Genomic DNA, 57,671 nt, shown 5'->3' on the forward strand with positions numbered 1-57,671 from the left:
CCAGATCCTCAAGGGTGAGCTGTCGAAACCCCTCACTTTCATTTTGAAGGCGACCGTGCAACGATTAACGTTGCCGCTCGGAGCATGTATTTCTGCTTGCGACTAATGTGGCTTAATGTGGCTTATCGGCCAAGAATGCCGGCAAATTCCAGCGAACAGCTAGGGACACAAAACGTCTCAAAGCGTCATGGATCAAAGACAAGCACGCCCAAGAGCGGATTTTGGTGGACGCGCCTAAAACGTCTGGGGGTCAGGAGATCGCTGGTTCGAATCCAGTCGGCCCGAAACTGACGTCGTTCACTGCGAGCCGGAAATGACGCGTAGGCTGAACGCCGTCACCAGGCTGGAATAGTCGTCGGTCCAGACCCGGAATTTGGTGGCCGGGCATTGCTGCCAGCGCGGATCGCTTGCCAATAAGCGGATATTCCCACCCTTAGCGCCGAGCGCGATCCAAGTAGAGATCCGCTTACCCATCAGAAGCTCGATAGGCTTCGAGTTTGCGTCGTGGTTGACATAGCATTGCAACCCGGCATCCGTGGCGAGAGACGTGAGCACCGGCTCGAGGTCGAACCATCTGCTGCTTATGTGAAAAGCGAGCACCCCATCGTCGGTCAGCTTTCTTATGTAGAGCGACAGGGCTTCTCTCGTCAACAGATGGAGCGGCACGTAATCAGAGCTATACGCGTCCAGTATCAACAGGCTATAGCCGCTGTCCGGTGCTCGGCCGAGCGACAGTCGTGCATCGCCGATCACGGTCGGGGTGGGCCCGGCGCAGTCCGGGAGGTAATCGAAAAGGCGCGGATCGCGAGCGATCAGATCGATTTGCGGGTCGATCTCGTAGATCGTCCAGCGCTGCGTCGGCAGATGATAGCAGAGCGCGGAGCCGGCCCCTTCGCCGACGACCGCAATCGACGCATTGCGCAGTTCGGGTTGCAGGGCGCTGAATATCTGGCCGAGCGGTCCACTTCGCGTATAGTATGAAAGCGGCCGGTCGCGCTCTTCCGGCAGCATGTTCTCGATGCCGTGGGTCGTCGAGTTGTGCCAAAGATGGTGATAGTTCCCGGACGCAAAGACCGTCTTGACCCCGAAGAAATCGCGTCCTAGGTACAGGTTGTGATGGCGCGTCTCGTCGAGGAATAGACCGCACAGGAGCAGCGTCGCCACCGAGACGGCGAAACCTACCCTCTGTCTGAAAGCAAGAAGCGCGATCAACGCCGCGGCTAGGAACGCCGCAGTCGCATGCACAGCGATTGGGTGGCCGTAGAGCCGGCTCTCGATCCAGATGAACGCGGCAAGGGCCGCGCCGAGCAGCAGCGGCAGCTCGACATTCCACAATCGAGGGCGGCTGGACTCTGGCTGATCGGGGCCGCGCATGAAGAAGGCTGCAAGCACCAGCACGATAGGGTATTCGTAGACATCGCGAAACACGTACGGGGCGATGATCGCGTTGAAAATGCCGCCGAGCGCGCCGCCAACGGCAAGCCACAGATAGAACTCGGTCAAGCGCGTTCTTGACGGCCGATCCGCAGCCAGCAGCGTGTGGCAGGTCAGGGCGATCAGGAAGAACGCCCCGAGGTGAATGAGGATGCGCAGGAGCGCGGGCCAGCTCACATCAGCCGCCAGCACCACCACCAAGAGCAGCATTGCGAATGGAGCCGTAAGGTAGAGGCGCTTGAGGCGCGATCCGCTGTCTCCTGAAAAAGCGATCACCAGGGTCAGCAGATACAGCGCCAGCGGGATGACCCACAGCAGCGGGATAGGGGCGACGTCGGCGGAGATGTAGGAGGTGACGCTGAGCATAAGGCTTGCCGGGATGAAGGCAAGCACGACCCAGCGGATCTTGCGGCGCGTGCTCACGACTGCGTCGGGGAGAGCATCGTGCGCGGCATCCGCGCCGCCGAGTTCCGATGTCGTACGGTATGCGATCAGCCCACACAATCCGAGAGAGCCGGCGAGAAGGAGGTAGCCGACGGACCAGATGAGGCTTTGCGATCGCAAACCGAGGAGCGGTTCGAGCGCAAAGGGGTACGCGAGCAGCCCGAGCATGCTGCCCGCATTGCTCGCGGCGTATAGGAAATACGGGTCACTGGCGCGGCGGTTCGGCGTGCGCGCGAACCAGCTCTGGAGGAGCGGGCTCGTCGCGCTCAGGACCAAGAGCGGTACGCCGAGCGAGACGAGCAGTGTGATCAGCACCCACGGGACCGCGGTCACGCTGGTCGGGGGCGCGAGCGGGGAAAGCACGCGCAGCGGCAAGAACACGAGAACTGCGATCACAAGCGCCGCGTGGATCGCGAGCTGGGCACGAAGCGTGGCGCGTTGCTGCAGCACGTAGGCGTAGTAGTAGCCGGCGAGAAGGATCAGCTCATAGAAGACGACGCAGGTGTTCCAGACCGCCGGCGCGCCGCCCAGCAGCGGCAGGAGGGCCTTGGCGAACATCGGTTGCACGAGAAACATCAACGTGGCGCTCGTGAACAAAGCGCTTGCGAACGCAGCGGTCGACCATCGGTCGAATCGTTCCGGGGCTCCGAGTGACGTCATGCGCACTTTTCATTTCATCGGCAGATGGACACGAGATTAAGAAAAAGGTCGAGAGCGTGGGCTGAGTTCACAGCATCCTCTATATCCGGGATGCAACAATGTTTTGGTATGCGAAACCGAGCGTCCCGCTATACGAAGTCCCTCATCGCTTCGGCGGTCATCCTCACGGCCGCGGGCTGCGCGCACAACACGACCACGCTGAAGACCCCGGCACCCCTCGTGCCCATCGAGAAGACGGCGGTTCGCACCGTCCAACCGGTCCTCTCGTTGTCGGGCTTGGTCGCGCCACTGCAAAATGTCGCCATCACTAGCGATCTGACCGAGCCGGCCGCTGCAGTGCTCGTCAACGAGGGCGACGTCGTGCAGCGCAGCCAGGTGCTCGCGCGTCTCTCCATCGCCGATCTGCAAGCGCAACTCGACGCTGCAGACCGCGCTGCGGCCGAGGCAGACGCAAAGGCCACGCAGACGAAGTATCAGGCGCAGTACGCGATCGCATCGGGCGGCGATCAAGTGCGCAGCGCGCAGGCACAGCTCGATCTTGCGGAAAGCACACTGCATCGCGACCAGATGCTGTTCGGGCAGGGATACATCTCCGCACAAGAAGTGCAGACGCAGCAGACGAATGTCGCCGCCGCACAGGCTGTGCTCGCGACCGCGAAAGAGAACCAGCTGGCCAACGGCGACCAGCGCCAGGGAATGCAGCAGGCGAACATCCAGGCCGCGATCGCCGCCGCAGCTTCAGCGCACGCGCAGGCAGAGCAGGTGCAAGCGCAGATCGCCAAGGCGACGATCGTCGCGCCTGTCGACGGCGTCGTCGTGAATCGCAACATCAACCCAGGCGAGTATCCGGGCACGCGCCAGATCTTCACACTGCAAGAGATCTCAAGCGTCTATGCGGCGCTGAACGCATTCGGCGGGCAGATCGCGGGCATCCCCAAAGGTGCGACCGTGACGCTCACCTCGGTCGCCTTGCCCGGCCAGCGTTTCAACGCTACGGTCGTCGCGGTGCTGCCGCCGACATCGCCCACCTCGGCGGGATTCATCGTCAAAGTCGTGATCCCGAACCCGAAGCGCGCGTTGCTGCCCGGCATGACGGTGGCGGCGAACGTCGCCAAGCAGAGCCTCAGCGGCGTCACGGTGCCGGTGGGCGCATTCATCGACGATACGCACCACACGCTCTTCACGGTTGACAACAACGATACGGCGCACATCTCGCAAGTCGTGGAGATCGCCCGCGGCACGCGCTATGCGGTCGTCAAGGGACTCCCGAGCGGCGTCAACGTCGTGACCGACGGCACGCTCGCCATCTCGGACGGCCAGCAGGTCCAGATCGCGGGCGGGGAAGCCGCGATGTCGCACTGATATGTGGCTGACCCGCCTCTTCGTCCAGCGACCGGCGCTCGTCTTCGTCATGATCGTGTTCATCACGATCGCCGGCGTCATCTCGTATCTGACGATCACGCAGCAGCAGTTCCCAAACGTCGACCTGCCGACCATCACGGTGCAGGTGAACTATCCGGGCGCATCGCCGACCGAGATGCGCGACAATATCGCACGGCCGATCGAAGACCAGATCGCCGGCGCTCCGAACCTCAACGTCATCAACACCACCGTCCTGCAAGGCCGCGCGACTATTTCAGCCGTGTTCAACCTCGGCGCCGACGTCAACACGTCGCTGGTCGAAGTGCAACGCCGCGTGCAGGCGGCCCAATCGCAACTGCCCACCGATCTGCGCTCGCCGACGATCTCGACGGTCGACCCCGGCCAGTCGACGGTCGTCACGCTGGGCATCGCCTCGCGCACGTACTCGATCGCCGGACTTTCGGACCTGGTGAACAACCAGATCATCCCCATCCTCGAGCAAGTAGACGGCGTGGGCTACGTCAACTCCAACGGCACGGTGACGCCTTCGTTCCAGGTCGTGGTCGACCCGGCGGCGCTCCAGGCAGGCGGCTACTCGATCAACGACGTCGTCAACACGCTGGCCACCAACAACCTGCGCCAGCCCGGCGGCATCATATACCAGCCGGGGCGAGAGACGACGGTCGACGTACGTGGCGACATCCAAACGCCAGAAGGAGTGGCGAGCCTTCCGCTGCTGCTCAGCGGCCAGGCCCCCGCATCGACTGGGGCGGGTGCCGTCAATCCCTGGTCGAGCCCATCGAGCGTCGTGCGCGTCGGCGACGTCGCATCGGTGACCGACGGCTACGAGGAGCGGCGCGTCTTCGCGTTCGTCAACGGCGCGCTGCGCGTGTTCCTTCAGGTGCAGAAGACGACTCAGGCCAACGAGGTCTCGACCTCCGACAACGTGCTGAAGACCCTGCCGCGGTTACAGGCGCAGTTCCCCGGGGTCGACTTTTCCGTGGTGAACGTCCAGGCGACGTATACGCGCCAACAGATCGACGGCGTCGTGCACACGTTGATGGAGGGCATCGCGCTCACCGCGGTGGTGATGCTGTTCTTCCTCGGGTCGTGGCGCAGCGCGGTCGTCGTCATGGTCGCGATTCCGACCTCGCTGCTCATCACGCTGTGCGTGATGAAGCTGGCCAATTTCACCATCGACACGATCTCACTGCTGGCGATGACGCTCGTGGTCGGTATTCTCGTCGACGATTCTATCGTGGTGTTGGAGAATATCGAACGGCATCACAAGGAGGGCGAGCCGCCGCTGTGGGCGGCCATCAACGGCCGCTCCGAGATCGGCTTCGCGGCCATCGTGATCACGCTCGTCGACGTCGTCGTGTTCCTGCCGATCGCGTTCCTGCCCGGCGTCGTCGGCAAGTTCTTGACCGAGTTCGCGTTGGTCGTCGTCGTCGCGACGCTCACCTCGTTGTGGACATCGTTCACGGTGACGCCGACGCTGGCCGGCCGCTGGTCGCTGCTCAGCAACTGGACGCCCTGGCCCGTGATGCGCAAGTTCGAAGAATGGTTCGAGCGCGCGCGAGTATACTATGCGGAACACCTGCTGCCCGCCGGGCTGGCGCGGCCCAGGATGGTGGTCGCGATCGCCGTCGCCTCGCTCATCCTCGCGATCTCGCTCGTGCCGCTCGGCGTGCTCGGCTTCACGTTCATCCCGCCCGTCGATCGCGGCGAGATCTTCGTGCAGATCACCTTCCCGCCGGGCACGCCGCTGACGACGACCGATGCGGCCGTGCGCCAGGTCAACACGGTCGCGCTCCAGGTGCCCGACGCCAAGGCGATCACCGGCGTGTCGGGCGCGTACTCGTCGCCGTTCGGCGGCTTCCTCAACGAAGGCAATGTCGGCCAGGTCCATCTGTTCCTCAATGACAACCGCAGCCATTCGACCGACTACTGGGTGAATTACCTCAAAGGCAAACTGCGCTCGATGATACCGGGCGCGACGATCGTCGTCATCCCGGCGACCAGCACCGGCGGCGGCAACGCGCAGCCGATCGACTACCTGGTGACCAGCCTTCGTGGCGATCCGTTGCCGTACGCACAGCAGGTCTACGAGGCGCTGCGCAAGATACCGGGCGTCACCAACGCCACGAGCTCCGGACAGCAGCTCGCGCCGCAGGTCGAGGTCACCTTCGACAAAGCATCGGCGAAGGCGCTCGGCATCAGCGTCGGCGCGGCGTCCACCGCCATCAGGGCGGCGCTCGGCGGGGCGGTGGCGACCCAGATCGAGGCGGCGAACGGGCTCAAAGACGTGCAGGTGATCTATCCGCTCGAAGATCGTACGAACCTCGATGCGATCGGGCAGATCGCGGTGCGCGCCAACGACGGGACGTTGGGGCGGGTCGGCGACGTCGCGACCCTGCGCTGGGCGCCGACGCAGCTGGTCATCACGCGCGTCAACCGCCAGACCGTCATCCACGTGACGGCGAACGTGGCGAACGGCTACGCGCTCTCGAACGTGCAGCGCGATTTCAGCAAGCAGCTGCAAGCGATGCATCTGCCCGCGTTCGTCTCCGTGCGCGCGAATCCGAACGGCAATCAGCAGAACCTCAAAGACACGGTGACCGGCATGGCGGCGGCACTCGCGCTGTCGTTCCTGCTGGTCTACCTGCTCATGGTCGCGCTCTACAACAACTATTCTACGCCGTTCATCATCATGTTCTCGGTGCCGGTCGCGTCGGTGGGTGCTATCGGTGCGCTCGCGCTGACCGGCCAGACGCTCAACCTGTTCTCGCTCATCGGCACGGTCATGCTGGTGGGGCTCGTGTCCAAGAACGGCATCTTGTTGGTCGACTACGCGAACACGCTGCGCCGGCGCGGTTACGCCAAGTTAGAGGCGCTGCGCCAGAGCGCGCGCGTCCGGTTCCGGCCGATCGTGATGACGACGGCATCGATGATCGCGGGCATGACGCCGTTGGCGCTGGGGCTCGTGCAAGGGTCGCAGGTGCGCCAGAGCCTCGGCATCGTCGTCATCGGCGGCCTCATCAGCTCGCTGCTGCTGACGCTGGTGCTCGTGCCGGTCGCCTACATGCGCTTCGCGCCGGAGCGGCTCCCGAAAGAAGACGACCTGCCGCCCGAGCATCACGACGGGGCACCGTCCGCCGCGCCTCACGATCTCGACGCCGCACTCGACAGCATCCCGACGGGCAATGGCGGGTTCGTGCCGCCGCCTGAAGAGGCTCCTCGCCGCACTTAGAGGAGCTCCACGCCCTGTTGCAAATTCCCGCACGGCTATGAAGGAGCGGCGATGAGCGGAGTACGGGTGCTGGTCGGCACGCGCAAGGGCGCGTTCGTCATGACATCGGATGCGAAGCGCACGCAGTGGGCCATCGACGGCCCTCACTTCGGCGGTTGGGAGATCTACCACGTCAAGGGTTCCCCCGCCGATCCGGATCGCTTGTATGCGTCGCAGAGCAGCGGCTGGTTCGGACAGCTGATCCAGCGCTCCGACGACGGCGGCAAGACCTGGACGCAGATGGGCAATGAATTCGTCTACGATGGCGTCCCCGGCACGCATCAATGGTATGACGGCACGCCGCATCCGTGGGAGTTCAAGCGCGTCTGGCATCTCGAGCCGTCGCTGACCGATCCCGACAAAGTGTATGCGGGCGTCGAAGACGCGGCGCTGTTCCAATCGGGCGACGGCGGCAAGACCTGGGCCGAGCTCTCCGGGCTGCGCCAACATGATACCGGCAAGCACTGGCAGCCCGGCGCGGGTGGCATGTGCCTGCACACCATCCTGCTCGACCCGAAAAATCCGCAACGCATGTTCGTCGCGATCTCCGCGGCCGGCGCGTTTCGCAGCGACGACGGCGGCAAGACCTGGCGCCCGATCAACCACGGTCTCCACTCCGCGCAGCTCCCTGCCCCGGAGGCCGAAGTCGGCCACTGCGTCCATCGCATCGCGATGAACCGCTCGCGTCCGGACACGCTGTTCATGCAAAAACATTGGGACGTCATGCGCAGCGATGACGCCGGCGACTCATGGCGCGAAGTCAGCGGGGATCTGCCCAGCGACTTCGGCTTTCCGATCGACGTGCATCCGCACGAGCCCGACACGATCTTCGTCGTCCCCATCAAGAGCGATTCGGAGCATTACCCGCCCGACGGGAAGCTGCGCGTCTATCGCAGCCGGACCGGCGGCGACGAGTGGGAAGCGCTCACCAAAGGCTTGCCGCAGAGCGACTGCTACGTCAACGTGTTGCGCGACGCGATGGCGGTCGACTCGCTCGATTCGGCCGGCGTTTACTTCGGCACCACCGGCGGCCAGGTGTACGCCTCGACCGACTCGGGCGACACCTGGGCTCCGATCGTGCGCGACCTCCCGGCTGTGCTGTCGGTCGAGGTCCAGACGCTGGCGTGATCAGAGTCGTGCTCCCGGCGCACCTGCGGACGATTGCGCACGTGGAGGGTGAGGTCGTGCTCGACGTCGCGGGCGAGCCCACGCAGCGCTCGGTGCTCGACGCGCTCGAGGCGTCGTATCCGACGCTGCGCGGCACCATCCGCGATCACGTGACGCAGCAGCGCCGGGCGTTCGTACGCTTTTTCGCCTGCGAGCAGGACCTGTCGCACGAATCGCCGGACGAGCCGCTGCCGAAAGCGGTCGCGGCCGGCACCGAACCGTTCATGGTCGTGGGCGCGTTGGCAGGCGGTTAACGGCCCGCAGAAGGAGGACGACGATGCCGAGATTCATGGTGGAGCGCACGTTTCCCAAGGGCTTGCAGATACCGACCAACGACGCCGGCGCAACGGCGTGCATGACGGTCGTCGGCGCGAACGCGCATGAGGGCGTCACCTGGATCCACTCGTACGTGAACACCGATAAGACCAAGACGTACTGCATCTATGACGGGCCTGACGAAGCCGCAGTCCGCAAGGCGGCCCTGGCGAACAGCCTCCCGGTCGATAGCGTCACCGAGGTCCGGGTGCTGGATCCCTACTTCTACCACTCATAGGATCATGATCTGACGACCCGTTGCGCCTTCGGCTTTCTCCCCGCTTTCCACGCGGGTCTTGAGATGGCGCAGCTGTGCCGTCTCCATGAAATGGTGGACGAGACCGGCCATGAACAGCCGCGCCGGATCGCCGAATCGTTCGTGCCCCAGAGCCGCGCGCGCCCTGACGTGTAGGCGCGTCGTCTGCCCGTCGAGCGGCTCGAGCACGAACGCCCACGTCGTCTGCCAGAAGTGCGCGGGCCGCGCTGCGGTGAAAGCGAGTTGCCGGCCGGTCTCGACGTCGTAGAGACCGCCTAAGACGAACGCGCGCGGAGCGTCGAGGATCAGGACTTCGAAACCGGCGTCTCCTTTCGGCATCGCCGGGATGACGTCGCCGACGTGCAGATCTTGGAGCTTTGCGACGATTCTGCACGCGCTGGTCATGCCGCCGTTGTCCAACGCGTCCCAACTATACCAGCCTGCGCGCTGGCAACCCATCTGGACAAGCCACGGCCAGATCGCATCCGGCGAAGCCGCGATCGTCACGCCATCGGTCGCCTCGCCGGCGGCATCGAGAAGCAACGTATCCCCTGCTAAGGGCTGATGGGTTTCCGCTTCGCGCGGCGTGCCCAATTCGCTGACGATGAGGTCGAGCAGATGCCGGCGGATGAAATGCGAGAACGGGCCGACGACGAGCCAATATCGCTCGAAGCGCCGCCACGACGCGTCGTCGGTTGCGCTCACGCGTACCTCGACGATGAGCCGCGTCACCTCGTGTCCGCGAGGCTCGAAGCGCAACTCCCACGCGACCTTCGCCCAGCCCGGATACTCGAATCCGGCAAAGTCGTCGGGCGGCACGTGCATGAAATCGATTTGCGGTTGCCAGACCCTGCCGATCGCGCCGATCGTGATCGACGATCCGGGCCGCTCGGCGAGGACCTGAAAACCTTGACCCGGTGCGGCGAGGTCATCGATCCGCAGCGAGACGCTCTCGGGAGCGCGGCCGCGCAGCCGGTCTGGAATCGTCCGCAGCGAGAAGAGCGCGCGCACGATGGACGATCGCGCCATGTCAAGGTGGCGCACGGCCTGCCACGCGCTGGAGACGGGGACGCCGATGTCGACGTGATCGACCTGATCGAGGCGCGGCGTCGGGATGAACCGGTCGAGATCGCTCATGCTTCGTAGCATATCGAATGCATGTGAAGCGGCGTGCCTGGAGATTGGAAGGAGCCGTGAGCGTCTTCGGTAACCAAGGCCGGGCTATGACTCACCCGATCGTCATCGTGGGACAGCTTCAGACGCTGCTCGACAACACCCCGTTCAGCAGCTTGGTCCACCACGCAGCAACGGGACCCCCAGGCGGCTAAGCATACCGCATGTTACAAGGACGCGTCGCAGTCGTCACCGGCGGCACTCGTGGCATCGGCGCCGCGATCGCCGAGATGCTCGCCATGGATGGCGCTCACGTCGCCGCAGGCTACAGCAAGGGCGAAGACACGGCGCGATCGTTCAAAGGCAGACTTGAAGCCAAGGGACATTCGGTCTCCGTGCATCAGGGCCGCGTCGACGAGCCGGATCATTGCCAGCGCGTCGTGCAAGAAGTGCTCGCACAGTTCGGGCGCGTCGACTTTCTGATCAACAATGCCGGCATCACCATCGACAAGACCGTGCGCAGGATGACCGAAGAGGAGTGGCGCCAGGTGATCGCCGTGAATCTCTTCGGCGCGTTTCACATGACCAAAGCGGTGCTCGAGCACATGATCGAACGGGGCAGCGGTCGCATCGTCAACATCAGTTCGGTGATCGGCGAGACCGGCAACATCGGCCAGGCGAACTACGCTGCCTCCAAAGCCGGACTGTTCGGTTTCAGCAAGAGCCTTGCGCTCGAGATGGCGCAGCGTGGCATCACGGTGAATTGCGTCGCTCCGGGATTCATCGCCACCGAGATGGTGTCCGCGATTCCGAAGGCCGCGCTCGACAAGGTCATCGAACGCATACCGCAGCGCCGCCTCGGCACGCCGCAAGAAGTCGCGCGCGTCGTGCGCTTCTTGATCGATGACGATTCGTCGTACATCACAGGTGCGGTCTACGACGTCAACGGCGGCCTCGACATGTAGTCCCGCGCTCTTGAGCGCGGGCTCGGCCTCAAGAGGCCAGGACTACATTTCCCGCATCGCGACGATCAGCCGCGCAGGCGAATTGACCTTGTATCTGATCCATTCGACTTCGGCGACGCCGCTTCGCTCCCGGAGGGGCAGCGGGTCGAGTCCGCGCGGCGATGGTCCCACGAATGTGCCATCGCTCCGCTGCATATGGGTGCCGAGTTTGGTGAACTCCGTGCCGTGGCACGGACACCAGAAGTGCCCGAGCGCGTCGATCCACGTGTAGCGGCAACCGAAATGAGGGCAGATCGGGCTCAGGATCAAGAATCCTAATGTTCCGACCTCGAACGGGACGCCGCCCTCTTGTGATGGATTGAAAAGCTCTGGGCGTTCTTGCCGCAGCTGGAGCTGGTCCGTCTTGCTCAAATGGACGGCCCACACGAAATCGGTTTTCTCTTCGACGAGGTCGCGCTCAGTGACGTCTTTGTCGACGAAATAGACCTTGATCGGTCTGTCAGCGGTCGCCTGAAGCGCTGCGAAGTCATCTTTGCGCAAGCGCCACCACGTGTCGTCTGCGGTAGATCCCGCGCGCGCGTCACCAAGAGGAATGGCCAGGCCGAGCGTCGTCATCGCGCCGATCGCGATGGTCGTCTGCGCGATGAAGCGGCGCCGTTGGATGCCTCTCGCAAACATGGTGACCCCGTTCGTGGGCACGCGATGTCGACCTGGGTGATCTCGACATGTAGTCCCGCGCTCTTGAGCGCGGGCGTTCACATGTAGTAGCGCGTTCTCTTGAACGCGATCCCTTCGAAGGGGAATACAGCGCTCGCTAGGTGAACCTAGCGGCCATGAGTACTACGACGCTCGAGAACAGGGTTGGAATCGTCACGGGCGGGGCACGCGGGATCGGCGCCGCGATCACCCAGCTGCTGGCTGCGGACGGCGCCACGGTGATCGTCATGGGCCTGGCATCGGATCGCGAGCGCACTGAATCGCTGCGCGCATCGCTCAACGGCGCGGCTCACCGGGTCGCGTTTCGCGAGGGAAACGTCGCCCACTACGACATTTGCAAGGGCGTGGTCGACGAGGTGCGGGCGCATTACGGGCACATCGATTTCCTCGTCAACAACGCCGGCATCACGGCGGACCACACGGTGCGCAAGATGACGGTAGAAGAATGGCAAGCGGTCCTGGCGGTGAACCTGTCGGGGCCGTTTTTCATGATCAAGGCGGTGCTCGACCACATGCTCGAACGCGACTACGGACGGATCGTGAACATCTCATCCGTCGTCGGGCACACCGGCAACTTCGGCCAAGCCAACTACGCATCGGCCAAGGCCGGCGTGATGGGCCTTACCAAGACCGTGGCACTCGAAGTCGCGGCGCGCGGCATCACGGTGAACGCAGTGGCGCCGGGTTTCATCAATACCGACATGGTGGCCGCGATGCCCAAAGCGGCGATCGACGCCGCCATCCAGAAATCTCCTGAGAGGCGCTTGGGCCAGCCGGACGAGGTCGCGCGCGTCGTGCGCTTCCTCCTTGACGAGAGCTCCGGCTACATCACCGGCGCCGTGTATGACGTCAACGGCGGACTGTACATGTGAGCACCTCGACCATCCCGCCAGAAGAGCTCGAGTACGGACTTGACATCGCGGGCATCGACCCCGCCTCGCTGAGCGACGCGCTGCGCGCGGTCGCGGCCGATGCCATGCTCAACCCGGCGATGCTGGCGACCTGGCTGGGCGGCCTTTCCATCGCCGAGCAGACGGTCGGGCTCAACACCCTGCGCCGCATGCAAGGCGAGGACCCGGCCCCGTCAGCCCTCGTGCCGTCCGACGACAAACGGTTTGCCGATCCTGCCTGGAAGACGAATCCGTTCTTGTTCGGCGCGCTCGAAGATTATTTCGTCCGCTCGACCGCGGCGCTGCAGCTCGTCGATGCGTCGCGCTTGCCCGAAGCGACGCGCCACAAAGCGCGCTTCGCGGTCAAGCTCATGATGGACACGCTCGCGCCGAGCAACGTGCCGTGGATGAACCCGGCTGTCGTCAAAGAGGCGATGAACAGCGGCGGCGCCAGCTTGGTGCGCGGCTTGCAGAACTATCTCGACGACGTCAAGAACAACGGCGGGCAGCCGCGCCAGGTCGACACGTCCGGCTTCAAGCTGGGCGTCAATCTCGCGGCCACGCCCGGGCGCGTCGTCTACCGCAACAAGCTCATCGAGCTGATCGCGTACGAGCCGCAGACGCCGAAGGTGCACGCGATACCGCTGTTGTGCAGCCCGCCCTGGATCAACAAGTATTACATCATGGATCTGGCGCCGGGGCGTTCGTTCGTCGAATGGGCGCTTAAGCACGGCCACCAGACCTTCATGATCAGCTATCGCAATCCCGATGAGTCGATGGCGGCCTATACGATGGACGACTACCTGCGCGAAGGCTTGCTGGCCGCGCTCGACGTCGTCGAGTCCATCACGGGTACGAAGAAGACCAACCTCAACGGCCTGTGCCTGGGCGGCACCCTCGTGGTCATCGCGCTCGCGTATCTGGCGGCCAAAGGGCAGGCGGGACGCATCAGCAGCGCGACAGTGACCAATACGCTGGTAGATTTTTCGCTGCCGGGCGATCTCGGCGTGTTCACCGACGAAGCGTCGGTGAGCAAACTCGAGGCGCGCATGCAGGAGCGCGGCTACCTCGAAGCCGGCGCGATGGCGGGCACCTTCAACGCGCTGCGCGCCAACGATCTCATCTGGAGCTACGTCGTCAACAACTGGTTCATGGGCAAGAACCCGCCCGCGTTCGACATCCTCGCGTGGAACGGCGACAGCACGCGCATGCCCGCGGTCATGCACTCGCAATACCTGCGCGCGTGCTACCTGCGCAATGCGCTGATCGAGCCCGGCGCGTTTGCCATCGGTGGCGTCAAGATCGATCTGGGGAAGATCCGCACGCCGCTGTACGTGCTCGGCGCAGAGTCCGACCACATCGCGTTGTGGCACGCGAGCTATGCGACGACCCAGGTGGTGGGCGGTGAGGCCAAATACACGTTGACCAATTCCGGCCATGTGGCCGGCATCGTCAATCCGCCGGGCAACCCGAAATCGCATTACTGGACCAAACCGCGCGTGACCAAAGGTCAAACGCCGGAGGCATGGCGTGCCTCTGCGACGCGCCACGACGGCAGCTGGTGGAACGACTGGAGCGCCTGGGTCGTGCGCCACGCCGGGCCGAGCGGCGCGCCCGCGAAACTGCCGCCGGGCGAACCGGCTCCGGGCGTCTACGTGCGCGATCAGGTCGGAGCAGCGTTCGGCAGCAACGGCAAACCCCGTGGGCCAGCGCGCGCGAAGGCGCCTGCGCGCAAGACGCGCGCCGCCAAGCCGACAACCAAAGCGCGTCGGGGCCGGCGCACATGAGCACGCGCGACGACGCGGTCTGGAAGAGCCTCGGCGAGTTCATCAAAGCGCAACGCGAACTTGCGAATCTTTCGCTGCGCCAGCTCGCGGAGTTGGCCAAGGTGTCAAACCCGTATCTGAGCCAGGTCGAGCGCGGCCTGTACAAGCCCTCGGCAGAGGTGCTCAAGAACCTCGCCAACGCGCTGCACATGTCGGCCGAGACGATGTACGGCCAGGCCGGCCTGCTCGATGAGGACAGCAAGAACGTCGCTCCTCACGGCGTCGAGTCGGCGATCAAGTTGGACCCGGGCCTCAGCCAAGACCAAAAAGAGACGCTCATCCGCATCTACCGGGGCTTCACCGAGCGCTAGGGATCCGGCAGCGACGTAGGTCGCTTGCCGCCGACCGTCCCGGCCTGCAGTACTTGACATACGAAGCGCGTGCTTGGTATACTTAGCACACAGTTTAACACCACCGCACACGCGGACCAAAAAGGAGACCACAATGCCTACATACACCGAATACCTCGAAAAAGTCCAAGAAGATGTCCTGACGCAGATCAAAGAGGCTCAGGATGCCAGCCTGAAGAGCATGGAATCGCTGCGCGAGATCGCCGCCAACTATCCGACGACCGTTCCCGCGATGCCCAAGTTCGAAGGTTTCCCGACGCCCGCGCAAGTCATCGAACAGAGCTTCGAGTTCGCCGAGAAGTTCCTCGAGATCCGCAAGGCCTATACCCTCAAGGTCGCCGAGCTGATCGAGACCGCGCAGAAGCAGGCCGTCGAGACGTCGCGCACCGTCGCCAAGACCGCCAAGCACAACAACTAAAAAATAAGTGTAGCGGTCGAATTTATTCGACCGTTCAACGAAGACGAGAAGCGAGACCGCCGTTGGTAATCCAACGGCGGCTTTTTTTTATGAGGTCGGCGCTTGCGGGGCTTGAGGCGGCGGAGGTGAGGCCGGCGGTGGCGGCGGCGCGGCGGATGGAGCACTCGTCGGCGGCACGAGCGAATACGGGGGGTCCGGCGCCGGCGGTTCGGGCGGCATGCGCCCGCCGGCCAGCGCGAGGCGCAGGCGGCGGTTGGCGAGCTCGATCGGCCAATCGGTGAACGCGAAGACGACGAGCAGCACGAGGTTGGCGACGGGCACGAGCATCAGCAGGCTATACGCCCCCGGATAGCCCGCTTTGACCGCGATGCGCCAGTAGATCCAGATCGAAAACGCCATGATCGCCAGAATGACGAGAAACCAAACGCCGATCGCCGCTGCGGTCAGCGCGGCCCAACCCGCGTCGAGATGGCCAGCGGAGTCCATTGGTAGTTCCTAGTGCCCTGGCTGGCCGGGGTATCCGCCGCCACCAGGGCCGCCACCGGGCCCGCCCCCAGGAACGCCCGCGCCGCCGGGGCCGGGGCTGGAGGAGTCGACGGGCGGCGGCACGCGCGAATGCTGTGCGCCCTGGAACGGTTTCTCGACGCCGTTGATGGTGATCGTGCCGAACATATCGGCGATGCCGTCGAGCGTCGCGTCGATCTTCCCGACGACCGTCGCGTCCGGAGCATTCGACGACTTGATGTCGAGCTTGAGGTGCGCGCCCTCGCGCACGCCGCTGACGATGTAATTGTTCTTCTTGTCGGGGCTCCAGGTTCCGGCGATCGAAGTGCCGTCGGCCTTGAGGGTCATCCACGAGTATTGGATGTCCTTTTCCTCGATGATGATCTGCCACTTGCCGTTGGGGATCAACGCAAGTTCCATGAACGGTGTGGGGACCGGGGTCGGAGTCGCCGACGGCGAGGCCGCCGCGCGGGCGGTCGTCACCGAGGCCGTCGCCCAGCCGGCGAAGAGCGCCAACCCGACGAGTCCGACAAATGCGATGCCACGAAATCGTTTGACCATGATGGTTTTGCTATACGACTTCGGCGCTGAGGCGACCTGGCGGGCAAGCGCGGAAGTATTTCAGCGGGCCTGCGATAAATGGCGCTTGCATGAGCGCGGCATCTAGGTCGGGACACGCGTCGCATTGCATCATCTACACCGATGGCGGGGCTCGCGGCAATCCCGGACCTGCGGCTGCGGGCGCCGTGATCCTTGCGGATGACGGCCAGGTGGTCGCCGAGATCAGCGAGTATCTCGGCGTCGCCACCAACAACGTCGCTGAATATCGCGCGCTGCTGCTCGCGTTGCGGCGCGCGCTTGACGAGGGCTTTCGGCGGGCCGATGTCTGCATGGACAGCGAGCTGGTCGTGCGCCAGCTCGGCGGTCAGTATAAGGTCAAAGACGCCAAGATCGTGCCGCTGCACGCCAAAGCGCGCCACATGTTGCGCGAATTCGAAGAAGCATCGGTCACGCACGTGCGCCGCGAACAGAACAAACACGCCGACAAGCTTGTGAACGCCGCGTTGGACGCAGCCGCCGATCAACGGCGCCTGGACGAGTCCTAGTGGAAGGGCAAGTGACCTATGGCGGGATTCGTCGGCGGAACGGGCGCGACGGGGACGGTCCTGGTACCGGATGTCGTCTTGACCGTGACCGTCGAAGGTGAGCCTGCCTCATAGTACGCGGCGATCGTTCCCGTGCCGGCCAAGCAGAATAGGCCCTTGGCAGAGCCCAGCTTGAAATCGTAGGCGAATGGCGTCGATTCCGGCACGAGCTCGCTGGGCGGGCACGCGCTCGCGCTCGCGATCGTGATGACGCCTTTGCCGACTTGATACGCCACGATCGAGGACGGATTCGCAAGTTTCCAGGTGTATGTCCACGCACCCGAGGGGCTTGCGTCGAGCGTGACGAGCAAGCCCCCGAGCAGCAGGATCGCGATTCGTTTCATGCTCGACTCACGGCCCCGGCGTTGCACCACCGTGTCGCGCGACGCATGCCTGATACTGTTCCGCGTCGTATTTGGCCGCGGCCTGATACGCGCCGGCACCCGCCCCGGGCCCTAACTCGCCGGGAGCGGGAGGGGAGATATAGGTGCACGGATTCGGTCCGTAAAACGCGATCGCCAACAAGACCTCGGCGTTCAGCCCGGCGCTGAGCACCGTGCCCTTAGCGCTCGCGCCTGTCGTCGGTGGAAATATGTTCCAGTAGATGAAATCCAGCGGATTCGCGGCGGTGATAGCGACAGCGGACGTATTGGTGTACACCACCGTCTGCGGCGTCGCCCAACCATTCGTCGCCGGACTCACGGAAGCGATCGGCGTTCCCGGCAGCCTCTTGTTCGTGTCTACCTCAAAGCCAAGTGTTCTGACGTTGGGGTTGCCGCCGTCGCATTTCCCCGGCGTCGTGCATTTCGGCTGATACAAGTACCACGCGGTGGCATCAAATGCGGGTTCGCTCTTCCACGTTGCAACCGACACCCCTAACGTGGTGTGGAGCTTCCCGCGAACATCCCAGAAAAGAAACGTGTAGGTCCCCTTGGTGACGGAAAGCGAGCTGTCGGCCACGAGATGCGCTGTCTTGCCGGATTCCAAGCACAGTTGCGATCCGGAACCTGGAGCGAGTTTTCCGGTATCGATGTTGCGGTGGACTTCGGTCAGCAAAGTCCCGGGCGGACACTTGGCAGCGGCCGGCTGCGCGCCGATCGCGACCATCGCCGCGCAGAACGCCAGCGCGAGAAAAGAATGAACGACCGTGGTCTTCGGGATGGCTGTCATATGCACTACTCCCTGTCAGCAGAAACGGCATGAACTACCGTTTCCAGACTAACGAAAACCGAGGGCGCGTAGTTTCCCATCGGTAACCGGCTTCCCCCTGGGAGTGGGGGCGATCAGGCGCTCGCCCGGGTGCGCTGCGATCGAGCCAGCACCTCAGCGGCCATCTCGTATCTATCCTGCGGAATCAGGTATGCGCCCGCGGCGCCGCGTGTGTGTTCGAGCTCCTGCAGCAGATCGCGCGCGATCGCGATGCCCTCGGCGCGCTCGTCCTTCGCGCCCTTCATGCGGTCGCGAACGGATTGCGGCACCGACATGCCGGGCACTTCGTTGTGCAAGAACTCGGCGTTGCGGTAGCTGCGCAGCAGCAGCACGCCGACGAGCACGGGGAACTTGAGCGCCGCCATGCGGTCGAGGAACGGCGCGATCGCGGCGACCTCGTAGATCGGCTGCGTCATGGCGAAGTCGGCGCCGGCCGCGAGCTTCTCGTCGAACTTCTTGAACTCGACGTCGAGATCGCGGGCCAGCGGATTGACCGCCACGCCGACGCGGAAGCGCGTCGGAGGGCCGACATCCGTGCCGGCGTGATCCTTGCCATGGTTGAGCGCGTTGACGATCTCGGTCAGCCCGACCGACGTCACATCGAACACCGACGTCGCTTTGGGGAAGTCGCCGACGTTGCTCGGATCGCCGGTCAGCGCGAGGATCGCGGTGACGCCCAGCGCCGCAGCGCCCAACAATTCGCTCTGCAAGCCGAGCAGGTTGCGATCGCGACAGGTGAAGTGCAGGATCGTCGCAAGCTTTGTCTCGCGCATGATGAGGTGGGCGAGCGCCGAGCTGGACATGCGCAGGCGCGCGGTCGGGTTGTCGGAGATGTCGACCGCGTCGGCCCCTGCGGCCTCGAGAAGTTTGGCGCCGGCGATGGCCGCGGAGTAATCGACGCCGCGCGGCGGCGACACCTCGACCGTGGTGACGAATTCCTTGCCGAGCTTGCGCTCGAAACCGGTGAGCGCGCGCTGCGCGGGCAGCACCACGCGCGCCGGCTCAGGGGAAGCGGGCCGCTCCTCGGCCGCGGCCCGGACGCGCGTCGCTCGCGGTTGGACGTGCTTGCCATGCACTTCCGCGCGCATGGCTGCGATGTGGTCGGGCGTCGTGCCGCAGCAGCCGCCGATGACGTTGGCGCCCAGTGCCGCGAAGTCGCGTGCGAAGCGGCGGAAGTACTCGGGCGACGACTGATATACTGCGCGGTCGTCGACGCGATGCGGATAGCCGGCATTGGGCATGACGAAGACCGGCGCATCGATGTGTCCGATGACGGGGGCGAGGACGTCGAACACGCCCTGCGGGCCGACCGCACAGTTCACGCCAAGCGCGTCGGCGCCGGCTTCACGCAGCCGCCGCAGCGCCGGCAGCAGCGGATCGCCGCCCGGGGTCTTGCCGTCTTCGATGACCGACAGGGAGACCACCACCGGCAACGCGCCGGCGATGCGCTTGGCCGCGGCCAACGCCAGCAGCGCCTCTTCGACGCTGCCGAACGTCTCGAGCAGAAGAAGATCGGGTTTGCCGGCGATGACCGCCGCGATATGCTCGGCGAACACCTCGCTTGCCTCGCCGTGCTCGACCAAACCGAGCGGGCGCATCAGCGCGCCGAGCGGTCCGACCGAACCCGCGACGTACGCGTGAGTGCCGGCGGCTTCGCGTGCGAGCCGCACGCCGGCGGCGTTGATCTCGGGCAGCTGCTCGCGCAACTCGTGGGCGGCCAGCTTGAGCCGGTTGGCGGCAAAGGTGTTCGACTCGATGATCTGGGCGCCGGCGGCGATATAGTCGGCGTGCGCGCGCGAGACCAAGCCGGGGTGATCCAGGTTGAGCCGCTCGACGCACGTCGTCGCAGCGGGGGCGCGCTCGAGCAGCAGCGTCCCCATCGCGCCGTCGGCGAGCAGCAGATCCGAACTCCAACGCGAGGCTATCGGTTTCACGGCGGCCCTCCCTCGACGCGCCCTTTGCGGGGCCGCCGAGGATGCCCTTGTCGCGTGGAAGAAGCGCGCGTTCCGATGCCGCCGCCGTCGAAGGCGCCCACGATTTTCGTGTCCATCGACATGGAAGGGTGCGCCACGCTCGTGCACTGGGATGAAGTGCGTCCGTCCGACGGCGCGGCGTATCGGCGCGCGCGCCGGATCATGACCGCTGAGGCGAACGCGGTCATCGAGGGGGCGTTCGCGGGCGGCGCCGGCCGCGTGATCGTCAACGACTCGCACTCGACGATGCGCAATCTTCTCATCGAGGAGCTCGATCCGCGCGCCGAGGTCGTCGCCGGGCGCATCAAGCGAGATTTCATGCTGCAGGGACTGACCCACGAGTGCGCCGCTGCGTTCTTCATCGGCTATCATGGCGCCATCGGAGATGCGCGCGCCGTCATGGGTCATACGTACAGCCCTCGCATCATCTACGAATGCCGCTTGAATGGAAAGGCGGTGAGCGAGCTGCCGATCAACGCCGCGCTGGCCGGCCACCGCGGCGTGCCGGTGGCGCTGGTCTCTGCCGATGCGACGACGCTGGAAGAAGCGGCTCGGGTGCTCCCTTGGGCGCGCAGGGTGCAGACCAAGACGAGCCTGAGCTACTACGCGGCGGAGTGCCGTTCGCCGCACGAGGTGTGCGCCGAACTGCGGCAGATGTCGGAGCACGCGCTGTCGGACCTGGGAGCGTTTGAACCGCTGCGCGTCGAACTGCCCTTGGACATGGAGATCGACACGCTGACCAGCGGCCACGCCGGCCGCATCGCGCTCGTGCCCGGCTTCGAGCGGCGCGGACCGCGCACGATCGGTTACGTCGCCGTCGATGCGGCCGCGATGTATCGCGCCCTGATGAACGTCATCTACGTAGGTGCCGCGTGACCGAACAACAGCGCTCGTGGCTCGTCATCGTCATCTCGGGAATCGTCATCCTCGTCGTGCTGGTCGCCTTCGTCGGGCCGTACCTCAAGCGCGAGAGCGCCGTCAACCAGGTCCTCACCGCGCGCAGCACGTGGACGGTGACGATGCAGCAATACCTGCATCGCGGGCCGCTCTCCGAACAGACCTATCGCATCAGCAACGATGACGGCAAGGTCTCGATGTTCTTCTCGGCCACCAACCGCGACAGCACGATCACCAAACAATTCGAGGTGCCGCTGTTCGGCCCTGAGGCGACGTTCCTGTTCGAGCAGTTGCGCGCCGAGGGCATCTGGAGTCTGCTCGACAAGCCGGTGCGCCCTCACCCGGAAGACGAATATGTCTTCCTGGTCGCGCAGACGCTGGGCGACGAAGGCGGCCAGCGCGTGTTCGGCTTCTCGGATCCGGAGTATTGGGCGACGACGAAGGGCCAGGAGTATCCCGTCAACATCAAAGATCCCAAGAATCCGATCGGCGTCGCGGGCGGCCGGCCGCTGCGCGATCCGCAGTATCTGAAGCTGGTGCAGCTCGTCGAGTCGTTCGGTCCGGCAAGCGTGCAGCAGGCTGAGGCGAAGATCCGCGCCGAGCTCGCAGCATCGAACGGCGCCGCGCCGCATCCCAAGGTCGGCGCCGCCGTCGGAGCGCATTGAGCTCTTCACGACAAGGGTGGTGGGGCAAGCACTGGCGCGAGGTGGGCATCGCCGCCGCGATCGTGCTCGTCGCGATCGGCGCGATCTGGTATCTGCTCGAGAATCCGTACAACCAGACGTTCGGGCCGACGGTCACGCAGGTGCCGCTGCACGCGAGATACGTCGCGCTGACCTACGACGACGGGCCGAATCCGCCGTACACGGACGAGATCGTCGAGTGGCTGCACCAGCAGCACGTCCCAGCGACGTTCTTCGTGGTCGGCATGGCCGTGTCGAAATATCCCGAGTCGGTCAAGCGCGAGGCGCGCTACGGCGACGCCATCGGGAATCACTCGTGGGATCACGCGCATCTGGTGCTCGAGACGCGCCGCCACATCGCCCGGGAGCTCGCCACCACCGACGACGCCATCTTCAATGCGACCGGCGAACACACGAAGCTGTTCCGCCCGCCCTTCGGCGCCCGGGACTACGCGGTCATCCAAGTCGCGCGCTCGATGGGCTATGAGGTGATCATGTGGTCCGTGCCGCTTGCGCGCGACTGGGAAGATCCGCCGCCGCAGGTGATCGCGAACCGGATCTTGCGTTACGTCGGCGGAGGCTCCATCATCGTTCTTCACGACGGGAACAAAGGCAAGAGCGGAGATCGAGCGCCGACGGTCGAGGCGACCAAGCTGATCGTCACGCAGCTGCGGGCGCAGGGCTATCAGTTCGTGACCGTGCCGCAGCTCATCGCGCTCGGCGTGTCGGCGGAGCGCACGCCGCCGCCGGGCAGCGACGACATGGGCGGCGAACCCTAGCTCGCGACCGCTTCCTCGTCCGGCGCGAGCGGCGGATCGCCGGCGCGTCCGCACAGCTCGCGGAAATTGCACGAGCGGCACTTCCATAGATCGGTCGTCATGGGGAACGCGTCGATGTCGCCCGCGACGTTGGCGTCCACGTCGGTGAGCCGTTCGCGGACGTCGCTGACGAAGGTCGAGATGTTGCGCCGCGCCTCGTCCACGCCGGCGGCGAGGTTGTTGTACGGCTCGTGGACACCGGCGCGCACGTAGACCAGATGCGCGGTCATGCGTTCGAGCGGCGCGCCGTGCTTTTCGGAGATGACCAACCCGTAGATCGAAAGCTGCGCGAGGCTGGTCTTATGCGGTGAACCGGTCTTCCAGTCGACGATGTGCAGATCGCCGTTCTCGTCGGCGGCGATGAGGTCCGGCGGCGCATAGACCATCAATCCGTCGAGGACCGCGCGCTTTTCGTCAAAGCCCTTCGGATCGATCACACGCAGGCGCGATTTTTCCACCCCGAAGGCGCGCCGTCCGAAACCGCTGCGCGCGAAGCCTTCGACGCACTGGCGCAGCGTGTCCAAGGCGCGCCGCTCGTCGTGCTCGCCCAGCCCTTCGCCGTAATAGTCCTCGAACAGGATCGCGTAGTCTTTGACGCTGCCGAAGCGCTCCCAATCGCGGTCGCGTGATTCGCGCACGTGTTTGAGGAGGCGACGCTCCATCGTCTCGCGCAGCTGGTCGACCGGCACACCGCACGGGCGGTCTGGCCGGCGCCGCAACACTTCGCTCACCTCCGCATGAAACGTGTCGCCGATCAGCATGGCGACGCTTTGCAGATGCTTGAGGCGGTACGCGAGGCGCGCCTCGCGCGGCGCTTCGTCGAGCCAGCCTTGCCACGAGCCGTAATGCTGCCAGTAGAAACGCCGCGGACAGGTGTAGAACGCCTGATGGCGCGACCACGAGAATGCGAATTCGTTCTTGATGTCCGCCATGCTACGCGCCGTCGTCCTCGTCGACATCGTCGTCGACCAGGCCCGAGTCGAACTCGAGCAGATCGAGCGCCTGGTCGGCTTCGGCCACGGGCACGCACAGCAGCGCCTCGCCGCCGTACAGATCGGCGCCGCCGCCGAACGCGCCGCCCAACGCCATGCCGAGATCGCCCATCTGCGGCAGCGCCACCGGATGCAATCCGTTGCTCTTGAGGAACTCGATGGCGAGCGCATCGGCCATATCGGTCTGTGCGAACACCGCGACATAGTCGCCTTCGACGCGCTGCGGAGGGTCGATCAGATATCCCACTTATGTGGTCCCAGGCTCTTGAGCCCGGGCCCGGAAGAACGGCTCGACGGCATCCTCGGCGCGGAACGAGAAATACCGGCCGTTCAACCGTCCTGTCAGCGCCGCCTCGACCGGGATCCGCAGCACGTCGGCGCGCAGCAGGGCCGGCGCCTCCTCGAAGGGCACAAAGCGCACCTCGACGACGTTGGGATCCTGCGAGCGAGGCTGCGCCCGCTCATCGATTTCTTCGACGTGAAAGGTGGCGTTCATGACGTGCAGGCCGCGAGCGGCGTCGATGGACTCGCTCGCGTAGGCGAGCTCACCCACGCGCACGCGCAGCGCCGCCTCTTCCCAGAACTCGCGCGCGACGGTCTGTGGCTTCGTCTCGCCTTCCTCTTGTCGTCCGCCGGGCAGCGTCCACAGCGGCTCGGGCTCGCCCGCATAGACGCACCGCGTGAGCAGCAACGCATCGCCTCGGGTGAGCAGGCCGCTGCACAGCTGGACGATCGTCACGCGTGGAACGCCGGCAGCGCCGGCTTGGCGATCATGATGATCGCCGCGGCGGCCGGGGCCAGCAGCGCGATCGTGCCCCAGAAATTCCAGATCTTCGAGATCTGCTCGTACAGCGCCCAGCCCATCGAGCCCGAGTCCACGCCTTCGTGCGCCACCGCCGAAAGCAGCCGCTGCGCACGCGCCGCGGGCGCGAAGGCAAGCCCGGAGATCGTGAAGAGCGCGAGCGGCCAGAGGATCCAACCGGTGCTCAGGATCGGGATGTGAGCGGCAAGCGCCGCGCCGACGCCGCCGACAAGCACCAAGATGACGCCTGGAATAGTGAAGATACGATCGGCGACGATGATGCCGTCGATCGTGTAGGCGATGACGCGCGCATCTTTGGTACGGTCGGCCCAGGCCTTCCAGAACAGACCGACGGTGATATTGCCGAGGAACGCGATCACGCCGATCACGTGAAGCACTTTGAACGCGATGAACATCGGCTTATCCCTCCGATTCGTTTGCCAGCGTGGGCGCGATGAGGGCGACCGGGATGGTGCCCTGCGCAAGCAGCCGGTCGTGGAACGAGCGCAGTTCGAACGCGCCCCCCAGACGCGCGCGCTCTCGCTCGCGCAGGTCCATGATCTGCTGCTTGCCGACCAGGTAGGACATCGGCTGCGTCGGCGATTGCGTGTAGCGCCGCACTTCACCCACCGCATTGACGCGCTCGAGCTTGGCGACGTTCACGAGCATATCGACCGCCTGGTCGAAGGTCATAGCTCCGGTATGCAGTTTCACGTCGATGACCACTCTGCATGCGCGCCACAACTGATCCTTCAATTGGAACAGCCGCATGCGCGGATCGGGATCCATGCCCTCGTCGAGCACGAGCTGCTCGCAATACAGCGCCCAGCCTTCCGCGAACACGGTGCTGTCATGCAGCCTGCGCACGAGCGACGGCGCTCGATTGGCGATGACGAGCTGCAGATGATGGCCGGGGTAGCCCTCATGCACGTTCGTCAGCTGCATGGCCAGAAGGTTGTGCCCGAGCAATTGCTCGCGCTGGGCTTGCGGGGACGCATGGGCGTCGATCGGCGTGACGTAGTACAATCCTAGTTGGCGCGCGTCGAACGCGCCCGGAGCCATGTACGCCGCATACGGCGTGGTCGGGCGCTGGAACAGTGGCGTCGCGACGACTTCAAGGATCTCGCCCTCGGGCATGCTGACCAGCCCCGCCTTGACGACGAAGTCGCGCGCGCGGCCAAGGCTGTTGCGATAGAGCGAGACCAGGTCCTCGCTGTCCGGCAGAGCCTCGCTGCGCAGGCGCTCCAACAGCACGGGCCAATCCGTCTGCCGTTCGATGACATGTGCCACTTCTTGCAAGCGGAACTCGGTCAGCCGCACCGCCTCCTCGCCGAACTCCAACAGCGATTGAGCGGTATAGGGCAAGAAATGCTCGTGCGTAAGTTTGTAGTCGAAGAGCTCGCGCCCGATGGCGAACTGCATGCCGTCGCGTTGTGCGTGGGTTCGCTCGAGGAAGTTCCGGTAATCCGTGAGGGCGGCGAGCGTGTCGCGCATCGCGTCGCGCGCCTGCGTCCCGAGCACGGCGCTCGAGCGAAGCTCGTGGAACAACGGCGCCACGGAGTCGTTGAAGAACTCGATGGCCGCTTCGGTCTCCTCGACCGCGATGTCGGTCCAGACCCGCGGCGAGCGCGTGAGGGTGCGCTTGGCGGTCTCGAGCATCGCCGGGATCTTCTCCATGCGCGCGACGACGGACGGCAGCCGGTCTCGCAGCGGCGCGAACTCGCGCGCCAAGACGGAATAGACGGCGTCCGCGGCGAGCGACGGATAAAGCGACGGATCGTGCTGGTACGGCTGCAGTTCGTTCAGCTCGCGCAGTTCGACCTCGAGTTCGGACATGAGCAGACTGCGGTCGGTGCGTTCGTCGCGGCTCAGATCGCCGAGCGAGAACGCTTCGAGCGTGGCGATGTTGGACGCAAGCGCCGTCTTGAGGTGCTCGATGCCGTCGGCCGTGACGTCGGGCATTTCGGTGTCGTAGTCGTGCAGGCCGGTCCAGGTGGCGCGGACGGGATCATCGCGCAGGCGCGCGCGTAGAATAGCCTCGGCGGCAGCGGCGAAATCACTCATGTCCGGGCCTTCGGTTCGGGTCTGGGCCAACCATATCACACATCGGGAGAAGGCCTTGCCATCGAACATATGTTCGATTATACTAATCTCCCATGTCTACCTCCGTGGCTGAGCTGCGAAGCGCGTTAGAGCGTCGCTGGCAAGGGGTCATCCCCCACGCCGCAGCTCCCGTGCGGCCTGGGATGGCCAGCGGCATCGCCGATCTGGACGCGCTGCTCGGACCGGCGGGGGTGCCTCGCGGCCAGCTCACCGAGCTGTTCGGATCGCGCTCGTCCGGCAAGACGATGGTGGCGTTCGCGCTGCTCGCGTCGGCCACGCGCGAGGGGGCGCTGGGCGCGTACGTCGATCCGTGGGGCGGTTTTTTCGCGCCGGCCGCCGTCGCGGCGGGCATCGACGTCCGCCGGCTCATCGTGGCGCGCCCGCGCGATGCCGCTGCGGCGCGGCGCGCGACGGATGCGCTCGTGCGCGGCGGCGCGTGCGCGATCGTGGTCGTGGATTGCGCCGAGCTGTCCGGCACGCTGCAGACCCATCATTGCGCGCGCCTGGTGGCGCAAGCCGAGAAGACCGGCACGACGCTGGTCGTCATCACCAACGGCGATGCGCAAGCGGTAGCCTCGTTCGCATCGTTGCGCGTGCGCGCGCATGGTCTGACGCCGGTCTGGCAGGAGGGCAGCGAGGGCAGCGGCCGTTTGATGGGCTGCATCGCATCGGTCGACATCGCCAAATCGCGCGCGATCGCTCCCGGTCGCAGCGCGCGTTTTGCGGCCTCGCTGCCCGAGGTCGCCGGCACGTGGCCCTGCTGATGCAGCGCCGGATCGCGTGTCTGGTCCTGCCGCAGTTCTCGGTCGAGGTCTGCCTGCGCGCCAAACCGTCCTTGAAAGGACGTCCGCTCGCGATCGCGCATGGCGAGTCGCGCCGGGAGATCGTCAGCGCCAACCGCACGAGCATCGGCGTGGTCGCCGGCATGACGCCCAAACAGGCGCGCGCCGCCTGTCCGGGATTGGTGGTCATCGCACGCGACGAGAGCGCGGAGCTTGCGGCGACGAGCGAGCTGCTCGATGCGTTGGAGACGTGCGGTCCGCTCGTCGAAGGCAGCGCGCCCGGCATCTGCTACTTCGATGCGGCCGCACTGCCGGGCGGCGAGGCGGGTGCGCTCGGCGCCGCCCTCTCGCTGGCCACCGAGCTCGGCTTCTCGTGCGCCGCCGCGATCGCCGATGACAAGTTCAGCGCGCGCTGCGCGGCGCGCGTGGCCGGTGCCGGCGTGAGCATCGTGCCGCCCGGCGGCAGCGCGGTCTTCCTCGCACCGCTGTCCATCGGATTGCTGGCGCTCGCGCCGGGGGATGCGGATCGTTTCGACCTGCTCGGCTTGCGCACGCTCGGCCAGCTGGCGGCGCTGCCCGTCGGGCCGTTGGCGCTGCGTTTCGGCGAACGCGCGCGGCGCTATCAGCAGCTCGCGCGCGGCGCCGACGATGAATCGTTGCAGCCGCGCAACGCGGCCGCGGTCTACGAGGACCGCTTTGGCTTCGACGGCGCGGTCGACCGGCTCGAGCCGGTGCTGTTCGCATTGCGCGGCTGTCTCGGCACGGTCGCCGCGCGGCTGGCCGGCTGTGCGCAGACGTGCGATCGCTTCGACGTCGTACTGGAGCATTCGGCGGAATCGGCGATCGTGCCCGTGCTGCTCGCGGAGCCGAGCGCGTCGGCGGAGACGATGTTCCATCTCGCGCGCATCGCGCTGGAATCGCGCGAGATGCTCGAGTCGATCGCGGCGGTCGGCGTGCGCGTGACGCCGTGCGGCCAGGCGCCGCCGCAGCTCTCGTTGTTCGACGGGACTGCGGCATCGCGGCGCGCGGCGGTGGCGGCGACCATCGCGCGTCTGCAGGCGGCGCTGCGCCGCGACGAGGTGGTGACGATGATGCCGATGCCGGCGCGTTCGCGCTTGCCCGAACGCATGCAACAGGCGACGCCGATCGACTCTCCGCAGGACCTCGTGGGCGTCGTACGCGAGCGCAGTTCGAGGCACGGAGCGCTCGGGCGCGGCGCGAGGAACGTGACCCCCGCACGCAGCTCTCATGTGGCCGCGCGTTCTTTGAACGCGCCCGCTCCCGTGACACAGAGGTCCGCGAGCAACGCGCCGGCGGCGAACGGCGGCGCCTGGGCGCCGGCGCTGCGCTTGGTGGATCCCCCCAAGCCCATCGCCGCACCGCCGCAGGACAGCGCGCGAGCCGGGCCGTTCCGCTTGAGCGAGAGCTGGTGGGAGCAGCCGGTCGAGCGCGATTACTATCAGCTCGTCGACAATGCGGGTGCGCTGTTGCTGGTCTTTCGCGACCTGCGCGACGGCTGCTGGTATCTGCAGGGCGTGTTCGACTAGCGCACCGCATGCTGCCGTACGCCGAGCTCCATTGCCATTCCAATTTCTCGCTGCTCGAAGGCGGCTCACATCCCGAGGAGCTGGTCGAGCGCGCCCGCGAGCTGGGCTTGGCCGGCATCGCAATCACCGACCGCAACGGCGTCTACGGCGCCGTGCGCTTCGCCCAAGCCGCGCGCGAAGCGGGCATCCCGGCGATCATCGGCGCGGAGCTGACGCTCGAGGACGAGAGCCACCTCGTGCTGCTCGCGCAGAGCAAAGAGGGGTATGGCAATCTCTCGCGCCTGATCAGCCGGGCGCATCTCGACAACGAGCGCGGCCAGCCGCGCACGTCGTATCACAACCTCGCACGCTACGCGGCCGGCATCATCGCGCTCTCCGGCTGCGAGCACGGCGCCATTCCGCGCGCCCTGGAGCACGGCGATTTTCGCGGGGCGTGCGAACAGGCCGGCGCACTGCGCGACATCTTCGGTTGGGGGAACTTGTGGATCGAGCTGCAGCGCCATCTGCTGCCTGACGACGGACCGCGCATCCGCTCGCTATGCGCGCTCGCCGGCGCGCTCGAGCTTGGGGTGGTCGCCACCGGCGGCGTCCACTACGCGGTGCCGGAACATCGCGCGCTGGCAGACGTCCTCACCTGCGTGCGCCTTAAGACGACGCTCGACGACGCGGGCACGCGCCTGCGCCCTAACGGCGAGTACTATCTGCGCCCGCCGGAGATGATGGCGCGCCTGTTCGCCGAGCACCCGCGCGCGGTGCACGCCAGCGCGGCGATCGCCCAGCGCTGCGAGTTCCGGCTCGACCGGTTGCGCAACGAGTTCCCCGATTTTCCGCTGCCGCCGGGCGAGACCGCGTTTTCCTATCTTTATTCTTTGGTGCATGAAGGCGTGCGCCGCCGCTATCGGCCCGTGACCCCCGAGGTGAGCAAGCAGATCGCGCACGAGCTGGGCGTCATCGAGCGGATGGATCTGGCCGGCTACTTCCTCATCGTGTGGGACATCGTGCGCTTTGCGATGGAGCGCGGCATCTTCGTCCAGGGGCGCGGCTCGGCCGCCAACTCGGCGGTGTGCTACGCGCTTCACATCACCAACGTCGATCCAGTGGGCTTGAAGATGCTCTTCGAGCGCTTCTTGTCCGAAGAGCGCGCCGAGCTGCCCGACATCGATATCGACTGTCCGTCGGGCGACCAGCGCGAGCAGATCATCCAGTACGTCTATCAGCGCTACGGGCGCGAGCACAGCGGTATGGTGGCTGAAGTGATCAGCTACCGGGCGCGCTCGGCGGTGCGCGACATCGGCAAAGCGCTCGGCCTGTCGCTCGATCAAGTGGACGCCCTCGCCAAGTCGCTCGACAGCTATTCATCCGTGCGCGTCGGCGAAGAGGCGGCGCAGATCGCGCAAGCGACGGAGGGCGTACCCAAACACGAGGCGATGCAGGTGACGCAGCACGGGGAACCGCTTGCGCTGTCGGCCGCGGACGTCGAGGGCGCGATCGCCGCGCTGCCCTCGGCGCTGGCGGTCGAGGGCGGCAGCGGCGTCGCCCAGCGGCTGTACGAGTTATGCGCGCGCATCGACAGCTTTCCGCGCCATCTGAGCCAGCACGTCGGCGGCATGGTGATCACGCGCTCGCCGCTCATCGAGGTGGCGCCGCTCGAAAAGGCCGCCATGCCGGACCGCACGATCGTGTGCTGGGATAAGGACGACTGCGCCACGCTCGGGCTCATCAAGATCGACATCCTCGGCCTGGGCATGCTCGACGCCATCGAGATCGCGCTCGAAGAGATCAAACGCGTGCGCGGCGAGACGGTCGATCTGGTGGACCTGCGCGCCTGCGACGATCCCGGCGTCTACGACATGCTGTGCGCCGCCGATACGGTGGGGCTGTTCCAGGTCGAATCGCGCGCGCAGATGGCCACCCTGCCGCGCCTCAAGCCGCGCAACTTCTACGACATCGTGGTCGAAGTGGCGATCATCCGGCCGGGTCCGATCCAGGGCGACATGGTGCATCCGTACATCCGCCGGCGCAAAGGCCTCGAGCCGGTCACGTATCCCCATCCGTCGCTCGTGCCGGTGCTGGAGCGCACGCTCGGCGTGCCGCTGTTCCAAGAGCAGGGCATGCGCATGGCGGTCGAGACCGCCGGCTTCACGGCCGGGCAAGCCGACGAATTGCGCCGCGCCATGGGGCACAAGCGCTCGTATGAGAAGATGGAGCGCCTCAAAGGACGCTTGATCGAAGGCTGGGCCAAAAACGGCATCACCCACGACGTCGCCAAGCGCCTGTTCCAGATGCTCAGCGCGTTCGCCGATTTCGGCTTTCCCGAATCGCACGCGGCGTCGTTCGCGCTCATCGTCTACGTCTCGGGCTATCTCAAGCGCTACTACGCGCCGGAGTTCTTCGCGGCGCTGCTCAACGCGCAGCCGATGGGTTTCTATTCGCCCGAATCGCTGATCGCCGACGCGCGCCGCCACAACGTGGCGATCCTGCCGCCGGACGTGAACGCGTCGCACTACCCCTGCACCGTCGAACCCATCCGCTCGCGCGAACCGATGGAGCAGCCGGATGTATCCGACCGGCCGTCCGAATGGCGCCACCCGGTCGCCATGCGCATCGGGCTGAGCCAAGTGCGAGGCATCGGCGCCAAACACGAAGAGATGCTCGAGGCGCAGCGCGTCGCCGGCCCCTACCGGGATCTGCGCGATTTCGTGCTGCGCACCGGGCTGCCCAAGGACGTGCTCGAGTCGCTGGCCGCCGTCGACGCGTTCGCCTGTTTCGACCTGTCGCGCCGCCAGGCGTTATGGGAGGTGCAGCGCATGGCGGAGCTGCCGCGCGTGGGTGGACTCGAACGCGACATGACGATTGACGAGCCGGCGGTCGTGCTGCCGCACATGCATCAAGTGGAAGAAGCGGCCGCCGATCTATGGGGCCTCGGCCTATCCACCAAATATCACGCCATGCAGTTCTATCGGGAACAGCTCAAAGCAGCGCGCATCTATTGCGCCGCTGATCTCGAGCGGCTGCCCAACCGGCTCGTGGCCAAGGTCGCCGGCATCGTGACCACGCGCCAGCGGCCGGGCACCGCCAAAGGCTTCGTCTTCACGACGATGGAGGACGAGACCGGGCTCATGAACGTGATCATCCGGCCGGACATCTATCAGAAGTACCGCCCGATCGCACGCGACGAACCGGCGGTCATCGTGGAAGGCGTGCTGCAAAAAGACGACGGCCGCGTCAACATCCTCGCGCGGCGTTTCTGGAAGCTCGATCTCGAACGCCTCGCACGCGGCCTGACATCGCGCGACTTTCGCTAGAACGCCGCGCTCGACGACGCTACGGCAGCGAGATTCCGCCGGTGAATAGATTCAGGTCGACCTTCGCCGCGCGGGCTTCGTCGCTTGCAGGAGTGAGGACGAGCTCGATCGTCTGATGCTGGTCGGCCCACGTGCCGGCGCTCACGTACTGCACGCTGCCGTTGCTCGCGAACAGCAGTGGCGTGGTCGCGTCGATCGGTCCGCCCGTCAAGTCGACGTCATCGAAGCTGCGATGGACGATGACCGGCCCGAGCGTCGAGTTGGAATCTATGGCATTGGGCCGCCCGTAGTAGCAGTCGTACGATAATGGAGCTGTCGAGTCGATCTGCAGCGTCGCGCCGTCGTTGGCTCCGCCGTTTTGCGCGACGCGCTCGAGCAGCGCAAGGTCCTGCGCGACGGTCGACGCCGCGTCCCCGGCCGCACGCTCGCGCTGATAGGCCCGAAACGGCGTCAGCAAGACAAGCGCGGCGGCGATCGCGAGCATCGACACGACGACCAGCATTTCCATCAACGTCATGCCGCGCGACCGGTACCGATGACCGAGGCGACTCATGGAAGGGCGCCCGACGGTACCGCGTTGCCGTCCCACCATTGCTGATTCCCAAAAGAGTCGTTCGGCACCGGCTCGCCGGTCGGGCCCGTCGTGAAGACGTGGATGCGCAGGTCGGTGACGGAGGAGGTCGCGACTTGGCCCGCCGGGTCGCCTGGGCTGTCGATGCCCACTGGTCCTGAATTGTCGATGACCCCGACGACCTCCGAATACGGGTAGAACTGGCCGAACGTGCGCACCAACGCGGTCGTGCTCCGTGTCGCCACCGGCGTGCCGTCGACCACAACGGTAGCGGTGACGCTGACCTGCAGCGGCGTCTCATTCACGAACGGGTTCTGCTGGAGGTTGACGTCCAGATGGTCGTTGGTCGCGCCGGCCGTGTCCAGGCGCACCGCCACGCGCGCATCGACGTGCGTGCGCTCATCGATGACCAGCGTGTAGGTGCTCTGCGCGGCTGCGACGTCGCCCAACGCCGCCACGACGTCGCCTTGCCGCTCGCTGACGAGCGCGCGCAGCCAGCCGACGGCGGCGTCCGCGCCCGCCTGCGCTTGCCGATTCCATTGCTCTTCGGTGACGCGCCGCAAGCCCGAGGTCCCGATGTGGACCAGAAATGCGAGCAGCGCCAACAGCAACGTCGTGGCGAGCAACACGGAGACGAGCGCGATGCCGCGCCGAGCCCGCATCTCAGCGCCCTCCAAGAGCTGACCACGCAGGGGTCGGCGTCGGCGTGGGCGTCGGGATGCCCGAGCCGCCCGTGGGAGGAGCCGGCGGCGCGGGGCCCGCCGGCGGTGTCGTCGAGCTGCCTGGCGGCGGCACCGGCGGTCCGACCGTTGTCGCCAACTTCGCCAGCACGCGCCCCGACGAGTCGCTGGCTGAGACCGCAACGTCGCGGGCGTCCGCCAACGCATTCGCGCTGACCACGACGGTGATCGTCAGATCACCTGCGCTGCTCGACGTGGTGCCGGTCGGCAACACGGTGCCGTACGCGCAGGCCGTCTCCTCATCGGTGAGCGCGTTCGAGACGGCAAGCAGCGCAGCGCGCTTCTGCGCGGCGACGTAATCGGCGCGCGCGACCGCTGTCAGCGCCGGATAGACCGCGGCGACGATCACCGTGGTGAAGAAGGCCATCGACACCAGCGTCTCGATAAGGCTCAAGCCTGCCGTCGCCCGCCGCGCGCGTTCGGGTCGCGCAGCGATCCGCGGCAAGCGGCGTGGCAACACCATCGCCCTCGACACCCCTGGCGCGCTCACGCGCACGAACAGAGCGGAATGCTGCACCTCGACGGCTCGCGCAAAGAACTCCGGCCCGACGCGATAGTGGTTGCCCTCGAGCGTGAGCACGCCGTCCGGGCCGACGTACGCGGCGCTGGCGATTGCTTTCCAACCGCGCGGATCGCGCGTCGCCCGATCGCACAGCCGCATCGAGAATGCGTCGCGACGCAGCCATGCGACGATCGCCACGGCCAGAGCCATCAACCCGAACGCGCCGAGCACGCGGCTCCACGGAAAAGGCGCCGAGACGGCACCGGATGCGCCCGCGGGCACCACCGGCGCGGAAACGTCGCCCGCCGATCGCACAGGCGATGAGACCGTGGTGTCGCGCGCTGCGGGTGCGCTCTCGAGGGCGATGTCGAGACGGTCGATCTGGAACGTCGCGTCCTGTATCCCCGAGCGCAGGCGCACGATGCGCGTCGGCACCGGCACGCCCGAGACCTCGCTCCATCCGGCAAAGACATACGCGAGCCGCGCGTCGTGCGCGGGCGCGATGCCGGTGATCGCATCGCCGACGCGATCGACATAAACCACGACGTCGCGAGGCGCCTCCCACGACAGCGCGCTGCGCTCGCGCAGGCCGCCCGCGCTCAGACGAGCCAGAGCGACAAGCCACGGGTTCACCAGTACGTCTGAAGCGAGCGGATCGCTCGCCCACGCGCGGACGGATCCCGCTTGGATCTCCACACCGTTGCGGTCGGCATGGACCGCATAGCGCGCCGAGTGCTCGTCCACGGAAAAGCCGTCCGCGCCGATCTGCGCGCTGCCTTGGATCTCCGGTGCATGAGGCACGTCGGATCGATGTCCGGCGTACTCGATGTGGCCGTGAAAGCCGCGCAAGCGTGCGAGCACGGGTGGGACGGCCGGCGAAAAGGCGGCGGAGGAGGCGCTCGCGCCGAAGGCGGGAGCGCACAGTGCCAGGATGATGAGCGGTGCGACGCGCAGCCCGCATAAGGATGGATGCGGCATGCGGACCAGGCTCCTCGAAACGGCGTGTGTGGCGATTGTAACGGAAGACCGCAAGTAGCGCAATGCGAATCACGCGTTCGGGTGCTCGCGTAAAGGGTCCCCGACTTCGCTGCGCGGAAACAAACCCGCCCGGCCCTTGTCAGTACTGTGGATGGAAGTACGAAGAGGCGTTCGATGACCGATTTCAACAAGCTCACACGCAAGGCGCAAGAAGCGCTCGTCGAGGCGCAGCGTATCGCCGGCGAGCGCCACGCTGCCGAGATCGATGCCGAACACCTGCTCGTGGCGCTGCTCGGCGACGCCGAAGGGACGCCGGCCATCGTGCTGCGCCAGCTCGGCATCAACGTCGATCAGCTGCGCAAGAGCGCGACAGCCGCGCTCGACGCGCGCCCGAAGGTCTACGGCGGAGCCGAACCGCGCTTCGGGCGCGAGATGAGCGAGCTGCTCGACCGCGCGACCAAAGAAGCAGAGAAGTTCAAGGACGAGTACGTCTCGACCGAACATCTGCTGCTCGCCATCGCCAATGCCACCGGCCGATCCGAGGCCAAAGATCTGCTCGCGCGAGCGGGCGCCACCTACGACAAGATCCTCGCCGGCCTGGCGCCGGTGCGCGGCAGCCAGCGCATCACCGACCAAGATCCGGAAGGCAAGTACCAAGCGCTCGAACGTTACGGGCGCGACCTCACGGCGCTGGCCAAGCAGAACAAGATCGATCCGGTCATCGGGCGCGATGAGGAGATCCGCCGCGTCATCCAAGTGCTCTCGCGGCGCACCAAGAACAATCCGGTGCTCATCGGCGAGCCGGGCGTGGGCAAGACCGCCATCGTCGAAGGCTTGGCGCACCGCATCGTGCGCGGCGACGTGCCCGAAGGTCTCAAAGACCGGCGCATCATCGCGCTCGACCTGGGCGCGCTTATCGCCGGCGCGAAGTACCGCGGCGAATTCGAAGACCGCCTCAAGGCGGTGCTCAAAGAGGTCCAGCAAGGCCAGGGCCAGATCATACTGTTCATCGACGAGCTGCATACGGTCGTCGGCGCAGGCGCGGCCGAGGGCGCGATGGACGCCTCGAATCTGCTCAAACCGATGCTCGCGCGCGGCGAGCTGCACTGTATCGGCGCGACCACGCTCAACGAGTACCGCAAGTACATCGAAAAGGACGCCGCGCTCGAGAGGCGCTTCCAGCCCGTCATGGTGTCGGAGCCGACCGTCGAGGACACGATCTCGATCCTGCGCGGCTTGCGCGAGCGTTACGAGACGCACCACCACGTGCGGATCAAAGACTCCGCTCTGGTCGCGGCCGCGGTGCTGTCCAACCGCTACATCACCGACCGCTTCTTGCCGGACAAAGCCATCGACTTGGTCGACGAATCGGCTTCCAAGATCCGCATGGAGATGGATTCGCGGCCGGTCGAGCTCGACGAGGTCGAGCGGCGCAACAACATGCTCAAGATCGAGCGCGAGGCGCTCAAGAAAGAGACCGACGCGGGCTCGCGCAAACGCCTGGCCGACATCGAGAAAGAGATCGCCGAGCTCGAGTCCGAGTCGACGCGCCTGCGCAAGCTATGGGAGTCGGAGAAGAACGCGATCGGCGAGGTCAGCAAGATCAAAGAGCAGATCGAGGAGGTCAAGACGCGCATCACGCGCGCCGAGCAGGGGTACGAGCCCAACGTCAATTGGGAAGAGATCAGCAAGCTGAAATATCAGACGCTGCCCGAGCTGCAGCGCAAGGCCGGCGAGATCGAAGAGCGGTACGCCAAGTCCCATGAGAGCAGCGCCAAACTGTTCAAAGAGGAGGTCGACGAGCACGACATCGCCGAGGTCGTCGCCAAGTGGACCGGCATCCCCGTCTCCAAACTGATGGAAGGCGAAGTGCAGAAGCTCTTGCAGATGGAGGAGCGGCTGCACGTGCGCGTGGTCGGCCAGGAAGAGGCGGTCAAGGCGGTCGCCGCCGCGGTGCGCCGCGCGCGCGCAGGCCTGCAAGACCCCAACCGTCCGCTCGGTTCGTTCATCTTCTTAGGTCCGACCGGCGTCGGCAAGACCGAGCTCGCCCGTGCGCTGGCCGAATTTCTCTTCGACGACGAGCACTCGATGATCCGCATCGACATGTCGGAGTATATGGAGAAGCACTCGGTCGCGCGGCTCATCGGCGCGCCGCCCGGCTACGTCGGCTACGAAGAGGGCGGCCAACTGACCGAAGCGGTGCGCCGGCGGCCCTACAGCGTCATCTTGTTCGACGAGATCGAGAAGGCGCACCCCGACGTCTTCAACGTGCTCTTGCAGATCCTCGACGACGGCCGGCTCACCGACGGCCAAGGCCGGGTCGTCGACTTCAAGAACACGGTCATCATCATGACCAGCAACCTTGGTTCAGCGGCGATCGCCGAATACGCCGGCAACGAGGAGAAGATGCGTGAGGCGGTCATGGAGACCATGCGCCAGCACTTCCGGCCCGAATTCCTCAATCGCATCGACGAGATCATCATCTTCCGCAATCTCTCGCTCGCCGACATCAAGCGCATCGTCGACATCCAACTTCGCATGCTGCGCAAACGGCTGGCCGAGCGCGGCGTCAATCTTGAGCTGACCGACGCCGCCAAGGAGCTCATCGCCAACCGCGGCTACGATCCGGTCTACGGCGCCCGCCCCCTCAAACGGACGCTGCAGAAAGACATCGTCGACCCGCTCGCGCTCAAGGTGCTCAACGGCGACTTCGTCCCGGGCGACACGGTCGTCGCCGACGCCAAGAATGGCGAGATCGTCTTTCACAAGCAGGCGGCTGACGGCAAGCCCGCCGCTGACGGCGAGCGCGCCGGCCGCTCCGCACGCTCGCGCGCTTGAGCGAGGCGCGCCTGCGGCCTCGCCGCCCCGAGCGCGCGCGCCATCCATGGATCTTCGCGGGCGAGATCGCGCAGCTGCCGGATGCGCCCGACGGCGCGTGCGTGCGCGTGCTCGACCATCGCGGGCGCTTCTTCGCGGTGGCGTATCTCAACCGGCGCTCGAAGATCTCGTTGCGCGTGCTTTCGTGGCGCGACGAGGGGGTCGACGCGCAGTTCTGGCACCGGCGGCTGCAAGCGGCGGTAGGTCTGCGCGCGCCGGTGCCGGCCGACGGCGGCCGGCGCATCGTCAACGCCGAGGGCGACGGCGTGCCGGGCTTGATCGTCGACTGGTACGCGGGTTTCGTGGTGATCCAGATCTCGACGCTGGGCATCGACACGGCGCGCGCCGACATCGTCGCCGCCCTCGAGGACCTGCTTGCGCCGCGCGGCATCTACGAACGCAGCGACGTGCCCGAGCGCTCGCTCGAAGGTCTCGCACCGCAGATCGGCGTGCTCGCGGGCGCGCCGCCGCCTGAGCTCGTGGAGATCGTCGAGGAACCGGCGCGCCTGCTCGTCGACGTCGCGCACGGGCAGAAGACCGGCCTGTTCCTCGACCAGCGGCTCAACCGGGCGGCCGCGGCGCGTTACGCTGCCGGCAGGCGCGTGTTGAATTGTTTCGCATACTCGGGCGGCTTCGGCGTGCACGCATGCCTCGCGGGCGCAAACGAGGTCGTCAACGTCGACATCTCGCCGGAAGCGTGCGAGCTGGCACAGCGCAACTTCGAGCACAACGGGTGCACGAATGCGTCGTTCGTCGAGGCCAACGCGTTCGATTGGCTGCGCCAGGCCAGCGACGGCGACGAGATCTTCGGCATGGTCATCTTGGACCCGCCTTCGTTCGCGCGCGGCAGGGGCGCGCTCGAAGGCGCGCTGCGCGGCTACAAAGAGATCAATCTGCGCGCGCTCAAGCTGCTGCGCCCGGGCGGCATCCTCGTCACGTGTTCGTGCTCGCGTCCGGTCACGCGCCGGCTTTTCGGCGAGGTCATCGCGGATGCGGCCGCCGACGCGCGGGTCGAGCTGCAGCTGCTCGAAGACCGGGCGTTGCCGCCGGATCACCCGATCCTGATGTCAGCGGCCGAAACGGCTTATCTGAAATGTCTGATCGTGCAGGTGGCGGTCGAATAAATTCGACCGCTCCAGAGACTACTGGTTGGTGCCGACCATCATCGTGATCTTCACGGTTCCGCCTGATTGTGCGATGATGATCCCCTTGTGAACCTTGTCGGCGGGTTTGCCGATGGCGAACTGGGCCGTTGCGGCGCTGCCCGAGCCCGTCAGCGCGCTCTGCGTACCCGCAGGCATCTTATCCTTATAGAACGCGACGACTTTGTCGAACGGGTCTTTGGTCTCGATGGTCAAGATCTGTTCGCTGCCCTGCGGCGCGGTCATGGAATATGAACCGGCCTCGCTCGGCGTCGCGCCCGGATACACCGGCAGGCCGAGGCTGTTGGGATCCACGGCGCCCTGGCCCATGGTCACTTTGCCCTGGGTGGTGACCACGGTGGCGCGCTGCACCGAGGTTTGCGGCGCCATAGCGCCCGGCGCGGTCGTGGTCTGGCTCTTCTTCGCGCAGGCCGGGAAAACGGCGAGCAGCGCAGCGAGCATGAGAACCGGAACAAGACGCATCAGAGGACTCCTTTTACGAGAGGTAAGGCGCGACGCTTTCGCCTTGCTGCGCTGCATCCATCACCAGTTCGCTCACCGTCGGGTGGGCGTGGATGACTGAACCGAGCTCGTCCATGGTGAGCGCGTCCGACATGGCGACGGCGATCTCATGGATCAATTCGACCGCGTGGATGCCGATCAGAGTGGCGCCGAGGATGCGGTCGGTCTTCGCGTCGGTCACGATCTGCACGTAGCCGTCGGGCTCGCCTTCGGCCAGTGACTTGCCGTTGCCGATGACGCGCGCGGTCCCGAGCTTGACCTCGTGCCCGGCCTCTTTCGCCGTATCGGCGTTGAGGCCCACCGACGCGATCTCCGGATGCGTGTAGATGCAGCTGGGGATGACGCTCCAGTCCATCGGCATCGGGTTATGGTCGAGCGCGTTCTCGACCGCGCGCCCGCCTTCGGCCGAGGCCTTGTGCGCCAGCTGCAAGCCGCCGCGGCAGTCGCCCGCCGCCAAGATCTTCGGGTTTGCGGTGCGCAGATAGTCGTCGGTCTCGACGTAGCCGCGCCCGTCGATCTTGACGCCCGCGCCCTCGAGGCCGATATCGCGCGTCTGCGGCAGCCGGCCGACCGAGACGAGCAGCTTCTCGGCGTCGATCTTCGTGCCGTCGTCGAGCTGCGCCACCAAACCGTCGCGCCGGTACTGCAGGATCTCTTTGACGCTGCGGCCGGTCAGCACGCGCACGCCCTCTTTCTCGATGATCTTTTGGAATTGGCCGGCGGTGCGCGCATCGATGCTCGCGAGCAGGCGCGGGAGGATCTCGACGATGGTGACCTCGCTGCCGAGCGTCGCGAACAGACTGGCGAACTCGCAGCCGACCACGCCGCCGCCGATGACCAGCAGCGTCTTGGGCACCGACTCGAGACGCAGCACGCCATTCGACGTGATGACCGCGGGCTGCTTCATGTCGAGCATCGGCAGGCCGGCGGCCTCGGTGCCCGTCGCGACGATCAGGAAATCGAACGGGTAGCGCGTGCCGTTGACCACGACCGCATCGGACGCCACCGTGCCCTGGCCGTGCACGACTTCCACCTTCTTGCGCTTGCAGGCGGCCTCGACGCCGGAGCGCTGCTTCACCACGATGTCCTCTTTGCGCGACATCATCTTGGCGAAATTGACGCGCGGCTCGGGCACGTCGATGCCGAACTCGCCGGCGCGCCGGATCTTGCGCAGCAGGTCGGCGCTGGCGAGCAGCGCCTTGGTGGGGATGCAGCCCCAGTTCAAGCACGTGCCGCCGAGCTGCGCGCGCTCGACCAGCGTCACCTGCGCGCCCAACTGCGCCGCGCGCAGCGCCGCCACGTCGCCAGCCGGACCGCCGCCCAGCACGACCATGCGCGTGCTCACTGAGCTTCCTTATAGACCGGTTGCGACAGCGCTTCGCGCACGATGCGCTCTTGCTCGACCGCGTGCGCTCCAGGATAACCCTCGCTCGGGCTGGCCCGGTCCGGCCGTCCGACATAGCCGAAGGCGATGTTCTGCGGCGTGAGCCGTTCGCGCAGCCGGCGCGAGACGAACGCGCGCGCGCCCATGTTCTTTGGCTCCTCTTGGACCCACGCGACGGTGGTCAGCGACGGATACGACTTGACCAGCGCGAGCACGTCGTCGAGCGGGAACGGCTCGAGCAGTTCGACGCGCGCGAGCGCGAGGTCGGTGGCCGCCTGGCGCAGCGGATCGAGGCTCAAGTCGTAATAGATCTTGCCGCTGCACAGGATGAGGCGTTGGATCTTGGAGCGGTCGCGCACGTTGGGATCGTCGATGACGGCCCGGAAGCCGCGATCGGTGAAATCGGTCAGCGTCGAGCTGGCGGCCTTGAGACGCAGCAGACTCTTGGGCGTCATGACGACGAGCGGGCGCGCTTTGGCATTGAGCGCCTGATCGCGCAAGAGGTGGAAGTACTGCGCCGGCGTCGTCGGATCGGCGATGCGCAAGTTGTTGTCGCCTGCCAGTTGCAAGAATCGTTCCAAGCGCGCGCTCGAGTGCTCGGGTCCCGCGCCTTCGTAGCCGTGGGGCAGCAGAAGGGTGAGCCGCGGCGATTCGCCCCACTTGGCCTGCCCTGCCGAGATGAACTGGTCCATGATGATCTGCGCGCCATTGAAGAAATCGCCGAACTGGGCCTCCCACAGCACCAGCGCATCGGGTGCCGCGGCGCTATAGCCGTATTCGAAACCGACGCACGCGTACTCGGACAGCGGGCTGTTGTGCACCTCGAACGACGCGCGCGCTCCGCCAAGGTGCTGCAACGGGGCATAGCTCTCGCCGGTCTTGGGGTCGTGCAGCACGATGTGGCGGTGGCTGAACGTGCCGCGCTCGGTGTCTTGGCCGGTGAGGCGCACCGGTGTGCCGCTTTGCAGCAAGGAGCCGAACGCGAACGCCTCGCCCAGCGCCCAGTCGATGTCCCCGCCGGGCGCGAGCGCGCTGCGCCGCCGTTCGAGCTGTCGCGCCAATTTTGGATGGACCGTGAATCCGTCGGGCACCGCCAGCAGCTGGTCGTTGAGCTTGCGCAGCGCCTCGGCTGGCACGCGGGTGTCCATCGGTGCAGCATCGGATGCGCCGTTCTTGCCCGGCTCGACGGCCGGTTGGCGCTGCTGCGCGCCCTTGACGGCCGCATGCGCGCCCTCGATGCGCCGCTGCGCATCCTCGACCAGTCTTGTGGCGTCGTCCTCGGAGATGATCCCGCGCTCGATCAGCCTGCGCGCGAAGATCTCGCGCACCGTCGGATGGTTCTTGATGCGTTCGTACATGATCGGCTGCGTGTACGCCGGTTCATCGGTCTCGTTGTGCCCGAAGCGGCGATAGCCGACCAAGTCGATCAGGATGTCGCGCTTGAACTGTTTGCGGAAGGAGACGCACAGACGCACCGCGGCGATGCAGGCCTCGACGTCGTCTGCGTTGACGTGGATGATGGGGATGTCGAAGCCTTTGGCGAGATCGCTCGCGTAGCGCGTCGAGCGGCCTTCGCCCGGCGTCGTCGTGAATCCGATCTGGTTGTTCGCGATGATGTGGATCGTGCCGCCGGTCGTATAGCCGGGCAGCGACTGCATGTTGAGCACCTCGGCGACGACGCCTTGCGCAGGAAATGCCGCATCGCCGTGGATGAGCAGCGCGGCGGCCTTTTGCGCGTCGACGACCGCGATGTTGTGCGTGCGATCGGTCTGCGCGGCGCGCGTGCGCCCCTCGACGACCGGATCGACGGCCTCGAGGTGGCTCGGGTTCGATGCCAGGACGACGCGCACGTTCTTGCCTGCCGGGGACTGGCGCACGCCCTGCGCTCCCTGGTGATACTTGACGTCGCCGGTCACGTCGCCCGGCAGATCGCTGTCGCCGCGCTTCTCCGCGACCTCGAACTCGCGCAGCGCCTCCTCGAACGGCTTGCCGACGACGTGCGTGATCACCGCCAGCCGCCCGCGGTGCGCCATGCCGAGGTCGACTTCGCTGACGCCGTCCGCAGCCAGTTCGTCGGCAGCCTCTTCCAACATCGGGATCATCACGTCGAGGCCCTCGATGGAGAACGTCTTTTGGCCGAGGAACGACTTGCGCAGATAGCGCTCGAAGGTCTCGACGCTGCTGAGCGCGCCGAGCAGGCGCAGCGCCAGCTCGCGCGTGAGCGGTTGCCGGTGCGCACCGGATTCGATCTGCTCGCGCAGCCAGCCGCGCTCCTCGTGGCGCGAGATATGCTCCATCTGATAGGCGATGGTGCCGCAATAGGTCTCGCGCAGGCGCGGCAGCAGCTCGGCGAGATTGTTCCCCGGCAGGTGGATGCGCAGCACCGAGGCGGGGACCGACTCCATCAGCGGCAGCGTGAGGCCCAGACTCGCGGGGTCGAGCGCCGGATCGCCCTCGGGCGGCTCGCCCAACGGATCGAGCATGGCGGCGGTGTGGCCGAACGTGCGGTAGCGTGCGACTAACGACGCGCCCGCGGTCGCGGCGCGCAGCAGGTCTAACGGCGCTGCGGGCGCGGCCTGCACGCCGGGGGCGCGCGTCTCGATCTTGGAAACCGTGGCGGGCCTGGGAAGCCCCAAGCTCGTGAAGAGCGCGTCGTAGAATCCATCCGCGCCATTGAGCAGTTCTTCGATGCGTCGCAGGAACTCGCCGGATTGCGCGCCTTGGATGATGCGATGATCGTACGTGCTGGTGAGCGTCATGACTTTGGCGACGCCCATCGCGCGCAGCGAAGACTCGGGCACGGATGCAAGACCCGGCGGATAACCGATCGCGCCCGTGGCGATGATCGCGCCCTGGCCAGCCGTGAGGCGTGGAACCGATGCGATTGTGCCGATGCCGCCCGGGTTGGTGAGCGTGATGCTCGTGCCCGCCAGATCGCCGGGCATGAGCTGGCCGGAGCGCGCCTTTGCGACGAGCGCTTCGTACGTCTTGTGGAACGCCGCGAAATCAAGTTTGTCGGCATCGCGGATGACGGGCACGACCAAGAAGCGGCTGCCGTCTTTACGCGTCATATCGACGGCCAGGCCGAGGTTGCACGCTTGGTCGACGCGCGCCGGCTGGTCGCCCTCACGCCGGAACGCAGCGGTCATCACCGGCACCTGATGGGTCGCGAGCGCGATCGCGAAACCGATGACGTGCGTGAACGAGACTTTTTCGTCGCGGCCCGCGGTGCGCAGCGCAGCGTTGAGATCGCGCCGGCGCACCTCGAGCGTATCGACCGCGATGGTGCGGAAGCTCGTCGCCGTCGGGATGCGCAGGCTCTCTTCCATATAGCCCACGAGCGCCGCGGCCGGTCCTTTGAGCGGCACGATGTTTGGAGCGGTCGAATTCACTGGACTCTCGGGAGGGGATGGAGCGTTCGAATTCATTCGACCGTCCGCCACGTCGCCCGCTGCGGATGGAGCGGTCGAATTCATTCGACCGTCCACGGCTTGACCGTCCACGTCCGCGCGCCGCACGATGCCGCCTGGTCCGCTGCCCGCAAGCGCGTGGAGCTCTATGCCGCGCAGCGCTGCCGCGCGCTTCGCGAGCGGCGATGCGGCGACGCCGGCAGATGATTGCGCGCGCGGTAGCGTAGGAGTCGCGACGGCGGTACGGACCTGTTCGACGGCCGGAGCGCTCTTGCCGGAAGAATCGATCTCAGCGAGCGGACCGCCGACTTTGACGGTCGCCCCTTCGTCGGCGACGATCTTGACGATCACGCCGGCGGCAGGCGCCGGCACTTCGACGTCGACTTTGTCGGTCGTGACGTCCACGAGAGGTTCGCCGCTCTTCACGCTATCGCCGACGTGCTTGCGCCAGCTGGTGACGGTGCCTTCAGCTACCGATTCGCCCAGCTCCGGCAGGGTCACGATCACGCGATTATCAGGCACAGCGTACGGGTTCGCCCCTGCCCAAGCCGACCCTGGCGCGGCCTGCGACCAAAGGCGGACCTAGGCGTTGAGGTGACCGCGCATAACGCGCATCCATGACGCCATCCTGGCATCGGCGTGCGCGCTATCATGTGTTCCGCGTCGCGTGTACAGCACGATGACAAAGCGGCGCCCATCCGCCGTCTGTAAGATCCCCGCGTCGTGGTTCACTGCGCTCGTCACGCCGGTCTTATGCATGAATCGATCGCCGCGCGCCACGCCGGCCGCAAGCTTCGCGCCGTCGGTACAGCGCACCAGCAACGCACGTTGCTCGACCGCGCCCGGAACCGCATCGTCTGCGATCAGCCGCAGCAGCTGCGCGGTCTCGGACGGCCGCATCGAATTGCGCTCGCCGACGTCCAGACCCTCGACCAGCGGCTCCGAGCCCGACAACTTGCGACCCAGGCGGAACCGTGCGAGACCGAGCGCGCGCATCGCCGAGGTGACCCGTTCGCGGTCGAGCACGTCGATGAGCTGATTGGTCGCGATGTTATCGGAGCGCTCGATCATGAGCGCGACCAGCTCGCTCACGCTCGCCTGCGCGCCTTCGACCAGCGGGCTCGGCTCGGGGTTGGCCGTGATATTGGATCGCGCGACGATGATCGGATCGTCAGGAGACAGCGACCCCGAAGCAAATCGGTTAGAGGCCTCGGCCATGAGCGCGAGCTTGACGATGCTCGCGGGATAGATGTCCTCGTCCGCGCGCCAATGAGCGCTGCTGCCGCGATCCACATCGATGACAACCGCGGCTGCGTCGTCGCGCAGCTCCGACGCCTCCAACGCGTCGGCCACGGCGCGCGAAAGCGTGTCCTCATCCGGCGCGCGCGGCGCGACGCTCAACTTTGCGGTTTCGGTGTGACCGGAGTGCCGTCGTAGGTGTCGGAGAAGATCACACCGATGTGAAGGAACATCACCGTCGTCGACCAGCGCACCTTGCCCGTGTAGTGCTGGACGCCGGGCAGCCCTGCGGTCGTATCGAACTCGGCCGTGCCGGCCAAATCCATGGTCGAGACTTTGAAGCCATGATCGAGCATGTCTTTGTTCGGCGTCATCGGGCCCGTGCCGGTCACATCGATGATGGCGATGCGATGCCCCGCGCGGTCCTCGAAGTGATCGACCTTGTCGACGTACGTCATCGGCCCGTCGGCGAAATCGCGTTCGACCTTGATGTGGCGCGAGAACGTCCACTGCTGGCCGGGCGCGAGCGGGATATCAGGCAGTTGGTCGAGCGCGCCGTCGCCTGCGTCCTCGAGCATGGCCTGCGGCGGCGTGGTCACGCCGTCCGTCGCAATGGTGCCGTCATAGGTCGACGTGCGCACCTTGCTGTCAGTCTCCTTAGGGTGGTCGCCGCCGAAACGGCGCGTGTTCGTCTCCGCGATGTCGATCGCCCCGGCGTCTTTGACGACGATGACCTGGTCGCGGTCTTCGAGGATCGTCTGGTCATCGGCCCGGCCGCCGGCCATGGCCTTATAGGTCTTGGGGATGTCGAATGTGATGAGGTGCACGAGTTTCTGCGAGCGCACGTAGCGCCCGGGCGTCAGATGCAGCGCGAACGCCACGGCGTCGTCGGCGCGGGCCGGCAAGGAGAGGACCAGCAGCCCGCCGAGGAGGCAGAGCGCGCGCAGGGACCGCCCGGAACGCCGCCGCACATCAGGTTCGTGTCTCAGATCAAGATGATGTCGTCCCATCGTACGCGCGTGTTCAGCGCCCGCCTCTGGTTTACCGCCTGCGCGTGCGCGCTGGCGATCGGCGCGGTCCGCGCGGATGAGCCGCCTGCCATCAGCATCGACAACGATGGCACCTTCGCGTTCCGCGCCGCGACGTTCGTGCAGCCGGCGGGCTGGCCGCTCATCACTGGCGCGCAGCGCGCAAGCGAGCATATCGGCCCGGGCGTGGAGTTCGAGCGCTGGCGGCTGTCGAGCGCGGCGGGGCCGCTCACGCTGTCCATCGCGCGCGTCGACTTGCGCGACCCGCGCGTCGCGCTTGCCGTGGGCACGCGTTATGACCGCATCGTCGGGCCCGGCGAACCGCTCTCGACGATGGCGGACCGGCGCGCCGCCGAGATCGGCATCAATGCGGACTACTTCGACATCAGCGGTGGCGGCGAGCCGACGAATCTCGTGCTGGCGAACGGCATCGTGCAGCACGCGCCCAACGGCCGCGCCGTGCTGCTGGTCGGTGACGGCAACCTTATCGCGATGGGCCCGGTGACGTGGAAGATGCAGCTCATCGCAGCGAACGGCACGAGCATGAACGTCGACGCCATCAACGATTGGACCCACGGCTCGCGTTTGATGCTGTTCACGCAATCCTTCGGCATGCCCGGGCAGGCCGATGCCGCGGCGGAGCTCTCGCTCGCGCCGACCGCCGACGGCCGCTATCAAGTGCTGCGCAGCGAGAGCGACGCGCTGACATTCCTACCGCTGCGCCCGAGCGATCTCGGCGTTGCCGCGCGCGGCGACGCGGCGGTGACGCTGCTGCAGCAGTTCCACGAGGGCGACGTCGTGACGCTGACGCAGACGCTTGCGCCGCAGCTTCCCGGAATGCGCGAGGGCGTCGGGGGCGGCCCGCTGTTGCTGCGCGACGGAGCGCTCTACGACGATCCGGATTCGCCGTCGCCCGAGGAGCGCGACGTGCGTTACCCGTTGACCGGCGCCGGAACGTCGGCGGACGGCGCGACGCTGTGGCTGGTCACGGTTGACGGGCGCGCGCCGGCGCGGTCGGTGGGGATCACGCGTCCGATGTTCGCGTCGTTGTTCAGCGCATTAGGCGCGGCGACCGCGATGGCGTTCGACAGCGGGGGTTCCACGGAGATGGTCGCGCGCCGGCTGGGCGATCCCCACGTGAGCGTCGCCAACGTGCCGTCGGACGGCCGCGAACGATCGGTCGCGGACGGCCTGTTCGTGCTCAACTCGGCGACGCCGGGGCCGCCGCAGACGCTGGTGCTGCGCGCACCTGCGCCGGCGGTGCTGGCCGGCAGCCACATCGCGGTCGCAGCGCAAAGCGTCGACGCGAACGATCAACCGGTGCCCACCGATGGCGCGGTCGCATACTCCGTCTCGCCGGCGTCGGCGGCCGTTATCAGCCCGCAGGGCATGTTCACGGCGCGTGCCGCTGGCGGTGTCACGGTGACCGCTCGCAGCGCTCAGGCGAGCGGCGAGCTGCACCTCGATGTCGTCTCGCGCGTCGACGAGCTGCGCATCGCCGGCGTGCAGCGCGTATATCCCCCAGGAGCGACCTTTGCGCTCTCGGTGCAGGCCGCACGCGCGGACGGCTCTGCGATCGCGATCGATCCAGATGCCATCGCGTGGTCGAGTTCCGGCGACGGCGGCAGCGTTGACGCCCAGGGGGCGTTCAAGAGCTCCGGCGTGCCCTCGCGCGCAGACGTCGTCGCGCGCGCGGGCGGAGCACGCGCAACGGCGACATTGCTGATCGGTGCCCACGAGGTGGGTCTCGGCGGTGCGATGCTGCCGGGCGACGGTGCTGGGCGCTGGCACTTGACGACCGTGCCCAAAGATCTCGCCGCGGCGTTGGATGCGGCCAAGGCGCCTGACGGTTCCCCGGCTCTTCACTTGAGTTTCGATTTCGGAGATCAGCGCGCGACACGCGCGGCCTTCATCGAAAACGACGTGCCGCTGCCCGGTGAGCCGCTTGTCGTGAGCGTGGATGCGTACGGCGACGGCAGCGGCGCGTGGCTGCGCATCGGATATCGCAACGGCGACGGCGTCAGCGACAGCATGACGCTGGCGCGCCACATCACGTGGAAGGGTTGGCGCAACGTGCGCGCCGAGGTGCCGCCCCAAGCGCGCTGGCCGATCGCGCTGACCAAGATCTATCTAGTGGCGCCCCCCTCGGAGCACTACGCCGGCGACCTGTGGCTGCGCGACCTGGGTGTCTGGTACGCCGGGCCGCGTCCGCCCGGAAGCGTCGCGCTCACGCGCGCGCGCGATTGAACGCCGGCGCGTTGGCCGCGTAGCGCGGCGCCTCGCCGCGCGCGTAGCGCCGCACGTTCTCGGCGACCTCGCGCGCGATGCCCTCATACGAAAGATCGGTCACGCCTGCGACGTGCGGCGTCGCGATGACGTTGAGCGCGAGCACAGGATGCGAAGGGCCGATCGGCTCGCCCTCGATCACGTCCAGGCCCGCGCCGGCCACCCGTCCGGCGCGCAATGCGTCGGCAAGCGCGGCATGATCGACGAATCCGCCGCGCGCCACGTTGATGAAGAACGCGCCCGGTTTCATCGCGTCGAAGACGGTCCGGTCGAACATGTGGTGGGCGTCCGGCTCATAGCGCGCGGTGATGACGACGAAATCTGCACAGGCCACCGCATCCTTCAGCTCTGCGAGGCCGTAGACGTGTTCGAACGCGGCTCCGGCGGGCGCTTGGCCGCCGATATTCTTGCGGACGGCGATCGCGCGCATGCCGAGCGCTTGCAGACGAAGCGCTAACGCGCCGCCGGCGGACCCGATGCCGACGATGCAGGCGGTCTTGCCCGCGAGCGCTGTTCCGGCAGGTTCGCCGAGCTGCCCGTTGCGCAGCGTCTGCTCGGCCTGCGGCAGCCTGCGCGCCAGCGCCAGCATCAGCAGCAGCGCGTGTTCGGCCACCGACTCGGCATTGCCGGTGCCGCCGCTCGGTATGCGCGCGACCCAAACGCCGGCACGCGTGGCAGCCTCGACGTCAACCGTCTCCAGGCCGACGCCGAACTGCTGGATCAGGCCGAACGTGCCCGCGTCGATGACGCGCGCGTCGATCTGCGCCATGTAGGGTACGACGACGTCGACGCCGGGCAGGCGCTCGACGACGCGCGAGGGCGCCGTCGCCTCGATCGCATGCTCGGGCAGCAGGCGCGATAGCCGACGCCGTGCTTCCGAGTAGCCTTCATCGCAGAAGAGGATCTTCAAACGCGCCGGCCGGCGAGGAACTCCCTGGCGTCAGTCTCCGGCATGTGATACGTCTCGGCGTCGGATGGAAACGCGCCGGAGCGGATGTCGTCGAAGAAATGTTCGACCGCCGCGGTCGCTTCATCGCCTAGATCTGCATAACGCCGCACGAATTTCGGCGGTGTGCCGGCGCTCAAGCCGAGCACGTCGTGGAAGACGAGCACTTGACCGTCGCAGCTCGGGCCCGCGCCGATGCCGATCGTCGGTATCGGGATCGCGCGGGTCACTTCGGCGGCGACGACGTCCGGGATGCCCTCGAGCACGATCGCGAACGCGCCTGCCTCGGCGAGCAGGCGCGCGTCTTCCACAAGCTCGGCCGCGGCCTGTGCGAGCTTGGCCTGCACCTTGAAACCGCCCATCGCGTGGACGGATTGCGGTGTCAGGCCGAGGTGGCCCATGACCGGGATCTCGGCCGCGAGGATCGCCTCGACCATCGGCAGCCGTTTGCGCCCGCCCTCCAGCTTGACCGCGCCCGCGCCTCCTTCGACGATGAAACGCGCCGCGTTGCGCACGCTGTCCGCCGTCGACAGATGATAGCTCAGCCAGGGCATGTCGCCGACGACGAGCGCGTTCGGTTTGACGCGAGCGACGGCTGCGGTGTGGCGCACCATGATGTCGACGGTGACAGAGAGCGTGTCGTCGTAGCCGAGCACGGCGTTGCCGAGCGAGTCGCCGACGAGGATGATGTCGGCGCCGGCGCGATCGGCGATGCGCGCCGAGGGCGCGTCGTAGGCGGTGATGACGGCGAGCTTCTTGCCGCCCTTGCGGGCGCGGATCGCCGGCGCGGTGATCTTGTCTGGCATGGCGTCCCCGATGTGTCCGGACCTATGGAGCGGTCAAGTTTACTCGACCGTTTAGAGCGGTCGATTTTATTCGACCGCTTACGACGCGTCCTTCTTTATGCAGGTCAGAATCCGCTTCGAGATGCTCCACAAAGCCGATCGGCGCCCCCCCTTTGGCTTTCACGAGGGTGTTGTCGATGGCATAACTTTCCTGGACGATGAGGCCGCTGGCGCGATCGAACCAGGCCGAGCCGTGCAGCGCGATCGCTCCTGGCAGAAGACCCGGCAGGTTGTACTCCTTGCCTGTGATCCGGCCGCGGCCGGTCACGTCGATGCGCACCCGATCGCCGTCGGCCGTCGCCACCACATGCTCGAAGACGGCGTTGCCCGAACCGAGGGAGGTCAGCACATGTTGCTGCGTCATCCATCTGCTGCCGACAACGACCGGCTCAGCCGGCAGATCGATCATCGGCGCGTCTTCGAGCGCGTAGAGCTTCGCGCCGACCTGCACGTTGCGCGGCGTGACGAGCGCGGTACCGCTGTCATGGCTGACGGCTATTTTGTTGCGCGGCACGTCATGGACAGTGGTGGTGACGTCGCCACGGACGCGCGCAGCCGTCGCGTTCGCTGATAGAACCGTGCCGTTCGCAAGGATCGTCGTGCGCACTTCTTCGTCGATGACCATGCCTTGCGAGCGGAACGCTTCCAAGCGCGCTGCCGGCAGTTTCCAGTCGATGCGGTCGACCAGATCGGAATGCTGGACGAGGCGTTCGCCTGCGGACAGGCTCAGCCGCAATACATACGAGCCGGGCTGCTGCGCGGCGGCGCTACCCGTGATGGCCAGGCCCGCGGCACATGCGAGCGCGAGGACTCGTCGTACGTTCATGTAACTCGGTTATCGGCATGAACAAGCCCGGACGCAACGACCTGTGCCCATGCGGCAGCGGCCGCAAGTACAAACGGTGCTGCCTCGGGCGCGAGGCGGAACACGATGCGTTCGCGCAAGCGCTCGAAACCCGCGTGCTGCCGTCGCTCTCGCAGCTGGCGAGGTTCGCGGAGTCTTCAAGCGGCCTGACGCTCGACCTGGTCGCACGGACCGAATTCCCGTTTTGGCGGGTGCCCCTCGATGACGTCGCGGCCACGCGGGTCGTCGATCACCTGATCTTCGACGTACGGCTGGAGCGCTACGGCCGCACCGCAATCGATCAATTCTTGCTCGAACGCGGAGCGTTGCTCGGCGCCGGCGAGCGGACGATGCTCGGCGCCTGGGCGGCGACGCCGCGGCGTTTGTATCGAGTGGACGGCTGGTCTGCAGGCTTTCTGCAGGTCAGCGATGTGCTCAGCGAGGCACCGCAGCAGCTCTCGGTTTGGCCGCTGGGTCGTGGCGCAGGTTTGATCGCCGACGGCGCGCCCGTGGCGTTGCGCGCGCTGCCGGCGCTCGACGCGTTCGTCTGCCTTGGCCGGCCGACGGTGTTCGGTGACCGCGACGTCGAGCGGATCGCCGGCGCCATCCGCCAACGTCATCTCGATTTCGTGCGCAGCCAGCGCATCGTCGGCATGGACGATTTCTTGCGCCTAGCGCCGACCGCGTTGGACGAAGAGGCGGCATCCTCGACGCGCGACTCAGGCATCATCCTGCCGGGCGCCTGATGAGTGCGCCGCTGACGCCGGACGGTTCGCGGCCCAGCGCGCGAAGCGTACGGGGCATGGTGACGGCTCCGCACGCGCTGGCCGCGCAGGCAGGCGTGTTGACGCTGAGCGCCGGCGGCTCGGCCGCCGATGCCGGTGTCGCGATCGCCGCCGCCTTGAGCGTGCTCTATCCGCACATGACCGGGATCGGCGGCGACGCGTTCTTCCTTTATTATGACGCAGGCACGCGCACCGTTCACGCCTATAACGGCTCCGGACGGTCGGCGGCGCTGGCCGATCGCGCCTACTATGAACGCCTCCGTATGCGCTCCATTCCGCGCCACGGCGGCCCGTCGGCGTTGACGGTGCCTGGCGCGGTCGACGCGTGGCTGGCGCTGCATGAGCGCTTCGGGCGCATGTCGCTCCAGGCGGTGCTCGCGCCCGCCGTCGAGCACGCGCGCGGTGGCGCGCCGATCGCGCGCAGTCTGGCGCGCGGACTGCACGAAGAACACGCACTGCTCGCCGCCGATGAAGGCGCGCGCACGTTGTACGCTGCGCGACCGAGCTATCCGATCGGCACGCGTTTGGCACAGCCGGCGCTCGCACGCAGTCTCGAGAGCATCGCATCGCACGGCCGATCGTTCTGGTATGAGGGCGAGGCGGCCGAGCATATCGAACGCGCATGCGTGCGCGCCGGCAGCCCGCTGCGGGCTGCGGACCTGTCGGAACATCGCGGTTTTTACGCCGATCCGTTGCGCGCGCGCTTCGGCGCCTATGAATCGCTGGTCACGCCGCCCAATTCGCAGGGCCTCGCTTTGCTGCTCGCTCAGGGCATTCACGACGCCGGCGCAGATCGCGGCGGGGATGCGTTGGGCAGCGCTGGTCTCGCCCATCTCGACATCGAGGCGATCGTGCTCGCGTTCGCGGACCGCGACGCGTGGGTCGGCGACCCGGACGCGGTCAAACCCTCGTTTGAGCGCTTGCTGTCAGCCGACTACGCGAAGTCCCAAGCGGCAAAGATCGATTCATATCGGGCGTGCGATGTGGTCCCAAGAAAAGTGGTCCCGCGCTCTCGAGCGCGGGCCGCCGGCGGCGACACCACGTACTTCGCGTGCGTGGACGCCGACGGCAACGCGCTGTCCATGATCCAATCGCTCTATTTCCACTTCGGTTCGTGCGTGGGCGTGCCCGAGCTGGGCATCGTGCTGCAGAACCGCGGCCACGCGTTCACGCTCGATGAAGGCCGCCCGACCTCGCTGCACCCTGAGCAGTTGCCGTTTCACACGCTCATGGCCGCGATGTTGCTGGAAGACGGCGAGCCGCGCTTGGTGTACGGCACGATGGGCGGTGAGGGCCAGCCGCAGACGACGCTGCAGATCTCCGTCGCGATCGCGGAGCGCGGCGTCGACCCACAGACCGCCTTGGACATGCCGCGCTGGCGCTATGGCAAGACCTGGGGTGACGAAGTGCCCGGCGTCGCCATCGAGCGCCGCGCCGGCGAGGCGTGCATCGCGGGCCTGCGCGCGCGCGGCCACGACATGATCGTCACCGACGATTGGGAGGAATCGATGGGCCACGCCGGCGCGATCAGCATCGAGCGCGCTGAGGGGATGCTCGTGGGCGCCTCGGACTTGCGCAGCGACGGCGCCGCCCTCGGCCTGTAGTCCCGGCCTCTTGAGGCCGGGCCGCTAGATCCGATACAAGGCTCGGATGCGCGGAGCGAACACGTAGTTCAACTGCACCAAGACGATGAACCCGATGCTGACGTACGTGTTGATGAAGCACAGCGCGGCGCCGATCGCGTAGAGCGCCTGCGCGACGAGGACCCGCCGCTCCATGGCCTCGTGCAGGTCAGGCGTCGTGTCCTCCTTGAGCAGGCCGGCGCGCGTCGCGTAGCGCCAGCTCACGAAGATGAACACGCCGAGCAACAGGATGTTGAACCAGTACACGAGCAGCGCCACGCGATACGTGATGAACTCGGCCAGCAGCGAGGTCGAGAACGGCATCAGCGTGACCACGAGCAAGAACCCGATCTGGATCCACGTCAGGTCGCGGTCGCTGCGCACGAAGCGGTTGAACTGGGTCTGCTGGCCGACCCAGAAAATGCCCAAGGTCATGAACGTCATGAAATAGGGTAGCAAGCGCGGGGCAAGCGCGAGCAGCGCCTGCCACAGCTCGCGCTCGCTGTGGATCAGGCTGCTCACCGGTGCCCGCAGATCGAGCACGAGCAAGGTCATGGCGACGGCGAACACGCCGTCGCTTAAGGCGGCAAGACGTTCCAGGCTCTGACCCGCGATCAGATTGTACGCCGCGCGCATCCGGGCGGACGTTCCCCGCGCGGCGCATGCTTCCTCGGGCGCCGGAAGGTGCTAGTGGGCGAACTTGGTGCCGGGGCGCAGTTTGCTGACCGTATGATGGTCCGGCGTGATCTGCGCCTCGTTGCCGGCCAAGACGTTGAAGGTCTCGCCGGGCAGGAAGATCGCGACGCTGCCCTCTCCGACGGCGACGTGCGTCGACCCGGTCTGCGCGGTGACGGTGAAGATCGTGCCGGTCGGCACGACGGTCGCCTGATCGGTCGCGACGTGGATGGCCCCGCTGTTCTTCTGAAGGTTCTCGCGCACGCCGACCGTGCCGTGATCGATGCGCACCGCGATGACGTCGGGATCGCCGGTCTGCGGATCCACGCGCACGGTGCCGACCTTGATCTGCGTGCCGTTGGCGATCGTGACGGCCAGATGCGGGCCGATCGCGATGGTCGAGGGCTGGTCGGAGCTGTTCGAAAGCGTCTCACCCGGCTGGATCATGACCGAGCCGGATGCCGGCGATGACGAACCGTTGGCGGCAGCGACGTCGAGCGAACCGTTGATCGCCGCGGAGATCGAGGTCGGCACCTGGCTGCGGTTGATCGCGCTTTGCTGGATCACGCCCCGGCTGATGAGGATGAGCGCGAAGACCGCCGCCGCGGTGCCCAGCGCCAGTCCGAAGCTGCGCCAATTGGTGACTGAATCGACCAGGCTGCGCCATGTCTCGCCGCGTTTGGTGGTGACGTGGTTGGCGGCGAAGACGTGCTCGATGATGCGATCTTCCAGGCCGCGCGGCACGGCGAGCTGCGGCACTTGGAGCAGCAGCGCCTGGAACCGCTCGGCGCGCGTCAGGGTGTTGGCACAGGCGAAGCACGTGCGGCGGTGGGCGTCGAGCAGCATCTGCTGCGTCGGCGTCAGCTGTGCGTCGAAGGACTGGTAGAGGAAGTCGAGCGCTTCAGAGCACTCCATCCTTACATGCGTCCTTTCACGACGTCAGCAGCGGGCTCAGCCACGTCTGGAGCCTGCGCTTGGCACGGTGCAGATTGGTGCGGGCCGCCTGTTCGGTCATGCCCAGCACGTCGGAGATCTCGGAATACGCAAGCCCCTGCAGCTCGCGCAAGATGAAGACCATGCGCTCCTGGGCCGGCAGCAGCGCCAAGCCCTCTTCGAGCGCCTTGTACGTCTCGCGCCCCTCGGCGCGCGTTTCGGGTCGATCGTTGACCGAAGCGGTCAGCTCTGATTCGGGGACGTCTTCGATGTCGGTCGTCTGCAGGCTCGCACGGCCCATGGACGTGAGGCAGACGTTGACGCAGATGCGATACAGCCAGCTCGAGACTTTGCTGCGGCCCGAAAACGTGTTGGCATGCTGAAACGCGCGCAGAAATGCCTCTTGGACGAGGTCCTCCGCGGACGCCGCATTATACCGATAGGCAACGTTGTACAGCATTCTCGTGTATCGCCGCACCAGATCGGCGAACGCATCCCCGTCTCCCTTGGCGATGCGTTGCATCAGGGCAAAATCGGGCCCTGACGACACTGGTTCCAATTTCTTGGACCGTATCGGATGCAACATTGTTACAGGGACTCGGTCCTGTGCGAGGACCTGATCGACATCCGGCTCCGCCTTTTCGTGCTGTATGACGGGACGGCGTGGGGCCGCGCGTGAAAATGGTCCCCCCGCATTACACGAGATACAGGTTCTCTGATTGTGCGAGATTACCCAGGCAGCGTCGAGTGCGCCCGGTCACCTTTGCGCGCGCCGCGACCAGGCATCGCGGGACGGCCGAGCGAATCGCCCCGAGCCATCGTGCGGAACTTCTTATTAGAGGAGCTGGCGGACGCGCTTGATGACCGGAGCGGCCAGTTCCGTTATTTTTTCGTGAGCGCTTCAGGCCGGGTCCAGCCGTACGCCACGGACGACCCGGCTGCGCTGCGCATCGCAGCTCGCGCCGACGCCATCGCCGTCCATCCCATGTCCCACAGCGAAGCGCACGCATTGATGGTCGACTTCATCGAGACCCTGCTCGACGGCGAGCTGGCCGACCGCCTTCGCAGCGCCGCGAGCGGATCGACCAGCCCCGCCCGCTTCCTGCAGGTGCTCAGCGCCTATCCCCGCGCGCGCCGTTCGTGGTTATCCTATCGTCAGCGCCGGCTGGAGTCGCTCGCGCTCGACTGGCTGCGCGAGCATGGCGTCGACACGGCGGCGTTTGGCCTGGACGAGCCCGCTCGATCGGAAGAAGAAGCGACGGGCTTGCGTTTTGCGCCCGAGCTCGAAGAACGCTTGCGTGGACTGCGCGAGCAGCTGCGCGCGTTCGGCGCCCAGGGCGAAGCGGCCGCGATCGCCCGGGCCGCACTGCGCCACGAATGGCGCATCGACGAGATCTACCACTCCAACGCGCTGCGCGGCAACCGGCTCGACAGGACGCAGACCGAAGATCTGGTGATGCGCGGCGAGACCGTCGGCGGCCTGACCTTGCGCGAACACCTCGAGGCAGTCAACCTGTTCAAGGCTTTGGATCGCGCCGCCGTGCTGGCGCGCAGCGACGCGCCGCTGACCGAGCATGCGATCCGCGAGCTGCACGCCCAGCTCTTCGCCTCGATCGACGACGAGCAGGCGGGCGAGTATCGCCGCACCGACGCGCGCATCGTCGGCCGCGACTACCTGCCGCCGGAAAGCGTACTCGTGCCGGCGCTGCTGCGCGAGTTCACCGAGTGGCTGGAGGAATCGTCCGCCGATCCGGTCGCAAAGGCCGCGGCGGCGCAGGCCAAGATCCTCAACATCGCGCCGTTCCTGGACGGCAACGGCCGCGTCGGCCGCCTGCTGTCCAATCTGATCCTCGAAGCCAACGCGTATCCGCCTGCCATCGTGCACGTGCAGGACCGTGAACGCTACTACGACGGCCTGCGCCAGGCCGATAGCGGCGACATGAGCGGCCTGCTCGCGTTGCTCATCGACTGCATCGAAGCGGCTCTCGCGCGCCTGTCGGGCGCAGTACGCAGCGCCGGCAACGTCTAAGCACGCACGCATGGATTCCGACGACGCCGGGGCGCCTTTCGCGGGCGCGCCTGCCGGTGGGCTGCGCGAAGCCATCGCCGCCGCGCTCGCGGCCGGCGATTGGCCGTGGCCGGCATCGGTGCGCAGCGACGATTCGTTCATCGACGGCTTATGCGAGTTGGCTTCGGCATTCGAGCGCGCGGGTGTCGGCGAGCTGGCGCTGGCAGCCGCCGTCGCGGACGAACATGCAGAGCGCAGTGCGATCGCGCGCGTGCTTCTCCACGCGCGGCGCGTCGCTCGCGGAAGCTCGCCGCACGGTCCTCCCGATGCGCGAGCACGTGCGGCGCGGCCGCTGGAGGCGCGGA

General features: G+C 66.5%; 51 protein-coding genes (1 of these 51 running past the window's edge). 24 read left to right on the plus strand and 27 right to left on the minus strand.

What is annotated here, in order from left to right:
• Positions 1-297 precede the first annotated feature (297 nt).
• Positions 298-2,538, minus strand: a complete 2,241-nt coding sequence (locus tag VKF82_07405) for a fused MFS/spermidine synthase (GenBank protein ID HME81888.1) — start codon at positions 2,536-2,538, stop codon at positions 298-300.
• A 108-nt stretch (positions 2,539-2,646) separates the two neighbouring features.
• Here VKF82_07405 and VKF82_07410 point away from each other — a divergent pair, with 108 nt between their 5' ends.
• Genes VKF82_07410 through VKF82_07430 form a run of 5 tightly spaced genes read left to right on the plus strand, consistent with a single transcriptional unit; the run spans position 2,647 to position 8,912 of the window.
• Positions 2,647-3,900 carry an efflux RND transporter periplasmic adaptor subunit gene (locus tag VKF82_07410; GenBank protein ID HME81889.1) on the plus strand — a complete coding sequence of 418 codons (1,254 nt, stop codon included), beginning with the start codon at positions 2,647-2,649 and terminating at the stop codon, positions 3,898-3,900.
• A 1-nt stretch (position 3,901) separates the two neighbouring features.
• Entirely contained in the window at positions 3,902-7,153 is a 3,252-nt protein-coding gene (locus VKF82_07415) for an efflux RND transporter permease subunit (GenBank protein ID HME81890.1), read from the plus strand.
• A gap of 51 nt (positions 7,154-7,204) precedes the next feature.
• Positions 7,205-8,320: a hypothetical protein gene (locus VKF82_07420; protein ID HME81891.1), complete on the plus strand. Its 1,116-nt coding sequence runs from the start codon at positions 7,205-7,207 to the stop codon at positions 8,318-8,320.
• The gene (locus VKF82_07425) at positions 8,317-8,613 is read left to right on the plus strand and encodes a MoaD/ThiS family protein (GenBank protein ID HME81892.1); all 297 of its coding nucleotides are present in this window, start codon (positions 8,317-8,319) and stop codon (positions 8,611-8,613) included. Before VKF82_07420 ends, VKF82_07425 begins: the two co-directional genes overlap by 4 nt.
• A gap of 23 nt (positions 8,614-8,636) precedes the next feature.
• The gene (locus tag VKF82_07430) at positions 8,637-8,912 is read left to right on the plus strand and encodes a DUF4242 domain-containing protein (GenBank protein ID HME81893.1); all 276 of its coding nucleotides are present in this window, start codon (positions 8,637-8,639) and stop codon (positions 8,910-8,912) included.
• Here the strand turns inward: VKF82_07430 and VKF82_07435 are convergent.
• Positions 8,907-10,067, minus strand: coding sequence for a hypothetical protein (locus VKF82_07435; GenBank protein HME81894.1), 1,161 nt, complete (start codon positions 10,065-10,067; stop codon positions 8,907-8,909). The two genes, VKF82_07430 and VKF82_07435, sit on opposite strands and share 6 nt — an antisense overlap.
• A gap of 200 nt (positions 10,068-10,267) precedes the next feature.
• Here VKF82_07435 and fabG (VKF82_07440) point away from each other — a divergent pair, with 200 nt between their 5' ends.
• Positions 10,268-11,008 carry a 3-oxoacyl-[acyl-carrier-protein] reductase gene (gene fabG / locus VKF82_07440; GenBank protein HME81895.1) on the plus strand — a complete coding sequence of 247 codons (741 nt, stop codon included), beginning with the start codon at positions 10,268-10,270 and terminating at the stop codon, positions 11,006-11,008.
• A gap of 42 nt (positions 11,009-11,050) precedes the next feature.
• Here the strand turns inward: fabG (VKF82_07440) and VKF82_07445 are convergent, their stop codons facing one another.
• Entirely contained in the window at positions 11,051-11,686 is a 636-nt protein-coding gene (locus VKF82_07445; GenBank protein HME81896.1) for a hypothetical protein, read from the minus strand.
• A gap of 155 nt (positions 11,687-11,841) precedes the next feature.
• Between VKF82_07445 and fabG (VKF82_07450) the strand changes: the two genes are divergently transcribed.
• The 4 genes from fabG (VKF82_07450) to VKF82_07465 all read left to right on the plus strand — a co-directional run bounded on the left by fabG (VKF82_07450) (position 11,842) and on the right by VKF82_07465 (position 15,209).
• Positions 11,842-12,597, plus strand: a complete 756-nt coding sequence (fabG, locus tag VKF82_07450) for a 3-oxoacyl-ACP reductase FabG (GenBank protein HME81897.1) — start codon at positions 11,842-11,844, stop codon at positions 12,595-12,597.
• Complete coding sequence (locus tag VKF82_07455; protein HME81898.1) at positions 12,594-14,402, plus strand: alpha/beta fold hydrolase; 1,809 nt, start codon at positions 12,594-12,596, stop codon at positions 14,400-14,402. Before fabG (VKF82_07450) ends, VKF82_07455 begins: the two co-directional genes overlap by 4 nt.
• The gene (locus VKF82_07460; protein ID HME81899.1) at positions 14,399-14,752 is read left to right on the plus strand and encodes a helix-turn-helix transcriptional regulator; all 354 of its coding nucleotides are present in this window, start codon (positions 14,399-14,401) and stop codon (positions 14,750-14,752) included. Before VKF82_07455 ends, VKF82_07460 begins: the two co-directional genes overlap by 4 nt.
• A 133-nt stretch (positions 14,753-14,885) precedes the next feature.
• Entirely contained in the window at positions 14,886-15,209 is a 324-nt protein-coding gene (locus VKF82_07465; GenBank protein HME81900.1) for a hypothetical protein, read from the plus strand.
• Between the two features lie 87 nt (positions 15,210-15,296).
• Here VKF82_07465 and VKF82_07470 read toward each other — a convergent pair whose 3' ends face one another.
• Together VKF82_07470 and VKF82_07475 are read right to left on the minus strand one after the other, a co-directional pair.
• A complete protein-coding gene (locus VKF82_07470) occupies positions 15,297-15,695 on the minus strand; it encodes a hypothetical protein (protein ID HME81901.1) in 399 nt (132 codons plus the stop codon).
• A gap of 9 nt (positions 15,696-15,704) precedes the next feature.
• Positions 15,705-16,274, minus strand: a complete 570-nt coding sequence (locus tag VKF82_07475) for a hypothetical protein (protein ID HME81902.1) — start codon at positions 16,272-16,274, stop codon at positions 15,705-15,707.
• Between the two features lie 89 nt (positions 16,275-16,363).
• On the opposite strand from VKF82_07475, the gene VKF82_07480 reads away from it, so the two are divergent.
• Positions 16,364-16,819, plus strand: coding sequence for a ribonuclease HI family protein (locus VKF82_07480; protein HME81903.1), 456 nt, complete (start codon positions 16,364-16,366; stop codon positions 16,817-16,819).
• Here the strand turns inward: VKF82_07480 and VKF82_07485 are convergent.
• The 3 genes from VKF82_07485 to VKF82_07495 form a co-directional block, all read right to left on the minus strand.
• The gene (locus VKF82_07485) at positions 16,816-17,202 is read right to left on the minus strand and encodes a hypothetical protein (GenBank protein HME81904.1); all 387 of its coding nucleotides are present in this window, start codon (positions 17,200-17,202) and stop codon (positions 16,816-16,818) included. The two genes, VKF82_07480 and VKF82_07485, sit on opposite strands and share 4 nt — an antisense overlap.
• Positions 17,203-17,209: 7 nt before the next feature.
• Complete coding sequence (locus tag VKF82_07490; GenBank protein HME81905.1) at positions 17,210-18,028, minus strand: hypothetical protein; 819 nt, start codon at positions 18,026-18,028, stop codon at positions 17,210-17,212.
• A 113-nt stretch (positions 18,029-18,141) separates the two neighbouring features.
• Positions 18,142-20,001 (minus strand): bifunctional homocysteine S-methyltransferase/methylenetetrahydrofolate reductase, encoded by a 1,860-nt coding sequence (locus tag VKF82_07495; protein ID HME81906.1) that lies wholly within the window; start codon positions 19,999-20,001, stop codon positions 18,142-18,144.
• A 75-nt stretch (positions 20,002-20,076) separates the two neighbouring features.
• On the opposite strand from VKF82_07495, the gene VKF82_07500 reads away from it, so the two are divergent.
• Genes VKF82_07500 through VKF82_07510 form a run of 3 tightly spaced genes read left to right on the plus strand, consistent with a single transcriptional unit; the run spans position 20,077 to position 22,399 of the window.
• Positions 20,077-20,916, plus strand: a complete 840-nt coding sequence (locus tag VKF82_07500; protein ID HME81907.1) for a M55 family metallopeptidase — start codon at positions 20,077-20,079, stop codon at positions 20,914-20,916.
• Positions 20,913-21,602 carry a hypothetical protein gene (locus VKF82_07505; protein HME81908.1) on the plus strand — a complete coding sequence of 230 codons (690 nt, stop codon included), beginning with the start codon at positions 20,913-20,915 and terminating at the stop codon, positions 21,600-21,602. Before VKF82_07500 ends, VKF82_07505 begins: the two co-directional genes overlap by 4 nt.
• Positions 21,599-22,399 carry a polysaccharide deacetylase family protein gene (locus VKF82_07510; protein ID HME81909.1) on the plus strand — a complete coding sequence of 267 codons (801 nt, stop codon included), beginning with the start codon at positions 21,599-21,601 and terminating at the stop codon, positions 22,397-22,399. Before VKF82_07505 ends, VKF82_07510 begins: the two co-directional genes overlap by 4 nt.
• Here the strand turns inward: VKF82_07510 and VKF82_07515 are convergent.
• The 5 genes from VKF82_07515 to VKF82_07535 are packed head-to-tail and all read right to left on the minus strand — an operon-like array spanning position 22,396 to position 26,296.
• Positions 22,396-23,370 (minus strand): PD-(D/E)XK nuclease family protein, encoded by a 975-nt coding sequence (locus tag VKF82_07515; GenBank protein HME81910.1) that lies wholly within the window; start codon positions 23,368-23,370, stop codon positions 22,396-22,398. The genes VKF82_07510 and VKF82_07515 overlap by 4 nt on opposite strands.
• Position 23,371: 1 nt before the next feature.
• Positions 23,372-23,677 carry a hypothetical protein gene (locus tag VKF82_07520; protein ID HME81911.1) on the minus strand — a complete coding sequence of 102 codons (306 nt, stop codon included), beginning with the start codon at positions 23,675-23,677 and terminating at the stop codon, positions 23,372-23,374.
• Positions 23,678-24,169 carry an NUDIX hydrolase gene (locus VKF82_07525; GenBank protein HME81912.1) on the minus strand — a complete coding sequence of 164 codons (492 nt, stop codon included), beginning with the start codon at positions 24,167-24,169 and terminating at the stop codon, positions 23,678-23,680. It lies immediately after the preceding gene.
• Positions 24,166-24,648, minus strand: a complete 483-nt coding sequence (locus VKF82_07530; protein ID HME81913.1) for a DUF2269 family protein — start codon at positions 24,646-24,648, stop codon at positions 24,166-24,168. The genes VKF82_07525 and VKF82_07530 overlap by 4 nt, the downstream gene beginning before the upstream one ends.
• Before the next feature lie 4 nt (positions 24,649-24,652).
• A complete protein-coding gene (locus VKF82_07535; GenBank protein ID HME81914.1) occupies positions 24,653-26,296 on the minus strand; it encodes a DUF885 domain-containing protein in 1,644 nt (547 codons plus the stop codon).
• A 104-nt stretch (positions 26,297-26,400) separates the two neighbouring features.
• Here VKF82_07535 and VKF82_07540 point away from each other — a divergent pair, with 104 nt between their 5' ends.
• From VKF82_07540 to dnaE, 3 genes are read left to right on the plus strand one after another with little or no spacing between them, the layout of a single operon-like run.
• On the plus strand, positions 26,401-27,099 hold the full coding sequence (locus VKF82_07540) for a hypothetical protein (protein ID HME81915.1): 699 nt from the start codon (positions 26,401-26,403) through the stop codon (positions 27,097-27,099).
• The gene (locus VKF82_07545) at positions 27,087-28,664 is read left to right on the plus strand and encodes a DNA polymerase Y family protein (protein HME81916.1); all 1,578 of its coding nucleotides are present in this window, start codon (positions 27,087-27,089) and stop codon (positions 28,662-28,664) included. The genes VKF82_07540 and VKF82_07545 overlap by 13 nt, the downstream gene beginning before the upstream one ends.
• 8 nt (positions 28,665-28,672) lie before the next feature.
• Entirely contained in the window at positions 28,673-31,969 is a 3,297-nt protein-coding gene (gene dnaE, locus VKF82_07550) for a DNA polymerase III subunit alpha (protein ID HME81917.1), read from the plus strand.
• 19 nt (positions 31,970-31,988) lie between these two features.
• Here the strand turns inward: dnaE and VKF82_07555 are convergent, their stop codons facing one another.
• Genes VKF82_07555 through VKF82_07565 form a run of 3 tightly spaced genes read right to left on the minus strand, consistent with a single transcriptional unit; the run spans position 31,989 to position 34,760 of the window.
• On the minus strand, positions 31,989-32,522 hold the full coding sequence (locus VKF82_07555) for a prepilin-type N-terminal cleavage/methylation domain-containing protein (protein HME81918.1): 534 nt from the start codon (positions 32,520-32,522) through the stop codon (positions 31,989-31,991).
• Positions 32,519-33,202 carry a hypothetical protein gene (locus VKF82_07560; protein HME81919.1) on the minus strand — a complete coding sequence of 228 codons (684 nt, stop codon included), beginning with the start codon at positions 33,200-33,202 and terminating at the stop codon, positions 32,519-32,521. The genes VKF82_07555 and VKF82_07560 overlap by 4 nt, the downstream gene beginning before the upstream one ends.
• 1 nt (position 33,203) lies before the next feature.
• Positions 33,204-34,760 (minus strand): hypothetical protein, encoded by a 1,557-nt coding sequence (locus VKF82_07565; GenBank protein ID HME81920.1) that lies wholly within the window; start codon positions 34,758-34,760, stop codon positions 33,204-33,206.
• A 174-nt stretch (positions 34,761-34,934) separates the two neighbouring features.
• Here VKF82_07565 and clpB point away from each other — a divergent pair, with 174 nt between their 5' ends.
• Both clpB and VKF82_07575 read left to right on the plus strand, forming a co-directional pair.
• Positions 34,935-37,598, plus strand: a complete 2,664-nt coding sequence (gene clpB, locus VKF82_07570; protein ID HME81921.1) for an ATP-dependent chaperone ClpB — start codon at positions 34,935-34,937, stop codon at positions 37,596-37,598.
• Positions 37,595-38,761, plus strand: coding sequence for a class I SAM-dependent rRNA methyltransferase (locus VKF82_07575; protein HME81922.1), 1,167 nt, complete (start codon positions 37,595-37,597; stop codon positions 38,759-38,761). The genes clpB and VKF82_07575 overlap by 4 nt, the downstream gene beginning before the upstream one ends.
• An 18-nt stretch (positions 38,762-38,779) precedes the next feature.
• Here the strand turns inward: VKF82_07575 and VKF82_07580 are convergent, their stop codons facing one another.
• Genes VKF82_07580 through VKF82_07600 form a run of 5 tightly spaced genes read right to left on the minus strand, consistent with a single transcriptional unit; the run spans position 38,780 to position 46,215 of the window.
• Positions 38,780-39,262 (minus strand): hypothetical protein, encoded by a 483-nt coding sequence (locus VKF82_07580; protein HME81923.1) that lies wholly within the window; start codon positions 39,260-39,262, stop codon positions 38,780-38,782.
• Between the two features lie 13 nt (positions 39,263-39,275).
• Positions 39,276-40,646 (minus strand): dihydrolipoyl dehydrogenase, encoded by a 1,371-nt coding sequence (lpdA, locus tag VKF82_07585; GenBank protein HME81924.1) that lies wholly within the window; start codon positions 40,644-40,646, stop codon positions 39,276-39,278.
• Positions 40,643-44,617 (minus strand): multifunctional oxoglutarate decarboxylase/oxoglutarate dehydrogenase thiamine pyrophosphate-binding subunit/dihydrolipoyllysine-residue succinyltransferase subunit, encoded by a 3,975-nt coding sequence (locus VKF82_07590; GenBank protein HME81925.1) that lies wholly within the window; start codon positions 44,615-44,617, stop codon positions 40,643-40,645. The genes lpdA and VKF82_07590 overlap by 4 nt, the downstream gene beginning before the upstream one ends.
• Before the next feature lie 60 nt (positions 44,618-44,677).
• On the minus strand, positions 44,678-45,496 hold the full coding sequence (locus VKF82_07595; GenBank protein HME81926.1) for a serine hydrolase: 819 nt from the start codon (positions 45,494-45,496) through the stop codon (positions 44,678-44,680).
• On the minus strand, positions 45,493-46,215 hold the full coding sequence (locus VKF82_07600) for a hypothetical protein (protein HME81927.1): 723 nt from the start codon (positions 46,213-46,215) through the stop codon (positions 45,493-45,495). Before VKF82_07600 ends, VKF82_07595 begins: the two co-directional genes overlap by 4 nt.
• On the opposite strand from VKF82_07600, the gene VKF82_07605 reads away from it, so the two are divergent.
• A complete protein-coding gene (locus VKF82_07605; protein ID HME81928.1) occupies positions 46,198-48,609 on the plus strand; it encodes a phosphodiester glycosidase family protein in 2,412 nt (803 codons plus the stop codon). The genes VKF82_07600 and VKF82_07605 overlap by 18 nt on opposite strands.
• On the opposite strand, the gene VKF82_07610 is transcribed toward VKF82_07605, so the two are convergent.
• From VKF82_07610 to VKF82_07620, 3 genes are read right to left on the minus strand one after another with little or no spacing between them, the layout of a single operon-like run.
• Entirely contained in the window at positions 48,590-49,558 is a 969-nt protein-coding gene (locus VKF82_07610; protein HME81929.1) for an NAD(P)-dependent oxidoreductase, read from the minus strand. The two genes, VKF82_07605 and VKF82_07610, sit on opposite strands and share 20 nt — an antisense overlap.
• On the minus strand, positions 49,555-50,400 hold the full coding sequence (gene panB / locus VKF82_07615; GenBank protein HME81930.1) for a 3-methyl-2-oxobutanoate hydroxymethyltransferase: 846 nt from the start codon (positions 50,398-50,400) through the stop codon (positions 49,555-49,557). The genes VKF82_07610 and panB overlap by 4 nt, the downstream gene beginning before the upstream one ends.
• A 22-nt stretch (positions 50,401-50,422) precedes the next feature.
• Positions 50,423-51,265: a hypothetical protein gene (locus VKF82_07620; GenBank protein ID HME81931.1), complete on the minus strand. Its 843-nt coding sequence runs from the start codon at positions 51,263-51,265 to the stop codon at positions 50,423-50,425.
• A 17-nt stretch (positions 51,266-51,282) separates the two neighbouring features.
• On the opposite strand from VKF82_07620, the gene VKF82_07625 reads away from it, so the two are divergent.
• Together VKF82_07625 and VKF82_07630 are read left to right on the plus strand one after the other, a co-directional pair.
• Entirely contained in the window at positions 51,283-52,029 is a 747-nt protein-coding gene (locus VKF82_07625) for an SEC-C domain-containing protein (protein ID HME81932.1), read from the plus strand.
• A 56-nt stretch (positions 52,030-52,085) separates the two neighbouring features.
• On the plus strand, positions 52,086-53,672 hold the full coding sequence (locus VKF82_07630) for a gamma-glutamyltransferase family protein (protein HME81933.1): 1,587 nt from the start codon (positions 52,086-52,088) through the stop codon (positions 53,670-53,672).
• A 24-nt stretch (positions 53,673-53,696) separates the two neighbouring features.
• On the opposite strand, the gene VKF82_07635 is transcribed toward VKF82_07630, so the two are convergent.
• From VKF82_07635 to VKF82_07645, 3 genes are read right to left on the minus strand one after another with little or no spacing between them, the layout of a single operon-like run.
• On the minus strand, positions 53,697-54,326 hold the full coding sequence (locus VKF82_07635; protein HME81934.1) for a TMEM175 family protein: 630 nt from the start codon (positions 54,324-54,326) through the stop codon (positions 53,697-53,699).
• Between the two features lie 51 nt (positions 54,327-54,377).
• Positions 54,378-55,280: a FecR domain-containing protein gene (locus VKF82_07640; GenBank protein HME81935.1), complete on the minus strand. Its 903-nt coding sequence runs from the start codon at positions 55,278-55,280 to the stop codon at positions 54,378-54,380.
• Positions 55,281-55,296: 16 nt separating this feature from the next.
• Positions 55,297-55,821: an RNA polymerase sigma factor gene (locus VKF82_07645; protein ID HME81936.1), complete on the minus strand. Its 525-nt coding sequence runs from the start codon at positions 55,819-55,821 to the stop codon at positions 55,297-55,299.
• A gap of 297 nt (positions 55,822-56,118) precedes the next feature.
• On the opposite strand from VKF82_07645, the gene VKF82_07650 reads away from it, so the two are divergent.
• Positions 56,119-57,327: a UPF0158 family protein gene (locus tag VKF82_07650; protein ID HME81937.1), complete on the plus strand. Its 1,209-nt coding sequence runs from the start codon at positions 56,119-56,121 to the stop codon at positions 57,325-57,327.
• Between the two features lie 10 nt (positions 57,328-57,337).
• Positions 57,338-57,671: the start of a PD-(D/E)XK nuclease family protein gene (locus VKF82_07655; GenBank protein ID HME81938.1), read on the plus strand. Its footprint extends 1,256 nt past the window's final position; 334 of the gene's 1,590 nt are visible here — the first part of the coding sequence; its start codon is at positions 57,338-57,340; its stop codon lies off the right edge, out of view.

It is taken from the genome of Candidatus Eremiobacteraceae bacterium (genome assembly GCA_035314825.1).
GTDB lineage: Bacteria > Vulcanimicrobiota > Vulcanimicrobiia > Eremiobacterales > Eremiobacteraceae > JAFAHD01.

Excerpts from the sequence above, each read along its gene's own strand:
- VKF82_07405 (HME81888.1), bottom strand. The coding sequence starts at position 2,538 with ATGACGTCACTCGGAGCCCCGGAACGATTCGACCGATGGTCGACCGCT.
- VKF82_07410 (HME81889.1), top strand. The coding sequence starts at position 2,647 with ATGCGAAACCGAGCGTCCCGCTATACGAAGTCCCTCATCGCTTCGGCG.
- VKF82_07415 (HME81890.1), top strand. The coding sequence starts at position 3,902 with ATGTGGCTGACCCGCCTCTTCGTCCAGCGACCGGCGCTCGTCTTCGTC.
- VKF82_07420 (HME81891.1), top strand. The coding sequence starts at position 7,205 with ATGAGCGGAGTACGGGTGCTGGTCGGCACGCGCAAGGGCGCGTTCGTC.
- VKF82_07430 (HME81893.1), top strand. The coding sequence starts at position 8,637 with ATGCCGAGATTCATGGTGGAGCGCACGTTTCCCAAGGGCTTGCAGATA.
- VKF82_07435 (HME81894.1), bottom strand. The coding sequence starts at position 10,067 with ATGAGCGATCTCGACCGGTTCATCCCGACGCCGCGCCTCGATCAGGTC.
- fabG (HME81895.1), top strand. The coding sequence starts at position 10,268 with ATGTTACAAGGACGCGTCGCAGTCGTCACCGGCGGCACTCGTGGCATC.
- VKF82_07445 (HME81896.1), bottom strand. The coding sequence starts at position 11,686 with ATGTTTGCGAGAGGCATCCAACGGCGCCGCTTCATCGCGCAGACGACC.
- fabG (HME81897.1), top strand. The coding sequence starts at position 11,842 with ATGAGTACTACGACGCTCGAGAACAGGGTTGGAATCGTCACGGGCGGG.
- VKF82_07460 (HME81899.1), top strand. The coding sequence starts at position 14,399 with ATGAGCACGCGCGACGACGCGGTCTGGAAGAGCCTCGGCGAGTTCATC.
- VKF82_07465 (HME81900.1), top strand. The coding sequence starts at position 14,886 with ATGCCTACATACACCGAATACCTCGAAAAAGTCCAAGAAGATGTCCTG.
- VKF82_07470 (HME81901.1), bottom strand. The coding sequence starts at position 15,695 with ATGGACTCCGCTGGCCATCTCGACGCGGGTTGGGCCGCGCTGACCGCA.
- VKF82_07475 (HME81902.1), bottom strand. The coding sequence starts at position 16,274 with ATGGTCAAACGATTTCGTGGCATCGCATTTGTCGGACTCGTCGGGTTG.
- VKF82_07480 (HME81903.1), top strand. The coding sequence starts at position 16,364 with ATGAGCGCGGCATCTAGGTCGGGACACGCGTCGCATTGCATCATCTAC.
- VKF82_07485 (HME81904.1), bottom strand. The coding sequence starts at position 17,202 with ATGAAACGAATCGCGATCCTGCTGCTCGGGGGCTTGCTCGTCACGCTC.
- VKF82_07490 (HME81905.1), bottom strand. The coding sequence starts at position 18,028 with ATGACAGCCATCCCGAAGACCACGGTCGTTCATTCTTTTCTCGCGCTG.
- VKF82_07500 (HME81907.1), top strand. The coding sequence starts at position 20,077 with ATGCCGCCGCCGTCGAAGGCGCCCACGATTTTCGTGTCCATCGACATG.
- VKF82_07515 (HME81910.1), bottom strand. The coding sequence starts at position 23,370 with ATGGCGGACATCAAGAACGAATTCGCATTCTCGTGGTCGCGCCATCAG.
- VKF82_07530 (HME81913.1), bottom strand. The coding sequence starts at position 24,648 with ATGTTCATCGCGTTCAAAGTGCTTCACGTGATCGGCGTGATCGCGTTC.
- VKF82_07535 (HME81914.1), bottom strand. The coding sequence starts at position 26,296 with ATGAGTGATTTCGCCGCTGCCGCCGAGGCTATTCTACGCGCGCGCCTG.
- dnaE (HME81917.1), top strand. The coding sequence starts at position 28,673 with ATGCTGCCGTACGCCGAGCTCCATTGCCATTCCAATTTCTCGCTGCTC.
- VKF82_07555 (HME81918.1), bottom strand. The coding sequence starts at position 32,522 with ATGAGTCGCCTCGGTCATCGGTACCGGTCGCGCGGCATGACGTTGATG.
- VKF82_07560 (HME81919.1), bottom strand. The coding sequence starts at position 33,202 with ATGCGGGCTCGGCGCGGCATCGCGCTCGTCTCCGTGTTGCTCGCCACG.
- VKF82_07565 (HME81920.1), bottom strand. The coding sequence starts at position 34,760 with ATGCCGCATCCATCCTTATGCGGGCTGCGCGTCGCACCGCTCATCATC.
- clpB (HME81921.1), top strand. The coding sequence starts at position 34,935 with ATGACCGATTTCAACAAGCTCACACGCAAGGCGCAAGAAGCGCTCGTC.
- VKF82_07580 (HME81923.1), bottom strand. The coding sequence starts at position 39,262 with ATGCGTCTTGTTCCGGTTCTCATGCTCGCTGCGCTGCTCGCCGTTTTC.
- VKF82_07605 (HME81928.1), top strand. The coding sequence starts at position 46,198 with ATGCAGCGCGAACGCCACGGCGTCGTCGGCGCGGGCCGGCAAGGAGAG.
- panB (HME81930.1), bottom strand. The coding sequence starts at position 50,400 with ATGCCAGACAAGATCACCGCGCCGGCGATCCGCGCCCGCAAGGGCGGC.
- VKF82_07620 (HME81931.1), bottom strand. The coding sequence starts at position 51,265 with ATGAACGTACGACGAGTCCTCGCGCTCGCATGTGCCGCGGGCCTGGCC.
- VKF82_07625 (HME81932.1), top strand. The coding sequence starts at position 51,283 with ATGAACAAGCCCGGACGCAACGACCTGTGCCCATGCGGCAGCGGCCGC.
- VKF82_07630 (HME81933.1), top strand. The coding sequence starts at position 52,086 with ATGGTGACGGCTCCGCACGCGCTGGCCGCGCAGGCAGGCGTGTTGACG.
- VKF82_07635 (HME81934.1), bottom strand. The coding sequence starts at position 54,326 with ATGCGCGCGGCGTACAATCTGATCGCGGGTCAGAGCCTGGAACGTCTT.
- VKF82_07640 (HME81935.1), bottom strand. The coding sequence starts at position 55,280 with ATGGAGTGCTCTGAAGCGCTCGACTTCCTCTACCAGTCCTTCGACGCA.
- VKF82_07645 (HME81936.1), bottom strand. The coding sequence starts at position 55,821 with ATGCAACGCATCGCCAAGGGAGACGGGGATGCGTTCGCCGATCTGGTG.